General features: G+C 56.2%; 55 protein-coding genes (2 of these 55 only partly in view). 22 read left to right on the top strand and 33 right to left on the bottom strand.

The window, feature by feature from the left end:
• Positions 1–29: the 3' portion of a DeoR/GlpR family DNA-binding transcription regulator gene (locus ABLU67_RS06125; protein WP_348852207.1), read on the top strand. Its footprint begins 742 nt before the window's first position; only the last 29 of its 771 coding nucleotides appear in the window; its start codon lies off the left edge, out of view; it ends in the stop codon at positions 27–29.
• A gap of 122 nt (positions 30–151) precedes the next feature.
• Here ABLU67_RS06125 and metF read toward each other — a convergent pair whose 3' ends face one another.
• The gene (gene metF / locus ABLU67_RS06120; protein ID WP_004856019.1) at positions 152–1,039 is read right to left on the bottom strand and encodes a methylenetetrahydrofolate reductase; all 888 of its coding nucleotides are present in this window, start codon (positions 1,037–1,039) and stop codon (positions 152–154) included.
• A 166-nt stretch (positions 1,040–1,205) separates the two neighbouring features.
• Entirely contained in the window at positions 1,206–2,111 is a 906-nt protein-coding gene (locus tag ABLU67_RS06115; RefSeq protein ID WP_038423924.1) for a LysR family transcriptional regulator, read from the bottom strand.
• A gap of 90 nt (positions 2,112–2,201) precedes the next feature.
• On the opposite strand from ABLU67_RS06115, the gene ABLU67_RS06110 reads away from it, so the two are divergent.
• A complete protein-coding gene (locus ABLU67_RS06110) occupies positions 2,202–2,573 on the top strand; it encodes a carboxymuconolactone decarboxylase family protein (RefSeq protein WP_004856015.1) in 372 nt (123 codons plus the stop codon).
• 39 nt (positions 2,574–2,612) lie between these two features.
• On the opposite strand, the gene ABLU67_RS06105 is transcribed toward ABLU67_RS06110, so the two are convergent.
• Both ABLU67_RS06105 and metB read right to left on the bottom strand, forming a co-directional pair.
• Positions 2,613–5,045 (bottom strand): bifunctional aspartate kinase/homoserine dehydrogenase II, encoded by a 2,433-nt coding sequence (locus ABLU67_RS06105; RefSeq protein ID WP_014227430.1) that lies wholly within the window; start codon positions 5,043–5,045, stop codon positions 2,613–2,615.
• Positions 5,046–5,047: 2 nt separating this feature from the next.
• The gene (gene metB / locus ABLU67_RS06100; RefSeq protein ID WP_014227429.1) at positions 5,048–6,208 is read right to left on the bottom strand and encodes a cystathionine gamma-synthase; all 1,161 of its coding nucleotides are present in this window, start codon (positions 6,206–6,208) and stop codon (positions 5,048–5,050) included.
• 266 nt (positions 6,209–6,474) lie between these two features.
• Between metB and metJ the strand changes: the two genes are divergently transcribed.
• Entirely contained in the window at positions 6,475–6,792 is a 318-nt protein-coding gene (gene metJ / locus ABLU67_RS06095) for a met regulon transcriptional regulator MetJ (protein ID WP_004107547.1), read from the top strand.
• Between the two features lie 97 nt (positions 6,793–6,889).
• Here the strand turns inward: metJ and rpmE are convergent, their stop codons facing one another.
• Positions 6,890–7,105: a 50S ribosomal protein L31 gene (gene rpmE / locus ABLU67_RS06090; RefSeq protein ID WP_004107543.1), complete on the bottom strand. Its 216-nt coding sequence runs from the start codon at positions 7,103–7,105 to the stop codon at positions 6,890–6,892.
• A gap of 230 nt (positions 7,106–7,335) precedes the next feature.
• Here rpmE and priA point away from each other — a divergent pair, with 230 nt between their 5' ends.
• The 7 genes from priA to rraA all read left to right on the top strand — a co-directional run bounded on the left by priA (position 7,336) and on the right by rraA (position 15,430).
• Positions 7,336–9,531, top strand: coding sequence for a primosomal protein N' (priA, locus tag ABLU67_RS06085; RefSeq protein WP_025106564.1), 2,196 nt, complete (start codon positions 7,336–7,338; stop codon positions 9,529–9,531).
• Positions 9,532–9,681: 150 nt separating this feature from the next.
• The gene (gene cytR / locus ABLU67_RS06080) at positions 9,682–10,710 is read left to right on the top strand and encodes a DNA-binding transcriptional regulator CytR (RefSeq protein ID WP_004856005.1); all 1,029 of its coding nucleotides are present in this window, start codon (positions 9,682–9,684) and stop codon (positions 10,708–10,710) included.
• Between the two features lie 91 nt (positions 10,711–10,801).
• Complete coding sequence (ftsN, locus tag ABLU67_RS06075) at positions 10,802–11,770, top strand: cell division protein FtsN (RefSeq protein WP_348852206.1); 969 nt, start codon at positions 10,802–10,804, stop codon at positions 11,768–11,770.
• A 90-nt stretch (positions 11,771–11,860) separates the two neighbouring features.
• Positions 11,861–12,391 carry an ATP-dependent protease subunit HslV gene (gene hslV / locus ABLU67_RS06070; protein ID WP_004107530.1) on the top strand — a complete coding sequence of 177 codons (531 nt, stop codon included), beginning with the start codon at positions 11,861–11,863 and terminating at the stop codon, positions 12,389–12,391.
• Positions 12,392–12,400: 9 nt separating this feature from the next.
• On the top strand, positions 12,401–13,735 hold the full coding sequence (gene hslU, locus ABLU67_RS06065; RefSeq protein WP_004127247.1) for an HslU--HslV peptidase ATPase subunit: 1,335 nt from the start codon (positions 12,401–12,403) through the stop codon (positions 13,733–13,735).
• Between the two features lie 190 nt (positions 13,736–13,925).
• Positions 13,926–14,852, top strand: coding sequence for a 1,4-dihydroxy-2-naphthoate polyprenyltransferase (gene menA / locus ABLU67_RS06060; RefSeq protein ID WP_014227426.1), 927 nt, complete (start codon positions 13,926–13,928; stop codon positions 14,850–14,852).
• A gap of 92 nt (positions 14,853–14,944) precedes the next feature.
• Positions 14,945–15,430, top strand: a complete 486-nt coding sequence (gene rraA / locus ABLU67_RS06055) for a ribonuclease E activity regulator RraA (RefSeq protein ID WP_004127241.1) — start codon at positions 14,945–14,947, stop codon at positions 15,428–15,430.
• A gap of 59 nt (positions 15,431–15,489) precedes the next feature.
• Here rraA and pfkA read toward each other — a convergent pair whose 3' ends face one another.
• The 3 genes from pfkA to cpxP form a co-directional block, all read right to left on the bottom strand.
• Positions 15,490–16,452, bottom strand: coding sequence for a 6-phosphofructokinase (pfkA, locus tag ABLU67_RS06050; protein ID WP_004127238.1), 963 nt, complete (start codon positions 16,450–16,452; stop codon positions 15,490–15,492).
• Positions 16,453–16,654: 202 nt separating this feature from the next.
• Complete coding sequence (fieF, locus tag ABLU67_RS06045) at positions 16,655–17,551, bottom strand: CDF family cation-efflux transporter FieF (RefSeq protein WP_348852205.1); 897 nt, start codon at positions 17,549–17,551, stop codon at positions 16,655–16,657.
• A 149-nt stretch (positions 17,552–17,700) separates the two neighbouring features.
• Complete coding sequence (gene cpxP / locus ABLU67_RS06040) at positions 17,701–18,204, bottom strand: cell-envelope stress modulator CpxP (protein WP_049082048.1); 504 nt, start codon at positions 18,202–18,204, stop codon at positions 17,701–17,703.
• 149 nt (positions 18,205–18,353) lie between these two features.
• Here cpxP and cpxR point away from each other — a divergent pair, with 149 nt between their 5' ends.
• Positions 18,354–19,052, top strand: a complete 699-nt coding sequence (gene cpxR, locus ABLU67_RS06035) for an envelope stress response regulator transcription factor CpxR (protein WP_004127228.1) — start codon at positions 18,354–18,356, stop codon at positions 19,050–19,052.
• Entirely contained in the window at positions 19,049–20,422 is a 1,374-nt protein-coding gene (gene cpxA, locus ABLU67_RS06030; RefSeq protein ID WP_185219726.1) for an envelope stress sensor histidine kinase CpxA, read from the top strand. The genes cpxR and cpxA overlap by 4 nt, the downstream gene beginning before the upstream one ends.
• A gap of 91 nt (positions 20,423–20,513) precedes the next feature.
• Here the strand turns inward: cpxA and yiiM are convergent, their stop codons facing one another.
• Together yiiM and sodA are read right to left on the bottom strand one after the other, a co-directional pair.
• Entirely contained in the window at positions 20,514–21,188 is a 675-nt protein-coding gene (gene yiiM, locus ABLU67_RS06025; protein ID WP_014227423.1) for a 6-hydroxyaminopurine reductase, read from the bottom strand.
• Positions 21,189–21,259: 71 nt separating this feature from the next.
• Positions 21,260–21,880: a superoxide dismutase [Mn] gene (gene sodA / locus ABLU67_RS06020; RefSeq protein ID WP_004127220.1), complete on the bottom strand. Its 621-nt coding sequence runs from the start codon at positions 21,878–21,880 to the stop codon at positions 21,260–21,262.
• A gap of 291 nt (positions 21,881–22,171) precedes the next feature.
• Here sodA and rhaT point away from each other — a divergent pair, with 291 nt between their 5' ends.
• The gene (rhaT, locus tag ABLU67_RS06015; RefSeq protein ID WP_004107493.1) at positions 22,172–23,206 is read left to right on the top strand and encodes an L-rhamnose/proton symporter RhaT; all 1,035 of its coding nucleotides are present in this window, start codon (positions 22,172–22,174) and stop codon (positions 23,204–23,206) included.
• Between the two features lie 5 nt (positions 23,207–23,211).
• Here the strand turns inward: rhaT and rhaR are convergent, their stop codons facing one another.
• A complete protein-coding gene (gene rhaR / locus ABLU67_RS06010; RefSeq protein ID WP_048263256.1) occupies positions 23,212–24,060 on the bottom strand; it encodes an HTH-type transcriptional activator RhaR in 849 nt (282 codons plus the stop codon).
• A 73-nt stretch (positions 24,061–24,133) separates the two neighbouring features.
• Positions 24,134–24,970, bottom strand: a complete 837-nt coding sequence (rhaS, locus tag ABLU67_RS06005) for an HTH-type transcriptional activator RhaS (protein WP_014227422.1) — start codon at positions 24,968–24,970, stop codon at positions 24,134–24,136.
• A 311-nt stretch (positions 24,971–25,281) separates the two neighbouring features.
• Between rhaS (ABLU67_RS06005) and rhaB the strand changes: the two genes are divergently transcribed.
• The 9 genes from rhaB to rhaM all read left to right on the top strand — a co-directional run bounded on the left by rhaB (position 25,282) and on the right by rhaM (position 35,276).
• Positions 25,282–26,748, top strand: coding sequence for a rhamnulokinase (gene rhaB, locus ABLU67_RS06000; RefSeq protein ID WP_032751727.1), 1,467 nt, complete (start codon positions 25,282–25,284; stop codon positions 26,746–26,748).
• Positions 26,745–28,004, top strand: a complete 1,260-nt coding sequence (gene rhaA, locus ABLU67_RS05995) for an L-rhamnose isomerase (protein ID WP_348852204.1) — start codon at positions 26,745–26,747, stop codon at positions 28,002–28,004. The genes rhaB and rhaA overlap by 4 nt, the downstream gene beginning before the upstream one ends.
• A gap of 137 nt (positions 28,005–28,141) precedes the next feature.
• Positions 28,142–28,972: a rhamnulose-1-phosphate aldolase gene (rhaD, locus tag ABLU67_RS05990; RefSeq protein ID WP_032719438.1), complete on the top strand. Its 831-nt coding sequence runs from the start codon at positions 28,142–28,144 to the stop codon at positions 28,970–28,972.
• A gap of 81 nt (positions 28,973–29,053) precedes the next feature.
• Complete coding sequence (gene rhaS, locus ABLU67_RS05985; RefSeq protein WP_348852203.1) at positions 29,054–30,040, top strand: rhamnose ABC transporter substrate-binding protein; 987 nt, start codon at positions 29,054–29,056, stop codon at positions 30,038–30,040.
• 144 nt (positions 30,041–30,184) lie between these two features.
• Positions 30,185–31,696, top strand: a complete 1,512-nt coding sequence (locus tag ABLU67_RS05980; protein WP_348852202.1) for a sugar ABC transporter ATP-binding protein — start codon at positions 30,185–30,187, stop codon at positions 31,694–31,696.
• Positions 31,696–32,700 (top strand): ABC transporter permease, encoded by a 1,005-nt coding sequence (locus tag ABLU67_RS05975; RefSeq protein ID WP_025106559.1) that lies wholly within the window; start codon positions 31,696–31,698, stop codon positions 32,698–32,700. The genes ABLU67_RS05980 and ABLU67_RS05975 overlap by 1 nt, the downstream gene beginning before the upstream one ends.
• Positions 32,697–33,701, top strand: coding sequence for an ABC transporter permease (locus tag ABLU67_RS05970; RefSeq protein ID WP_004855968.1), 1,005 nt, complete (start codon positions 32,697–32,699; stop codon positions 33,699–33,701). Before ABLU67_RS05975 ends, ABLU67_RS05970 begins: the two co-directional genes overlap by 4 nt.
• A gap of 115 nt (positions 33,702–33,816) precedes the next feature.
• Positions 33,817–34,965 (top strand): lactaldehyde reductase, encoded by a 1,149-nt coding sequence (fucO, locus tag ABLU67_RS05965; RefSeq protein WP_025106558.1) that lies wholly within the window; start codon positions 33,817–33,819, stop codon positions 34,963–34,965.
• Complete coding sequence (gene rhaM, locus ABLU67_RS05960) at positions 34,962–35,276, top strand: L-rhamnose mutarotase (RefSeq protein ID WP_014227413.1); 315 nt, start codon at positions 34,962–34,964, stop codon at positions 35,274–35,276. Before fucO ends, rhaM begins: the two co-directional genes overlap by 4 nt.
• A 47-nt stretch (positions 35,277–35,323) precedes the next feature.
• Here the strand turns inward: rhaM and ABLU67_RS05955 are convergent, their stop codons facing one another.
• The 21 genes from ABLU67_RS05955 to ABLU67_RS05855 form a co-directional block, all read right to left on the bottom strand.
• Positions 35,324–36,703 carry a carbohydrate porin gene (locus ABLU67_RS05955; RefSeq protein WP_025106557.1) on the bottom strand — a complete coding sequence of 460 codons (1,380 nt, stop codon included), beginning with the start codon at positions 36,701–36,703 and terminating at the stop codon, positions 35,324–35,326.
• Positions 36,704–36,860: 157 nt separating this feature from the next.
• Complete coding sequence (locus tag ABLU67_RS05950; protein WP_109241092.1) at positions 36,861–38,222, bottom strand: NosD domain-containing protein; 1,362 nt, start codon at positions 38,220–38,222, stop codon at positions 36,861–36,863.
• A 58-nt stretch (positions 38,223–38,280) separates the two neighbouring features.
• The gene (locus ABLU67_RS05945; RefSeq protein ID WP_348852201.1) at positions 38,281–39,969 is read right to left on the bottom strand and encodes a glycoside hydrolase family 32 protein; all 1,689 of its coding nucleotides are present in this window, start codon (positions 39,967–39,969) and stop codon (positions 38,281–38,283) included.
• A complete protein-coding gene (locus ABLU67_RS05940) occupies positions 39,953–41,374 on the bottom strand; it encodes an MFS transporter (RefSeq protein WP_032751738.1) in 1,422 nt (473 codons plus the stop codon). Before ABLU67_RS05940 ends, ABLU67_RS05945 begins: the two co-directional genes overlap by 17 nt.
• 70 nt (positions 41,375–41,444) lie before the next feature.
• On the bottom strand, positions 41,445–42,455 hold the full coding sequence (locus tag ABLU67_RS05935; RefSeq protein WP_025106553.1) for a LacI family DNA-binding transcriptional regulator: 1,011 nt from the start codon (positions 42,453–42,455) through the stop codon (positions 41,445–41,447).
• Positions 42,456–42,778: 323 nt separating this feature from the next.
• Positions 42,779–43,360: a helix-turn-helix transcriptional regulator gene (locus ABLU67_RS05930; RefSeq protein WP_032751739.1), complete on the bottom strand. Its 582-nt coding sequence runs from the start codon at positions 43,358–43,360 to the stop codon at positions 42,779–42,781.
• 31 nt (positions 43,361–43,391) lie between these two features.
• Positions 43,392–43,640, bottom strand: a complete 249-nt coding sequence (locus ABLU67_RS05925; RefSeq protein ID WP_224394736.1) for a YceK/YidQ family lipoprotein — start codon at positions 43,638–43,640, stop codon at positions 43,392–43,394.
• Positions 43,641–43,677: 37 nt separating this feature from the next.
• Positions 43,678–44,535, bottom strand: a complete 858-nt coding sequence (gene mscS, locus ABLU67_RS05920) for a small-conductance mechanosensitive channel MscS (RefSeq protein ID WP_348852200.1) — start codon at positions 44,533–44,535, stop codon at positions 43,678–43,680.
• A gap of 199 nt (positions 44,536–44,734) precedes the next feature.
• On the bottom strand, positions 44,735–45,025 hold the full coding sequence (locus ABLU67_RS05915; RefSeq protein WP_025106549.1) for a hypothetical protein: 291 nt from the start codon (positions 45,023–45,025) through the stop codon (positions 44,735–44,737).
• 171 nt (positions 45,026–45,196) lie between these two features.
• Positions 45,197–46,921: a Wzy polymerase domain-containing protein gene (locus ABLU67_RS05910; RefSeq protein WP_348852199.1), complete on the bottom strand. Its 1,725-nt coding sequence runs from the start codon at positions 46,919–46,921 to the stop codon at positions 45,197–45,199.
• Position 46,922: 1 nt separating this feature from the next.
• A complete protein-coding gene (locus ABLU67_RS05905; protein WP_064358707.1) occupies positions 46,923–47,618 on the bottom strand; it encodes a molecular chaperone in 696 nt (231 codons plus the stop codon).
• Positions 47,619–47,625: 7 nt separating this feature from the next.
• On the bottom strand, positions 47,626–48,141 hold the full coding sequence (locus ABLU67_RS05900; protein WP_348852198.1) for a fimbrial protein: 516 nt from the start codon (positions 48,139–48,141) through the stop codon (positions 47,626–47,628).
• Positions 48,141–48,683, bottom strand: a complete 543-nt coding sequence (locus ABLU67_RS05895; protein ID WP_064378061.1) for a fimbrial protein — start codon at positions 48,681–48,683, stop codon at positions 48,141–48,143. The genes ABLU67_RS05900 and ABLU67_RS05895 overlap by 1 nt, the downstream gene beginning before the upstream one ends.
• 9 nt (positions 48,684–48,692) lie before the next feature.
• Positions 48,693–49,388, bottom strand: coding sequence for a fimbrial protein (locus ABLU67_RS05890; protein WP_348852209.1), 696 nt, complete (start codon positions 49,386–49,388; stop codon positions 48,693–48,695).
• A 359-nt stretch (positions 49,389–49,747) separates the two neighbouring features.
• Positions 49,748–52,378, bottom strand: coding sequence for a fimbrial biogenesis usher protein (locus tag ABLU67_RS05885; protein ID WP_348852197.1), 2,631 nt, complete (start codon positions 52,376–52,378; stop codon positions 49,748–49,750).
• Positions 52,379–52,397: 19 nt separating this feature from the next.
• Positions 52,398–53,135, bottom strand: coding sequence for a fimbria/pilus periplasmic chaperone (locus ABLU67_RS05880; RefSeq protein WP_025106542.1), 738 nt, complete (start codon positions 53,133–53,135; stop codon positions 52,398–52,400).
• Between the two features lie 46 nt (positions 53,136–53,181).
• Positions 53,182–53,739, bottom strand: a complete 558-nt coding sequence (locus ABLU67_RS05875) for a fimbrial protein (protein WP_014227395.1) — start codon at positions 53,737–53,739, stop codon at positions 53,182–53,184.
• Positions 53,740–53,810: 71 nt separating this feature from the next.
• Positions 53,811–54,371, bottom strand: a complete 561-nt coding sequence (locus ABLU67_RS05870; protein ID WP_049079694.1) for a fimbrial protein — start codon at positions 54,369–54,371, stop codon at positions 53,811–53,813.
• Positions 54,372–54,696: 325 nt separating this feature from the next.
• Positions 54,697–55,392: a winged helix-turn-helix transcriptional regulator gene (locus ABLU67_RS05865; protein WP_064378077.1), complete on the bottom strand. Its 696-nt coding sequence runs from the start codon at positions 55,390–55,392 to the stop codon at positions 54,697–54,699.
• Positions 55,393–55,989: 597 nt separating this feature from the next.
• Positions 55,990–56,580 (bottom strand): maltose acetyltransferase domain-containing protein, encoded by a 591-nt coding sequence (locus tag ABLU67_RS05860; RefSeq protein WP_348852196.1) that lies wholly within the window; start codon positions 56,578–56,580, stop codon positions 55,990–55,992.
• A gap of 54 nt (positions 56,581–56,634) precedes the next feature.
• Positions 56,635–57,346, bottom strand: the 3' portion of a protein-coding gene (locus ABLU67_RS05855; RefSeq protein WP_032751995.1) for an MFS transporter. The gene runs 554 nt beyond the window's last position; the window shows 712 of its 1,266 coding nt (coding positions 555–1,266); its start codon lies beyond the right edge, outside the window — the gene reads right to left on this strand; the stop codon is at positions 56,635–56,637.

Genomic DNA, 57,346 nt, shown 5'->3' with positions numbered 1-57,346 from the left:
CGCTGCTGCTGGCGGATAGTCACCTCTGATGGCACAGGCACCCCGTTCTACCGCCCGTAAAGATGTGTTAAGGAAATAACCAGAACAAGCGGCGCCGAAGATGTTTTGACGCCGCAGAGAGAAGAGAAGGACGGGGAAATATGAAGCCTGCTTACGCCGGGCGCACGCCTAAAGTGTGGCAAATCGCGTAGCTCATTTCCGCGCGGTTCAGGGTATAGAAATGGAAATCCTTCACCCCTTCGCGGCTGAGAATCTTCACCATATCCATGGCGATGTTCGCCCCCACCAGCTGGCGGGTTTCGGCGTCATTGTCCAGACCTTCGAACATTTTCGCCATCCACGTCGGGATACGCACGTTGGTCATATCGGCAAATTTTTTCGCCTGCCTGAAGTTAGAGACCGGCAGAATGCCCGGAATAATTTCGACGTCGATACCCGCAGAGACGCAGCGGTCGCGAAAACGCAGGTAGCTTTCAACATCAAAGAAAAACTGGGTAATCGCGCGATTTGCTCCGGCTTCGACCTTGCGCTTCAGGTTAAGCAGATCGGCCTGCGCACTTTTGGCTTCCGGATGGACTTCCGGATAAGCCGCAACGGAAATATCAAAGTCCCCGACCTCTTTCAGCAGAGTCACCAGGTCGGCCGCGTACATATCCGGCTTACCGCTGCCAGGCGGCAGGTCGCCACGCAGCGCAACGATATGGCGAATTCCGCTATCCCAGTAATCTTTAGCAATGGTACGCAGCTCATCGCGGCTGGCATCGATACAGGTCAGATGCGGGGCGGCTTCCAGACCGGTACGCTCTTTAATACCTTTGATAATGCTATGGGTGCGGTCACGTTCACCGGAGTTAGCGCCGTAGGTCACGGAGACAAACTTCGGCTTCAGGCTGCTCAGGCGATCGATGGATTTCCAGAGGGTTTGCTCCATTTCACTGGTGCGCGGCGGAAAGAATTCAAAGGAGACGTTAATCTGGCCCTGCACTTCCGCCAGGCTCTGATTCAGGGCTTCCCGCTGATTGGCGTGAAAAAAGCTCATACCTTACCTCATCAATCGCATTTTATTGTTTGTTGTGTCGCGAACTTCTATACGTTTAGACGTCCAGATGTAAAAATGACGGAAAAGGGCATCCGCGTCAATAGAAAAATCAGCGTAAACAGTGAGGAATATTCAGCCAGGATGAAATCAATTCATCTCTTTTTCGCTAAGGCAATGATTTTTCAACGACTGCTGTTACCCTTTCCCGAACCCTCTCATTTGCGGGCAGCGTCACCATTCCCAGCCTAAGCGGAAGCTGCTGGCTGGCATCCTGCAAAGGACAAAAGACGACCCCCTGCCGCTGAATCGCGGAAAAAGAGGCCGGCAGGAGGATCAGGCCTTCTCCGCGCGCAATCCGCGCCAGCAGAACATCATGCTCGGCAGGCTCCTCCACGTAGGTGGGCACATAGCCTGCCCGGTCAAAAATACGTCGCGTATAGTCAAAAAAATCGGGATTACGCTCGCGTTTAAACCAGAACAGCGGCCGATGATTGAGTGCGCTTAACGTCAGCTCCGCCCTGGCGGCCTCCGGCCAGGATGCGGGTAGCGCCGCGATAAGCGGCTCCTGGTAAGACAAAGGATGCAGGTGAAGCCCCTCGGTATTCAGCGGCAGCGCCACCAGCGCCGCATCGAGCTTGCCCTTTCGCACCAGTTGGGCCAACGCCGGTGATGACTGACGAGTGATGTGCAATGCGCCGGTGTACTCACCCAGAGCGGATTCCGCGGCGGCGAAAACGCCTTGCTCAAAGGCGGTGGTCAACCCCAGACGCAGAGGCTGCTGCGCGGGCGCAGAGAGCTGGCTCAACGCCGCCAGGGTGCGATCCTGAAGCGCCAGCAGAGGCCGAATGATATCCAGCACCCGTCTTCCCTCGTCGGTAAGGATCAGACCTTTGGTATGCCGCAAGAATAGCGTTACCCCCAGCTGCGTTTCCAGATGGCGAATATGACGGCTCAGCGGCGGCTGCGAAATAAATAGCCGCTGCGCGGCCCGGCTGATGTTATTTTCCTCCGCCACCACCGCAAAGTAGCGCAGCAGGCGAATATCCAGAGTGTGTAAACGTGAATTTGTCATACTGAAAAGGTATCACGAAAAGGGTATTACTCAAGGCAGGAAAACTTCCCTAACCTTCCTCATTACGCATCATCACACTGAGGAAAAGCCATGACCAGCGAACGTTATACCATCGGACGAGAAATGCTACAGCGCGTGGACGGCAAAGGCGGCGACGCCGTCGTCAACAGCCTGAAGGATATCGCCCCCGATTTTGCCCGCTATCTGATTGAGTTCCCCTTCGGCGATATTTACGCCAGGCCAGGACTCGATTTACGCAGCCGTGAAATTGCCACTATCGCCGCGCTCACGGCGCTCGGTAACGCCGCGCCGCAGCTAAAAGTGCATATTGCCGCCGGGTTAAATGTCGGGCTGACGCAGGAAGAGATTACGGAAGTGATCATGCAGATGGCGGTCTATGCCGGATTCCCGGCGGCCCTGAATGGCCTGTTTGCCGCCAAAGAAGTTTTCGCGGCGCACTAAGGTGAAAAGACCAGGCGTTGCCTGGTCTTTAATTTATGGCTACAGCAGCTGCGCCAGACGGTTGATATCCGACTGAATCGCCCCGGCGGTCACATCACGACCAGCGCCCGGACCGCGGATCACCAGCGGGTTATCGCGATACCAGCGGCTCTCGATAGCAAAGACGTTATCACACGGCAGCAGCGCCGCCAGCGGATGCTCTTCGCGCACCGCTTCAACGCCGACGCGGGCTTTACCGTTAGCGTCAAAGCGCGCGACGTAGCGCAGCACCAGACCCATTTCGCGCGCCGCTTCCAGACGCTGCAGCATCTGCTCGTTCAGCGCTTCGCCGTTCTCGAAGAAGTGATCGACCGACCCCTCTTCGCAGTGGGCGGGCACCAGCGACTCAACGCGCACCTGATCCGGCTCGATGTTGTAACCCGCCTCACGAGCCAGGATCACCAGCTTGCGCATGACGTCTTTCCCGGAGAGATCGACGCGCGGGTCCGGTTCCGTCAGCCCCTGCTGCCAGGCCTGATCGACGAGGTCTGTAAACGGCACGGTGCCGTCAAACTGCAGGAACAGCCATGAGAGGGTGCCGGAGAAAATACCGCTCAGCGCCAGAATGGTATCGCCGCTATCAATTAAATCGCGCACCGTATGGTTGACCGGTAAACCGGCGCCGACGGTGGCGTTGTACAGCCAGTGGCGCCCGGTCTTCTCGAACGCGTCGTGGATCTGGCGATACTTACTGCTGCTGCTGGCGCCAGCCAGCTTATTCGCGCTGATAACGTGGAAACCATGGCTGGCGAAATCGAGGTACTGGTCGGCCAGCTGCGCGCTGGCGGTTACGTCCAGCACCACTAAATCATCGTACGGATGCGCGCGCATCCACAGGAACAGCGACTCTTCATCCTGCTCAACCGCCTCATCATTAAAGAAAGCCAGCGCGCGACTGGCATCAAGGCCTTCGTAATTAAGCAGGCTACGGCGACTATCCACGACCCCGGCAAGGATGAATTCAAACCCGGTGCGGGCGGAAAGCGTGGTCTGCTCGCGAGCAAACAGCTCCAGCCAGCGGGACCCGATATTACCTTTGCCAAACAGCACCAGGCCAATGCGTTTTTCCGCGCGGAACAACGACTGATGCAGCCCCTGAATAAGACTTTCCGTCGGCCCGGCGCGCAGCACCGCGACCAGGCTGATGCCCTCTTCTGATTGCCAGGTAAACTCTACCGGCTGACCCTTCAGCTGCTGCCAGAAACGGTGGCAGTGCAGCGGATTGCGGGTCACGCCAGCGCCAACCATCGCCACCAGCGCCAGTTTCTGACGCAGGCGCAGCTCGCCCGGCAGCCCCGCTTCGTCCAGCAGCTTCAGCGCGCTGTCGGCCACTTCAGAGGTGTAGCAGAACTGCAGCAGCTTACGGTCGGCGTGTACGCCAACCGCCAGCGGACGCAGCTGGGCGCGTTTTAAGATAGCGTCCAGCTCTTTATGCGCCAGTTTGAAATCCTGGCCGCCGGGTACCTGGAACTCAATCAGGCAGACATCATCATGGCTGGTCACGATACGCGCCCCGGTACCGGAAGCCAGCACGCGTTCGATGCGCGTTGAGCCCTGATCCGGGGTGTAGCTACAGCGTAATTGTAAATCGATATCGCTGCCGGAGACCGGCTGCAGCGTACGGGCATGCAGCACCGGCGCCGCCAGGCGGGCCAGTTCGCTGGCTTCATCCAGGCGCAGCAGCGGCAGCAGACAGGCGTCTTTCACTTTACGCGGATCCGCGCTGTAGACCCCGGCCACGTCGCTCCAGATAGTGACGCGAGACGCCCCGGCCAGGGCGCCGATTTGGGTGGCGGAATAGTCGGAACCGTTACGCCCCAGCAGGACGGTTTCCCCGGCGTTGTTACGCGAAATAAAGCCGGTCACCACCAGACGCTTGTTCGGGTGCTGCGCTATCAGCTGCTGCAAAAGCGGATAGGATAAACCTTCATCCACCTGCGGCTGCGCGGAGCGCTCGGCGCGCAGGAAGCTACGCGCATCCAGCCAGGCGGCTTCTACGCCAAGATGGTTCAGCACCGCCGCCATCAGGCGGGCCGACCAGACTTCGCCGTGACCGACGACTTCGGCGTATACCGCGTCGGTGACGCCGCCGTCAAGCAACCCGGCAAGGCGCTCAAGATCCTGAATAAAGATGGCAATCAGCGTGTCGGCAGCGTCTGGTGACAGCAGTCCGGAGATGAGCTCCATCTGATAACGACGGAGCGATTGTTGCACCTGATGCGCAGAAAGGCGATCGGTCTGGCTGAGCTTCAGCCAGCTGATCAACTGGTTGGTGGTACTGCCGGCGGCAGAGACGACCATCATGTCGCCCGCCTGCGAATACTCCGTCATAATACCCGCGACGCGCAGGTAACATTTCGCATCCGCTAAACTACTCCCACCAAATTTGTGCAGCTGACGACCCTTCGCCCCTGCCTGCGCAATCACACTCATGTTTATTCCTCGTTTGCTGCCCGGAAGCCATTTTCCAGGTCGGCAATTAAATCTTCACCATCTTCAATACCGGTCGAAATACGCAGAAGCGTTTCTGAGATCCCGGCGGCCGCACGCGCTTCAGGCGCCATGCCCGCATGGGTCATCGTCGCTGCGTGGGAAATCAGACTTTCCACGCCGCCCAGCGATTCCGCCAGCGTAAACAGCGATAACCCGCTCAGGAAACGACGCAGCGTCTGCTCATCGCCATCCAGTTCGAAGCTTAACATCGCCCCAAAACCTTTTTGCTGACGCGCCGCAATCTCATGCCCCTGGTTTTCCGGCAGGGACGGATGGTACAGTTTTTTCACCAGCGGCTGGGATTTCAGATAGTCGACAATCGCCAGCGCGTTACGCTGCGCCACTTCCATACGCGGAGAGAGCGTACGTAAGCCGCGCAGCAGCAGATAGCTATCAAACGCTCCACCGGTAACGCCGATATTATTCGCCCACCATGCCAGTTCGGTGACGGTCGCCGGATCTTTAGCGATCACCACCCCGGCCACGACGTCAGAGTGGCCGTTCAAATATTTAGTGCACGAATGCAACACCAGATCGGCGCCCAGCGCCAGCGGATTCTGCAAAGCCGGGCTCAGGAAGGTGTTATCAACCACGCTGACCGCTCCGGCCTCACGCGCCAGACCGCAGATTTTCGCAATATCCACAACTCTCAGCAATGGATTACTTGGGCTTTCGACCAGAACCAGCTTCGGTTTTTCCGCCAGCGCGGCGCTCAGCGCCTGCTCGTCGTTTTGATCGACAAACAGCACGCGATAGCAGCCGCGCTTCGCCAGGCTGTCAAACAGGCGGTAGCTGCCGCCGTAGCAGTCGTGCGGCGCCACCAGCAGATCGCCCGGTTTCAGAAATACGGTGGTGACCAGCAAAATGGCCGACATGCCGGTATTGGTCAGAACCGCCCCCGCGCCGCCCTCCAGCTCCGCCAGCGCACGCTGCACCACATCACGGGTCGGGTTACCGCGACGAGAGTAGTCGTGGGCGCGAGGTTCGTTAAATCCGGTGAAATTATAGGTGCTGGAGAGATGAATGGGCGGGACAACGCAACCGTACTGCTCGTCGTCATTTAAACCGCTACGCACTGCGATGGTGGCCTGTTTACGCGTCATGTTGGGGAGTTCCTGGGCTGAGTCGGTGAAAAGTCAGGCTCCAGAGTAATCATTGTTATAATAGACGTCAATACATCTGGACATCTAAACTTCTTTGCGTATAGATTGAGCAAACTGGAAATAGCCGTTAAAATTATATGCATTAGCGCACATCCGTAGCGGCTTGTTTGGTGCCAGACGCGCCCCTCTACGGTAAACTACGCGCAATTATGGCCAGGACTCGCGTTCAGGCCCTTAACTAATGAATAGAGGATTAAAGGTAACTCATGGCTGAATGGAGCGGCGAATATATCAGCCCATACGCTGAGCACGGTAAGAAGAGTGAGCAAGTAAAAAAAATTACGGTTTCCATTCCTCTGAAGGTGTTAAAAATCCTCACCGATGAACGCACGCGTCGTCAGGTGAATAACCTGCGGCACGCGACTAACAGCGAACTGCTGTGCGAAGCGTTCCTGCATGCCTTTACCGGTCAACCGTTGCCTAACGATGAAGACCTGCGTAAAGAGCGCAGCGATGAAATCCCGGAAGCGGCGAAAGAGATTATGCGCGAACTGGGCATCGACCCGGATACGTGGGAATACTAAAACCATAAAAAAGGGCAGAAGAAATCTTCTGCCCTTTTTTCTCGCGTTTAGCGCAAGAGAAACAAAAAAGCCGCCCTGAGGCGGCTTCTTCAGCAAATTACTTGCTGGTACCCGGTACGCTGAAGCGCTTGTTGAAGCGGTCAACACGGCCACCGGTAGCAACATCACGCTGTTTGCCAGTGTAGAACGGGTGGCATTTACCGCACACGTCGAGGTTCAGGTCGTGACCTACGGTAGAACGGATTTTCATGACGTTACCGCAAGAGCAGGAAGCAGTAACTTCTTCGTATTTCGGATGAATATCTTTTTTCATGGGAGAACCTCAGTTAAGGCCGCGTCGCTCTTCCAGCCCTAACGCCAGACACCACGCGATGTTAATAATTCCCGGAGCGATTACACTACCGGGTAATAGATTTTGATGTCGCACAAAGCGCATCAAAGGCGGCGAATCATACAGAATTTGACCAGCATATGCAAACTGATCCGCGAGCCCTTATCACAATGTGTATACTAACCCGCCAGATTTCAAGTCAGGAAGATTAAATGCCCGTCGCTCACGTTGCCCTGCCCGTTCCGCTGCCCCGCACTTTTGACTATTTGCTGCCTGACGGTATGCCGGTCAAAGCGGGCTGTCGCGTACGCGTCCCGTTCGGCAAGCAGGAGCGGATAGGTATCGTAACGGCGGTCAGTGAGCGCAGCGAACTGCCGCTCGACGAACTTAAGCCGGTGGCCGAAGTTCTTGATGCCGAGCCGGTCTTCTCCGCTTCGGTCTGGCGGCTGCTGCTGTGGGCGGCGGATTACTACCATCATCCCATCGGCGATGTGCTGTTTCACGCGCTACCGATCGTGCTGCGCCAGGGGAAGCCCGCCAGCGCGGCGCCAATGTGGTACTGGTTTGCCACCGAACAGGGGCAAGCGGTTGATATCAACAGCCTTAAGCGCTCACCGAAACAGCAGCAGGCGCTGGCTGCGCTGCGTCAGGGCAAGATCTGGCGCCATCAGGTTGCCGAACTCGAATTTAACGACGCCGCCCTGCAGGCGCTGCGGGGTAAAGGCCTGGCCGAACTCGCCAGCGAAGCGCCGGCGATCGCCGACTGGCGCACGGGCTTCTCGGTACCCGGCGAGCGCCTGCGGCTCAATACCGAACAGGCCACCGCCGTGGGCGCGATTCACAGCGCCTCGGACAGCTTTTCCGCCTGGCTGCTGGCCGGGATCACCGGTTCGGGCAAAACGGAAGTGTATCTGAGCGTCCTTGAAAACGTACTGGCGCAGGGGCGCCAGGCGCTGGTGATGGTGCCGGAGATCGGCCTGACGCCGCAGACTATCGCCCGTTTCCGCCACCGCTTTAGCGCCCCGGTGGAAGTGCTGCACTCCGGACTGAACGACAGCGAACGCCTCTCCGCGTGGCTAAAAGCCAAAAACGGCGAAGCGGCGATTGTTATCGGTACCCGCTCGTCGCTATTTACCCCTTTTAAAGACCTCGGGGTCATCGTCATCGATGAAGAGCACGACAGCTCTTATAAACAGCAGGAAGGCTGGCGCTATCACGCCCGCGATCTGGCGGTCTGGCGCGCCCACAGCGAACAAATTCCAATTATCCTCGGCTCGGCGACCCCGGCGCTGGAGACGCTTCATAACGTCCGCCAGGGCAAGTATCGCCAGCTGAAGCTCACCAAACGAGCGGGCAATGCGCGCCCGGCTCAGCAGCACGTTCTGGATTTAAAGGGCCAGCAGCTGCAGGCCGGACTGTCTCCGGCGCTCATTGGCCGCATGCGCCAGCATCTGCAGGCCGATAACCAGGTGATTCTGTTTTTGAACCGCCGCGGCTTCGCGCCGGCGCTGCTGTGCCACGACTGCGGCTGGATAGCGGAGTGTCCGCGCTGCGACAGCTACTACACGCTGCACCAGGCTCAGCATCATTTGCGCTGCCACCACTGCGACAGCCAGCGCCCGATTCCGCGCCAGTGCCCCTCCTGCGGCTCAACGCATCTGGTACCGGTAGGTTTGGGGACCGAACAGCTTGAGCAGGCACTGGGACCGCTGTTTCCCGATATCCCGATTTCCCGTATCGACCGGGATACCACCAGCCGCAAAGGCGCGCTTGAGCAATATCTTGCCGACGTCAATCGCGGCGGCGCGCGCATTCTTATCGGCACCCAAATGCTGGCGAAGGGGCACCACTTCCCGGATGTCACCCTGGTTTCCCTGCTGGACGTTGACGGCGCGCTGTTTTCCGCCGATTTCCGCTCGGCGGAGCGCTTCGCTCAGCTCTACACGCAGGTTTCAGGCCGCGCAGGCCGGGCGGGCAAACAGGGCGAGGTGATCCTGCAAACCCACCACCCGGAACACCCGCTGCTGCAAACGCTGCTTTATAAAGGATACGACGCGTTTGCCGAGCAGGCGCTGGCGGAACGGCAAAGCATGCAGCTGCCGCCGTGGACCAGCCACGTGCTGATTCGCGCCGAGGATCATAACAACCAGCAGGCGCCGCTTTTTTTACAACAGCTGCGCAACCTGCTGCAGGCCAGCCCGCTGGCCGATAAGAAACTGTGGGTGCTCGGGCCGGTTCCGGCGCTGGCGCCAAAGCGTGGCGGCCGCTGGCGCTGGCAAATTCTCCTCCAGCATCCGTCGCGCGTTCAGCTACAGCATATCGTCAGCGGAACGCTGGCGTTGATTAACACGCTGCCGGAAGCGCGAAAAGTGAAATGGGTTCTGGACGTCGATCCTATTGAAGGTTAAGGCTTCTCTTGCGAGGCGGATCGAAAAATTCAACCATCGTCACGTTTTTCATGAAAATTCTGTAACTCTCTGGATGTACTATCTGTTAAAAATGTTGCTGATGTCAGAACGCCAGGGATGTGTCTGCGCCAGTCAGCGAGGAGAAATCAGGTGAAGCCCAAAAAACAGGTCGTTGCCGCCACTATGAAAGACGTTGCCCAAAAGGCAAACGTTTCCACGGCAACCGTATCCCGAGCGTTAATGAATCCCGATAAGGTTTCGCAGAGCACCCGTAACCGGGTCGAGCAGGCCGCGCTGGAAGTCGGCTATTTACCGCAATCGCTCGGGCGCAATATGAAGCGCAACGAGTCACGCACCATTCTGGTGATTGTGCCGGATATCTGCGACCCCTTTTTCAGCGAGATCATTCGCGGTATTGAAGTCACCGCGGCGGAACAGGAGTACCTGGTGCTGATTGGCGATTGCGCCCACCAGAACCGTCAGGAAAAGACCTTTATCGACCTGATCATTACCAAGCAGATCGACGGTATGCTGCTGCTTGGCTCCCGTTTGCCCTTCGATGCGGGCGTAGAGGAGCAGCGCAATCTGCCGCCGATGGTCATGGCCAATGAATTCGCTCCCGAGCTTGAGCTGCCGACGGTGCATATCGATAACCTCACCGCCGCCTTTAACGCCGTTAACTATCTGCACGAGCTGGGGCATCGCCGCATCGGCTGTATCGCCGGCCCGGAAGAGATGCCGCTGTGCCATTATCGCCTGCAGGGCTATGTCCAGGCGCTGCGTCGTAGCGGGATAACCGTCGATCCGCACTATATCGCCCGCGGCAATTTTACCTATGAAGCCGGTGCCAACGCCCTCGAACAGCTGCTGGCGCTGCCGGTACCGCCGACGGCTGTTTTCTGCCATAGCGATATTATGGCGCTGGGGGCATTATCGCTGGCGAAACGTCGCGGCCTGAAAGTTCCTGAAGATCTGTCTATTATTGGTTTCGATAACATCTCTTTGTCTGAATTTTGCGATCCGCCATTGACGACCGTCGCGCAACCACGTTTTGATATTGGCCGCGAAGCGATGCTGCTTTTATTGGATCAACTACACGGTCACAGCGTCAGCAGCGGTTCACGATTACTCGACTGCGAGCTTATCGTTCGCGGCAGTACGCGAAAAATCCGAACATAACCTTCAGGCTTTCGGGCCTGCCCTTCTGGTCAAAGGCCCGCCGCTTAAGTAACATGGCGGGCTGAAAAACGAATAAGACAGCGAAACGATAGTGGCACAACGAGATTATGTACGCCGCAGCCAACCGGCTTCTTCGCGGCGCAAAAAGAGCAATACCCGAAGCTCAAGGAACAAGCAAGGCGGCCTTTCGGCGGTTTCACCGACTATGGTGGCGATCGCTGCGGCAGTGCTGGTGGCCTTTATCGGTGGACTGTACTTCATCACGCACCACAAGAAAGAAGAAGCTGAAGCGCTGCAAAACCGGCAGGCCGCTGGCAACGGCCTCCCGCCGAAGCCGGAAGAGCGCTGGCGCTATATTAAAGAGCTGGAGAGCCGTCAGCCCGGCGTACGTGCGCCTACGGAACCCACGGCAGGCGGCGAAGTCATGAAGCCGGAGCAGCTGACGGACGAACAGCGCCAGCTGTTGGCGCAAATGCAGGCCGATATGCGTCAGCAGCCTACGCAGCTGACCGAAGTGCCGTGGAATGAACAAACCCCGGCGCAGCGCCAGCAGACCCTGCAGCGTCAGCGTTTAGTTCAGCAGCAGCAGCTCGCGCAGGTGCAGCAGCAGACACAGACGCAGGTACAGCAACCGCGAACCCAGCCGCGGGCCGTCGAGCAGCCGAAACCGGTGCAGCAGCCGCCGAAGCAAACGGCGTCGAACCAGCAGCCGTATCAGGATCTGCTGCAAACGCCGGCGCATACCAGTACCGCGCAGCCTAAAACCCAGGCCGCCGCGCCGGTAACCCGCGCTGAAGAGGCGCCAAAAACCGCCGCCGCGGAGAAAAAAGACGATCGCAGCTGGATGATCCAGTGCGGCTCCTTCAAAGGCGCTGAGCAGGCGGAAACCGTGCGCGCGCAGCTGGCGTTTGAAGGCTTCGCCTCGCACATCACCACCAATAACGGCTGGAACCGCGTGGTGATTGGGCCGCTGAAAGGCAAAGAAAACGCCAGCAATATGATTGAACGGCTGAAAATGGCCGGACACGCAAACTGCATTCGTCTCGCCGCCAGGGGTTGAAACCCTCAAAATCCCCCCCATCTATAATTGCATTCTGCCCCGCGTAACCGCGGGGCCCCTATTCCGCTTTTGCAACCAAGGGGTCTGCTCGTGACTACAATTGTAAGTGTTCGCCGTAACGGCCATGTCGTTATTGCCGGTGATGGCCAGGCCACGCTGGGCAACACCGTAATGAAAGGCAACGTCAAAAAAGTGCGCCGCCTGTACAACGACAAAGTGATCGCCGGCTTTGCGGGCGGCACCGCTGACGCCTTCACGCTGTTCGAACTGTTTGAACGTAAGCTGGAAATGCATCAGGGCCACCTAGTGAAGGCCGCCGTTGAGCTGGCGAAAGACTGGCGTACCGACCGCATGCTGCGCAAGCTGGAAGCGCTGCTGGCCGTGGCTGACGAAAACGCATCGCTTATCATCACCGGTAACGGTGACGTGGTGCAGCCAGAAAACGATTTGATTGCTATCGGCTCCGGCGGTCCTTACGCCCAGGCCGCGGCTCGCGCCCTGCTGGAAAATACCGATATGGGCGCACGCGATATCGCAGAGAAAGCGTTGAATATTGCAGGTGATATCTGCATTTATACCAACCACTTCCATACCATCGAAGAATTACCGTCTAAAGCGTAAGGATCTCCCATGTCTGAAATGACCCCACGCGAAATTGTCAGCGAACTGGACAAACACATTATCGGCCAGGACGCAGCCAAGCGCTCCGTCGCCATCGCTCTGCGTAACCGCTGGCGTCGTATGCAGCTCAACGAAGAGCTGCGTCACGAAGTCACGCCCAAAAACATTCTGATGATCGGCCCGACCGGCGTCGGTAAAACGGAAATCGCCCGTCGTCTGGCAAAGCTTGCCAACGCGCCGTTCATCAAAGTTGAAGCGACGAAATTCACCGAAGTGGGCTATGTTGGTAAAGAAGTGGACTCCATCATCCGCGATCTGACCGATGCGGCGATCAAAATGGTGCGCATGCAGTCCATCGACAAAAACCGCTATCGCGCGGAAGAGCTGGCGGAAGAGCGCATCCTTGACGTGCTGATCCCGCCGGCGAAAAACAACTGGGGCCAGGCTGAACAGCCTCAGGAACCGTCCGCCGCGCGTCAGTCTTTCCGTAAAAAACTGCGCGAAGGGCAGCTCGATGATAAAGAGATTGAGATCGATCTCGCTGCTGCGCCGATGGGCGTTGAAATCATGTCCCCTCCGGGCATGGAAGAGATGACCAGCCAGCTGCAGTCCATGTTCCAGAACCTGGGCGGCCAGAAGCAAAAACCGCGTAAGCTGAAAATTAAAGACGCGATGAAGCTGCTGATTGAAGAAGAAGCGGCGAAGCTGGTCAACCCGGAAGAGCTGAAGCAGGACGCCATCGACGCCGTTGAGCAGCACGGTATCGTGTTTATCGACGAAATCGATAAAATCTGTAAGCGCGGCGGCAACTCCTCCGGCCCGGACGTATCCCGCGAAGGCGTACAGCGCGATCTGCTGCCGCTGGTTGAAGGCTGCACCGTCTCTACCAAGCACGGCATGGTGAAAACCGATCATATTCTGTTTATCGCTTCCGGCGCGTTCCAGGTGGCCAGCCCGTCTGACTTAATCCCGGAGCTGCAGGGTCGTCTGCCGATTCGCGTTGAGCTGAAAGCGCTGACCACCCACGACTTCGAGCGCATCCTGACCGAGCCGAACGCGTCCATCACCGTGCAGTATAAAGCGCTGATGGCCACCGAAGGCGTCAATATCGAGTTCACGGAAGATGGCATCAAGCGTATCGCTCAGGCCGCGTGGCAGGTCAACGAGACCACCGAGAACATCGGTGCGCGTCGTCTGCATACCGTACTGGAGCGTCTGATCGAAGACATCTCCTACGATGCCAGCGAAATGAATGGCCAAACCGTCACCATCGATGCGGAATATGTCGGTAAGCATCTGGATGTTCTGGTGGCAGATGAAGATCTGAGCCGTTTTATCTTATAATCCGGTTCAATATATTTTCATCACTATAGATGGGGCTATAGATACCCTAAATAATTCGAGTTGTGGGAAGGCAGCCGTTGGCTGAGGGCCCTCATTTATCCCGGCAGTGCCTGGGGTGAATGCGCGTCGCCAACGCATCTGCAGCTTGAAGTATGAAGGGTAGAGCCCCATTTTTTATTGGCCGGGACTTATGACCGAACACGCTATCACTCGCACCCAGGCCTGGCTGGAAAGCCTGCGCCCCAAAACGCTACCTCTGGCCTTTGCCGCCATTATTGTCGGCTCCGCGCTTGCCTGGCATCAGGGCAGCTTCGATCCCTGGGTTGCCCTGCTGGCCATCATCACCGCAGGTTTATTACAAATCCTCTCCAATCTGGCCAACGATTATGGCGACGCGGTAAAAGGCAGCGATAAACCTGACCGTATCGGCCCCCTGCGCGGGATGCAGAAAGGGGCAATCACCCAGGCGCAGATGAAACGCGCGTTGATTCTCACCGTGGCGCTGATTTGTCTCTCTGGCCTGGCGCTGCTGTTCCTGGCCTGGCAGACCATGGCCGATTTTATCGGTTTTATGGTGCTTGGCGGGCTATCGATCGTGGCCGCCATTACCTACACCGTCGGCACTCGTCCTTACGGCTACATCGGCCTTGGCGATATCTCCGTGCTGGTGTTCTTCGGCTGGCTTAGCGTGGTCGGGAGCTGGTACCTCCAGGCGCACAGCGTTGAAGCGGTTATTTTCTTACCCGCCACCGCCTGCGGCCTGCTGGCAACGGCGGTGCTGAATATTAACAACCTGCGTGATATCGACAGCGATCGTGAAAACGGTAAAAACACCCTCGCCGTGCGCCTGGGGCCGGTTAACGCTCGCCGCTACCACGCCTGCCTGCTGTTTGGCGCGCCGCTGTGCCTGGCGCTGTTTAACCTTCTCTCGCTGCATAATCCGTGGGGTTGGCTGTTCCTGCTGGCAACGCCGCTGCTGGTCAAACAGGCGCGTTATGTGATGCGCGAACGCGACCCTGTCGCCATGCGTCCAATGCTCGAAAGAACGGTTAAAGGGGCGCTGCTGACCAACCTGCTGTTTGTTATCGGAATTATTTGCAGCCGGCTTGTGGGTTAACTGACAAATATCAATTAACAATTGATGATTTTGCCAACAGTACGATTCACGCGATATACTGAAAATTCTCGCAGCAACTGAACGTTAAGCCTATGAAATACGATACTTCCGAGCTTTGTGACATCTACCAGGAGGATGTCAACGTCGTGGAACCTCTGTTCTCCAACTTTGGGGGGCGCTCGTCGTTTGGTGGACAAATCATCACGGTAAAATGTTTCGAGGATAACGGGTTGCTCTACGATATGCTCGAACAGAACGGCCGTGGTCATGTCCTGTTGGTTGACGGCGGTGGTTCCGTTCGACGCGCATTGATTGACGCTGACCTGGCGCGTCTGGCCGTACAAAACGAGTGGGAAGGGCTGGTCGTCTATGGCGCTGTGCGTCAGGTTGACGATCTGGAAGAGCTGGATATCGGCATCCAGGCGCTGGCGGCCATCCCCGTAGGGGCCGCAGGTGAAGGTATCGGCGAAAGCGACGTGCGCGTCAACTTCGGCGGCGTCACCTTCTTTTCCGGCGACCATCTCTACGCCGATAATACCGGGATTATCCTCTCCGAGGATGCCCTGGATATCGAGTAGCGTCCCGCCCATAAAAAAGGCCTTCTCTCTGAGAAGGCCTTTTTATTTCCGCCGGAGGCTTAGTACAGCTTCTTAGCGCAATCCAGCCAGTCGCTTTTGAACGGACGCTTCATGTTTTCGATAGCGTCGATAATGTCGTGGTGAACCAGCTTCTCGTTCTGAATACCAACGCAGCGGCCGCCGAAGCCCTGCAGCAGCAGGTCAATCGCGTACGCGCCCATGCGGGATGCCAGAATACGGTCATAAGGAACCGGAGAGCCGCCGCGCTGAATGTGGCCCAGTACGGTGGCACGAGTTTCACGGCCGGTCTCTTTCTCGATGTAGTGAGCCAGCTCGTCGACGTCGCACATATGCTCGGTGATCGCCACAATCGCGTGTTTTTTGCCTTTCGCGATACCCGCCTTAATTTCTGAAACCAGGTCGTCGCGCGTGTATTCAACCTCAGGCACCATGATGAACTCACAGCCGCCGGAGATAGCTGCCGCCAGGGTCAGATCGCCGCAGTAGCGGCCCATCACTTCAACAACGGAAATACGCTGGTGGGAGGAAGAGGTGTCACGCAGGCGGTCAATGGCCTCTACCACGGTGCTCAATGCGGTAAAGAAGCCGATGGTATAGTCGGTGCCTTTAATATCGTTGTCGATGGTGCCCGGCAGACCGATGCAGGGGAAGCCCATCTCAGTCAGACGCACGGCACCCATGTAGGAACCGTCACCACCGATAACCACCAGCGCATCCAGGCCGCGCTTTCTCATATTTTCAATCGCGACGGCGCGAATATGTTCTTCGCGGAATTCTGGAAAACGCGCCGACCCCAGGAAGGTGCCGCCGCGGTTGATCATGTCGGAAACGCTGTAGCGGTCGAGCTGAACCATACGATCTTCATACAGGCCGAGGTAACCGTCATAGATTCCAAAAACTTCCAGACCTTCCGTTAATGCCGCACGCACAACGCCACGAATTGCTGCGTTCATGCCCGGGGCATCACCGCCACTTGTCAACACACCGATTTTCTTAATCATGACTACCTCTGAACTTAGGAAGCAAAAAATAATCCTGTTGCCTGAAGCGCCCCTCACGAGGAGTGCACAACGATAATTGCAATAGTATATCAAACGCTTCTGGCTGAATTGATTCAGGTCAGACCAAATGGCGGTAATTTATACAAAAAATGCCGATCCGCCCCACACTTTTACATCGAGTTTACAGACTATAACCTAAAGATCATAAAACACCCTGCCGCCCTAACGGCACCACAGAGCAGGGGTCCTGGTGGATAATGACATCGGACCCGGGAAAACGGAGCAACAGCGCCTGCTCCACCTGGTCGGCAATCACGTGTGCCTGAGCCAGCGGGAGGTTATCTTCCATTTCCAAATGAATCTGAATAAAGCGAGTCGGCCCTGACTGCCGCGTTCGTAGATCGTGCGCCCCGCTGACGCCTGGCCACGCGGTCACGATATTGATAATTTCCTGGCGTTCCTCATCAGGAAGCGCGCGGTCTAACAACGACTGAACGGCGTCATAAGCCATGCGCAGCGCGCTATATAAAATATAGACGCCTATACCTAATGCAAACAGCGCATCAGCACGGTGCCAGCCGTACCAGGAGAGGGCCAGCGCCACCAGAATTGCGCCGTTCATCATAACATCAGACTGATAATGAAGCATATCCGCCCGTACCGCCTGACTTTGTGTTTTTCTTACTACCCAGCGCTGGAACGTGACCAGCAGCAGCGTGCTGACCAGCGCAATCAGCGTCACCACCATCCCTACGCCCGCCGCATTCATCGGCTCAGGACGAACGAGATGATCAATACCGGTCAAGAACAGAAACAGCGCCGAGCCGGAGACAAACATACTTTGCGCCAGCGCGGCCAGCGATTCCGCTTTACCATGGCCAAAGGTATGTTCTTCATCGGCAGGCTGCAGCGAATAACGCACCACCAGCAGGTTGGTCAACGAGGCGGCGATATCCACCAGTGAATCAACCAGCGCCGCCAGAATACTCACAGACCCGGTATACCACCATGCAAAAATCTTGATCAAAAGTAACGCAGAGGCCATCACCGTCGCCGCAATCGCCGCGCGGCTCACCAGCTGCCCATAAGATTGATTCATAAACGCTCCTTACTTCGCGATGCGCTTAGTATAACCCGATCTTTTACCGGGACGGGGAGGCAGGAGAGTGCTGAATAACGGGCAAAAAAAACCCCCACATCATGTGGGGGAAGACAGGGATGGTGTCTATGGCAAGGAAAACAGGGTTGTTACTGGGGTTGCAGGGTATTGCTACTACTCGAAAGCATCATCGCTGAGCCTTTTTGCATCCGTGCAACCTCACGCAACTGATCCATTCGTTGCTGGTGCTTAGCGTTTAAAACCGCTTGCTGCTCTGGCGTTAGCAGGTGATACATCTGGTTGCGAACTTTTGCCATTTCAACCTGGCGGGCAACCTGTTCCTGCGCCATCTTATCTGCCTGAGCGCGTACAGCGTTTTCATCAAAATTTTCTGCGGTGACAAGGCGATGCATTGTCTCCATTTCGCTAACATTAACGGGTGGCCTGTCGTGGCGTGCCCGCTGCATAAGATCTCGTAACTGTTGCCGTTGCTGTTCAGTTAAACTTATGCCGTCAAACATATGGCTCTGGCTGCTGCGCTGGACCCCTTCGTCTCCGGGAAGCCAGTTAACGCTGGTGACGACTTCAGCGGCTTGGCTATATGCACTTAGCGCCAGCGTTGAGGCCATGACGGCAGCGATAACATTGCGCATCACATACTCCCAAAACGTTTGTGTCGCGATTCAACGAGAGAGAGTTTACGATGCAGGCTGCAAACATGCGTCAGGGGGTGTAAAACAACGTAAAGTCATGGATTAGCGAGCCTTGATGACGTAATTTCTGCCTCGGAGGTATTTAAACAATGAATAAAATCCTGTTAGTAGATGATGACCGGGAGCTCACCTCCCTGTTAAAAGAGCTGCTCGATATGGAAGGTTTTAATGTGCTCGTCGCCCATGATGGGGAACAGGCGCTGGCCCTTCTGGACGACAGCATCGATTTACTTTTGCTTGATGTGATGATGCCGAAGAAAAACGGTATCGACACGCTCAAAGAGTTGCGTCAGACACACCAGACCCCGGTTATCATGCTAACGGCCCGCGGGAGCGAGCTGGATCGCGTTCTCGGCCTCGAGCTGGGCGCGGACGATTATTTGCCTAAGCCGTTCAACGATCGTGAGCTGGTGGCGCGTATACGCGCGATTCTGCGCCGATCGCACTGGAGCGAGCAGCAGCAGACAACCGAAGCCGGTTCACCGACGCTGGAAGTGGATGCGCTAAGCCTTAACCCCGGTCGCCAGGAAGCCAGCTTCGATGGTCTGACCCTCGAGCTGACCGGCACCGAGTTCACCCTGCTCTATCTTCTGGCGCAGCATCTTGGCCAGGTGGTATCGCGTGAGCATCTTAGCCAGGAAGTGCTGGGTAAACGCCTGACGCCATTCGATCGCGCAATCGATATGCACATCTCCAACCTGCGGCGCAAGCTGCCGGAGCGCAAAGACGGCCATCCGTGGTTTAAAACCCTGCGCGGACGCGGCTATCTGATGGTATCGGCTTCATGATTGGAAGTTTAACCGCACGCATCTTCGCTATTTTCTGGCTCACGCTGGCGCTGGTGTTGATGCTGGTTCTGATGCTGCCTAAGCTGGACTCGCGCCAGATGACCGAGCTGCTGGAGAGCGAGCAACGTCAGGGCATCATGATTGAACAGCACGTCGAGGCCGAACTGGCGAACGATCCGCCAAACGACCTGATGTGGTGGCGTCGTCTGTTTCGCGCCATCGATAAGTGGGCTCCGCCGGGCCAGCGTTTGCTGCTGGTCACCAGCGAAGGTCGCGTTATCGGTGCCGAACGCAACGAAATGCAGATTATCCGCAACTTTATCGGCCAGGCGGATAACGCCGACCATCCGCAGAAAAAGCGCTATGGTCGTCTGGAAATGGTCGGGCCTTTTTCCGTCAGGGATGGAGAAGATAACTACCAGCTCTATCTGATTCGTCCTGCCAATACGTCACAATCAGACTTCATCAATCTGCTGTTCGACCGGCCGCTACTGCTGCTGATCGTCACGATGTTAGTCAGCGCCCCGCTGCTGCTATGGCTGGCGTGGAGCCTGGCGAAACCCGCGCGTAAGCTCAAAAATGCCGCCGATGAAGTCGCCCAGGGCAACCTGCGTCAGCATCCGGAGCTGGAAGCCGGTCCGCAGGAGTTTTTAGCCGCCGGGACCAGTTTTAACCAGATGGTGACCGCGCTGGAGCGCATGATGTCCAGCCAGCATCGTCTGCTGTCCGATATCTCGCACGAACTGCGCACGCCGCTGACCCGCCTGCAGTTAGGCACCGCATTGCTGCGCCGCCGCAGCGGGGAAAGCAAAGAGCTGGAGCGGATTGAGATGGAAGCGCACCGGCTGGATAGCATGATCAACGACCTGCTGGTGATGTCGCGCAATCAGGCGAAAACCGCGCTGGTCAGCGAAACGGTGAAAGCCAACCAGCTGTGGGGCGAGGTGCTGGATAACGCCGCCTTTGAAGCCGAACAGATGGGGAAATCGTTCGCCGTCGAGTATCCGCCGGGGCCGTGGCCGCTGTACGGTAACCCCAATGCCCTGGAAAGCGCGCTGGAGAATATCGTGCGTAACGCGCTGCGCTACTCGCATACTAAAATTTCGGTAAGCTTCTCAGTGGATAAAGACGGCATCACGGTGAACGTCGATGATGACGGCCCGGGCGTGAGTCCGGAGGATCGCGAGCAGATTTTCCGTCCGTTCTACCGTACCGATGAGGCGCGCGACCGCGAGTCTGGCGGTACCGGCCTGGGGCTGGCGATTGTCGAGGCGGCGATTCAACAGCATCGCGGTTGGGTGAAGGCCGACGACAGCCCGCTGGGCGGCCTGCGCTTAACCCTCTGGCTGCCGCTGTACAAGCGCACCTGATCCCCCCGGCCTGGCTTCGCCGGGCCGGGTTCGAAACGGGTAGCCCGGATAAGGCGCAACGCGCCGCCATCCGGGAACGCGCACGGAAGCGCTATTTTCCCCACAATCTCCGCGAATTATTTTCGATCTTCCCGCTCAGGCGCCGTTTCTGCATGGTACGGCTCCAGCTCACCGACAGCCCCGCCGCGGAGAGCAGACGGTGGTACTGCTCATCATCAAACGGCATCTGCCAGGCGATGGCGCCCGCTTCGTGAACGCTCACGTCGCTGAGCCGGGAAACCAGCGCCAGCGGCGCATCGCTGGACACCTGCCCGCCCGCCACCACCCGATACAGCCAGCCGGTTTTGCCGCTGTTTTGCATAAGCTGCGCCATATCGCTGACGGCAAAGTGATAGTTGAGCTTGAAGCACGGCGATCGCGGCTGCGTGACCTGAATCAGCGCTTCTCCCCAGCGGAAGATATCGCCAATGTAGACGTTTTTTTCGGTCAGCCCTTCGGTCGAGAGATTTTCGCCAAACGCCGGGGCGCAGAAAAGATCCGCCTGCTGCGGAAGCTCACGGGCCCAGTGGGCGTAGTGTTCACGGGGATAGTGGCACAGCGCGCGGTCCGGCCCGCCGTGAATTTTCTTCTCCGCCTGCTCATCGCCCTCCAGCCCCAAATCGCCGAGGGTCAGTTCACCATCGACCTGAATTTTACCGATGGCGCTTGGACGGCTGCCGTCATAATCCCTTACCTTGCCCACAAAGACATTCACCGGATAGTGCATCGCTGCTCCTTTGCTGCGGATATAAAAAAAGCGAGTCATCAGACTCGCTTCTCGCTCAGCACAATGCAACCTTATTTTTTGGCGGCAAAACGCGCTGCGGCTTCGTCCCAGTTCACCACGTCCCAGAACGCTTTGATGTAGTCCGGGCGGCGGTTCTGGAATTTCAGGTAGTAAGCGTGTTCCCACACGTCCAGGCCGATAATCGGGAAGCCGGAAGCGCCGGAGATCGCTTCGCCCATCAGCGGGGAGTCCTGGTTAGCGGTAGAAACCACCGCCAGCTTGTCGCCTTTCAGCACCAGCCACGCCCAGCCGGAGCCGAAACGGGTCGCCGCCGCTTTTTCAAATTCCGCTTTGAAGTTGTCAACGGAACCGAAATCACGCTCGATAGCCGCTTTCAGGTCGCCCTGCAGGGTGGTACCGGTTTTCAGGCCTTTCCAGAACAGGCTGTGGTTAGCGTGGCCGCCTGCGTTGTTACGCAGCACGGTTTTTTTGTCTGCCGGCAGCTGATCCAGTTTGGTAATCAGCTCTTCTGCGGACAGGCTCGCGAACTCAGGCAGGCTTTCCAGCGCTGCGTTAGCGTTATTTACGTAGGTCTGGTGGTGTTTAGTGTGATGGATTTCCATCGTCTGCTTGTCAAAATGCGGTTCCAGGGCGTCATAAGCGTACGGCAGGGCAGGCAGTGTATAACTCATAATCATCTCCATTATTGTCGAGCGGCGGAAAGTGTTAATGCCGCGTAAGCAGTTGGTTCATTATAGTTAATTAAATGATATTGAAAACGCTTATCAATGCCGTATTTTTAATAAGGTTATAACAACGGGTAATAGATGTCGTTTTGTGATACAGAACAACTAATTAAGTTTTTGGTTGCCAGGTTCAGGCTTCGGGTGGCAACAGCTTAAAGGCGGAAAAACTGACCGATTTTTACACTCATCGGGTCGGAAGAAGATTTATCCGATAAAAAATAGATGAGGATAAAATCAATGAATCACGCGATTACGATGGGTATTTTTTGGCATTTGATAGGTGCGGCCAGTGCAGCCTGTTTCTATGCCCCGTTCAAGAAAGTTAAACATTGGTCCTGGGAAACCATGTGGTCTATCGGCGGTATTGTCTCCTGGCTGATCCTCCCCTGGGCCATCAGCGCCATGCTGCTGCCCGATTTCTGGGCCTATTACGGTTCTTTTAACGCCTCCACTCTGCTGCCCGTTTTCCTGTTCGGCGCCATGTGGGGTATCGGTAATATCAACTACGGCCTGACGATGCGTTACCTGGGGATGTCGATGGGGATCGGCATCGCCATTGGTATCACGCTGATTGTCGGCACGTTAATGACGCCGATTCTTAACGGTCAGTTTGATGTTCTCATTAACACTAAAGGCGGCCAGATGACGCTGCTCGGCGTGCTGGTCGCGGTGATTGGCGTGGGTATCGTCACCCGTGCAGGCCAGCTGAAAGAGCGCAAAATGGGCATCAAAGCCGAAGACTTCAACCTGAAAAAGGGGCTGTTGCTGGCGGTGATGTGCGGCATCTTCTCGGCCGGTATGTCGTTCGCCATGAACGCCGCCAAGCCGATGCATGAAGCCGCCGCCGCGCTCGGCGTTGATCCGCTCTACACCGCGCTGCCAAGCTATGTGGTGATTATGGGCGGCGGCGCGCTGGTCAACCTCGGCTTCTGCTTTATCCGTCTGGCAAAAGTAAAAAACCTGTCGATAAAAGCCGACTTCTCGCTGGCAAAACCGCTCATTATCAGCAATATCCTGCTTTCGGCGTTAGGCGGCCTGATGTGGTATCTGCAGTTCTTTTTCTACGCCTGGGGCCACGCCAGCATTCCGGCGCAGTACGACTACATGAGCTGGATGCTGCATATGAGCTTCTACGTGCTGTGCGGCGGCCTGGTGGGTCTGATACTGAAAGAGTGGAACAACGCCGGTCGTCGTCCGGTGGGCGTCCTCAGCCTCGGCTGCGTGGTGATTATTATCGCCGCCAATATCGTTGGTCTGGGAATGGCGAACTAGCGTCGTCAGGCGGCGGTGCGACTGCGCTGCCGCCACTGCCCCGGCGTCATGCCTATCTCGCGGTTAAACACCACCGAAAAGTAGTTGCTGTCTTCAAACCCGCACTGCATCGCCACTTCGCCAATCAGCCGTTCGGTATGCTGCAGCAGATACTGCGCGTGACAGATGCGCAGCTGGCGCAGGTAGTGGTTGATGGTCATCCCCGTCTGCTGACGAAACTGCTGGCGCAGCGCGCGTTCGCTGCACCCTTCGCGCTCGCAAAAACGGTCAAGAAAGAAAGGACGATTGAGGCTGCCCGCCAGTTCGGTGAGCAGCTTATCGAGCAGCGCTTCGCTTTGGGTTGCCGCCAGATTATCGGTGGCGTAGCGATAGCGCTGAAGAATAAGCACCAGCTGCGCAAACAGCAGTTCGGCCATATTATTGGCCTGCGCATCGCTGCGGCTGCTTTCATGCTCCAGCTGGGTAATCACCTGCCTGACCTGGGCCATGCCGCTGCTGCCAATCCGCCAGTGCGGAACCCACGGGGTGCCGAACAGGCCGGGAATGTGCGCCGCCCAGTCAAAGTTAAGCCGCAGCCGGTCCGGGCAATAAATGACGTTTTGCAGGACGAGATCGTTCACCGAGGCGTAGGAGTGTTTATCTTCCGCGCGGATATAGAACAGATCGCCGCGGGTAATGCGCCACGGGCGATCGTTCAGGACGTGCAGGCCGTTACCCCGCCACACCAGCACCAGTTCGCAGAACTCATGGGTGTGCTCGGCGAAGACGTTTTGCGGATAGCGATCCGCCACCGCCACCGCCTGAGCGGGAGAGGCAAAAAATTCATCTTTGCGAAGAATCAGCTGACCTGCCACGACATCAACTCCGGACGTGAATAACGTTTCATTATTCGCGTTTATGTCTGTCAAAACGTTGACTGCTCTCCCGTTACTGAAGAATGGCGTCGCGCCCCTGGCGAATATCGCGCGGAGACCAGTCAAACTCGCGGCGGAAAAGCGTCGAAAAGTGGTTACTGTCGCCGAATCCGCAGCGATAGGCGATATCGGTCACGCTATCATCGCTATGGCGCAGCAGATGGCGCGCTTTCATCAACCGCACCCGATTCAGATAGCGCTGCGGCGTCAGCCCGGTTTGCTGTTTTAACTGACGGTGCAGGGTTCGCAAGGAGAGCGAAAAGCGCGCCGCCACCTCTTCCCAGCAGATATCCTCGGCAAAATGGTCTTCCAGCCAGGCCATCAAATGGTTGAGCCGCGCGTCGTTGTTGGCGGCCCCTTCGGCGAGGCTGCTTTTACGCAGGTGCACCAGCAGCTGCATAAATAAAATCTCGCGGCTGGCGATGGCGTGCATATCCGCATCCGCGCCAACGTTCTCCATCTGCTCCACAATCTGGCGCACCTGCTGCAACGCATTCTGATTCACCCGCCAGTGCGAGAGGTAGTTCCCCTCCTGCTCCTGCGGCAACAGCGCGTTCAGGCCGGACAAAAAGCGAAACGCGTCCGGCGCGCGATAGAGCACGTTAGTCAGGCATAAATTATCCGTGTGCTCGTAGAGATGGCGATCGTGATCGCGGATAAAGCAGACCGAGCCGCCGCTGATGGTGTAGGGCTGGCCGTTGAAAACGTGAATCCCGGTGCCGTGCTCCACAATAACAATCTCATGAAAATCATGGTGATGCTCAGGAAAAGCGGATTGCGGGAGCCGCGGCTCAATGGCGACAGCTGAAACGCCGGACTTAAAGAAATCCACACTGTGCAACATAGTCATAGCCGCTCCTCGAGATGAGAAAAGTTATCAATCAGTGGAGCAAATAGTAATTAAGGGTCGGCGATCCGGCCTTCAATTTTTGACCGCAAAATTCGTAAAGCCTGCCGCTTTTTCAAGAAATGACGGGAAAGTTCGGGAACTGCGGACAACATCACATCCCTCACCCCAGCGCGGAGAAAACGAAACTGTGACCTCCCTCACGGTCACCTTTGCTTTCTTGCCAGCGGCCAATTTTCCCTGTCAGTAACAAGAAGGTGAGCCCGACGCGACTTTTTTAGACTGTATGCAATGATTTTCACAAGGATCTTCCCATGAGTTTTCGTCATTGTGTCGCCGTCGATTTAGGCGCCTCCAGCGGGCGGGTGATGCTCGCCGGTTATCAGCCCGGTCAGCAAACGCTGGCGCTGCGTGAAATTCACCGTTTTACCAATAGCCTGCAAAAGGTGGATGGCTTCGACTGCTGGGATCTCGATAGCCTGGAAGGGGAAATTCGCCGCGGTCTGGAGAAGGTCTGCGAACAGGGCATCCTGATCGACAGCATCGGCATCGATACCTGGGGCGTGGATTATGTCCTGCTGGATAAAGCGGGTCAGCGCGTCGGCCTGCCGGTTTCCTATCGCGACTCCCGCACCCAGGGCCTGATGCGCCATGCCGAAGAGCAGCTGGGCCGGGCGGAGATCTATCGCCGCAGCGGTATTCAGTTTCTGCCGTTTAATACCCTTTATCAGCTGCGCGCGCTGGTTGAACAGCAGCCGGAACTGGTCAGCCAGGCCGCGCACGCGCTGCTGATCCCGGACTACTTTAGCTTCCGCCTGACCGGCAACATGAACTGGGAATACACCAACGCCACCACCACGCAGCTGGTCAACATCAACAGCGATAGCTGGGACGAAGATCTGCTGAACTGGAGCGGCGCGCCGCGCGACTGGTTCGGAACGCCGACCCATCCCGGCAACGTTATTGGCCACTGGATTTGCCCGCAGGGCAATAACATCCCGGTGGTCGCCGTCGCCAGCCACGATACCGCCAGCGCGGTTATCGCCTCGCCGCTGGCCAGCAAAAACGCCGCGTATCTCTCTTCCGGCACCTGGTCGCTGATGGGCTTTGAAAGCAAAACCCCCTGCACCAGCGATGCGGCGCTAAGGGCCAATATCACCAACGAAGGCGGTGCCGAAGGCCGCTATCGGGTGCTGAAAAATATTATGGGCCTGTGGCTGCTGCAGCGGGTGCTCAAGGAGCAAAACGTCGGCGACCTGCCGGCGCTGATCGCGCGTACCGCTGCGCTTCCGGCCTGCCGCTTCGTCATTGACTGCAACGATGACCGCTTTATCAACCCGGACAACATGAGCGCGGAAATCCAGGCCGCCTGCCGCGAAGCCGGGCAGCCGGTTCCCGATACCGACGCCGAGCTGGCGCGCTGTATTTTTGACAGCCTGGCGCTGCTCTACGCCCGGGTGCTCAACGAGCTGGCGGCGCTGCGCGGTCAGCCGTTCAGCCAGCTGCATATTGTCGGCGGCGGCTGCCAGAACGAACTGCTCAACCAGCTGTGCGCCGACGCCTGCGGCATCACCGTGACCGCCGGCCCGATTGAGGCCTCCACCCTGGGCAATATCGGCATTCAGCTGATGACCCTGGACGAGCTGCACAACGTCGATGAATTCCGTCAGGTGGTGCGGCAAAACTACGCCCTCACCACCTTTACCCCCAATCCTGAAAGTGAAATTGCCCGCTTCGTCGCGCAGTTTCAGCCACAACAGACCAAGGAGCTTTGCGCATGACCACTCAACTTGAACAAGCCTGGGAAATTGCCAAACAGCGCTACGCCAGCGTCGGCGTGGACGTCGAGGAGGCCTTGCGCCAGCTGGATCGCCTGCCCGTTTCCATGCACTGCTGGCAGGGCGATGACGTCGTCGGTTTCGAAAACCCGGAAGGAAGCCTGACCGGCGGTATTCAGGCCACCGGCAACTACCCGGGTAAAGCGCGTAACGCCAGCGAGCTGCGCGCCGACCTTGAGCAGGCGCTGAGCCTGATCCCCGGGCCAAAACGTCTGAACCTGCACGCGCTCTATCTCGAATCCGACGCGCCGGTGCCGCGTAATGAAATTAAGCCGGAGCACTTTAAAAACTGGGTTGAGTGGGCGAAAGCCAACAAGCTGGGGCTCGATTTTAACCCCTCCTGCTTCTCGCATCCGCTAAGCGCCGACGGCTTTACGCTGTCGCACGCCAACGATGAAATCCGCCAGTTCTGGATCGATCACTGCAAGGCCAGCCGCCGTATTTCCGCTTACTTCGGCGAGCAGCTGGGCACGCCGTCGGTAATGAATATCTGGATCCCGGACGGCATGAAGGATATTACCGTTGACCGCTTCGCGCCGCGCCAGCGCCTGCTGAACGCGCTCGATGAAGTGATCAGCGAGAAGCTGGACCCGGCGCACCACATTGATGCCGTCGAGAGCAAACTGTTCGGTATCGGCGCGGAAAGCTACACCGTCGGCTCCAATGAGTTCTATATGGGCTACGCCACCAGCCGCCAGACCGCCCTGTGCCTGGATGCCGGCCACTTCCACCCGACGGAGGTCATCTCCGACAAAATCTCCGCCGCCATGCTCTATATCCCGCGCCTGCTGCTGCACGTCAGCCGTCCGGTACGCTGGGACAGCGACCACGTGGTGCTGCTGGATGACGAAACCCAGGCCATCGCCAGCGAAATCATCCGTCACGATCTGTTCGACCGCGTGCATATCGGTCTCGATTTCTTCGACGCTTCGATTAACCGCATCGCGGCGTGGGTGATTGGCACGCGCAATATGAAGAAAGCGCTGCTGCGCGCCCTGCTGGAACCGACCGCCCAGCTGCGTCAGCTGGAGCTCGACGGCGATTACACCGCCCGCCTGGCGCTGCTGGAAGAGCAGAAGTGCCTGCCGTGGCAGGCCATCTGGGAGATGTACTGTCAGCGTCACGATACGCCGGCAGGCAGCCAGTGGCTGGATAACGTACGCGCTTATGAAAATGCGGTTCTGAGCCAGCGCGGGTAATGCCCGGACGTTCCCCGGGTCGCGGCCGGGCTACGAACTGGTAGCCCGGATAAGCCGTTTACGGCGCAATCCGGGGGCTCGCACATATTCAGGGCGAGGGGCCAACCCCGCGCCGAATCAACAGGAAAGACAAGACTATGCAGACCATTATCGACGCCTGGTTCGTCCAGGGCATGATTAAAGCCACTTCCGACGCCTGGCTGAAAGGCTGGGACGAGCGCAACGGCGGCAACCTGACGCTGCGCCTGGACGAAGCGGATATCGAACCCTACGCGGCGGATTTCCACGCTAAACCGCGCTATATCGCCCTGAGCCAGCCGATGCCGACGCTGGCTAACCAGCCGTTTATCGTCACCGGTTCCGGTAAATTCTTCCGTAACGTCCAGCTCGACCCGGCGGCGAACCTCGGGGTGGTGAAAGTCGACAGCGACGGCGCGGGATACCATATTCTTTGGGGCCTGACCAACGATGCGGTGCCAACATCCGAGCTGCCGGCGCACTTCCTGTCGCACAGTGAGCGCATCCGGCTGACCAACGGTAAAGACCGGGTGATCATGCACTGCCACGCCACCAATCTGATCGCCCTGACCTACGTGCTGGAGAACAACAGCGATCTGTTTACCCGCAAGCTGTGGGAAGGGAGTACCGAATGCCTGGTGGTCTTCCCGGACGGCGTCGGCATCCTGCCGTGGATGGTGCCGGGCACCGACGAAATCGGCCAGGCCACCGCCGAGGCGATGCAGAAACATTCGCTGGTGCTGTGGCCGTTCCACGGCGTTTTCGGCAGCGGCCCCAATCTGGACGAAACCTTCGGCCTGATCGATACCGCTGAGAAATCCGCCGAGGTGCTGGTGAAAGTTTACTCAATGGGCGGGATGAAACAAACCATCACCCGCGAAGAGCTGGTCGCCCTTGGCAAACGCTTCAACGTTCAACCCCTGCAGTCCGCGTTAGACCTTTATCCATAACAACATCGCGCCCCGCTCACCGAGACGGGGCGAAAAAATCACCTGCAAACCCTACAAACTAACTCATGTGGAGTAAAAGCAATGAAAACAAACACAAGCTTGATCCTCACCGTTGCCATCCTGGCGTTGTCCGGTTCCGCTTTAGCCGAAGTCAAAATCGCCCTCGTGGCGAAATCATTGGGAAATGGATTCTTCGAAGCAGCGAACGTCGGCGCGCAGGAAGCGGCCAAAGAGTTAGGCGATGTCAAAGTGATCTATACCGGCCCGACCACCACCACCGCCGAAGCGCAGATCGAAGTGCTGAATGGTTTGATCGCCCAGGGGGTGGATGCGATCGCCATTTCCGCTAACGATCCCGACGCCGTGGTGCCGGTACTGAAAAAAGCGATGCAGCGCGGCATTAAGGTGGTCTCCTGGGACTCCGGCGTCGCGCCGGCGGGCCGCCAGATCCATCTTAACCCGTCCAATAACGCGCTGATTGGCGAAACCAACGTTAAGCTCGCCGCCGATGCGCTGAAGGCGCTGAACGTGGAAAAAGGCGATGTGGCGATTTTAAGCGCCACCCCAACCTCCACCAACCAGAACATCTGGATTGAGGAGATGAAAAAGGTGCTGCCGCAGTACCCGTCCGTCAATCTGGTGACCGTCGCCTACGGGGACGATCTGTCGGATAAAAGCTACCGCGAAGCGGTGGGCCTGCTGAAGTCATACCCTGACCTGAAAGTGATTGTTTCGCCTTCGTCGGTGGGGATCGTGGCCGCCGCGCAGGCGGTAAAAGATCAGGGCAGAATCGGCAAGGTCTACGTTACCGGGCTGGGGCTACCGTCGGAAATGGCCGGGGCGATTAAATCCGGCGCCAGCAAAAGCTTCGCCATCTGGAACCCGATTGACCTCGGCTACGCCGCCACGTATCTGGCCGACGATTTAGTCAAAGGCACGGCGACCAAAACCGAAGCCAACATGGGCAAGCTGGGCAAAGTGAAGCTGGACGCCGACGGTAGCGGCGCGATGGCCGAACCGTTCGTCTACGATGCGAGCAACATCGATACGTTCTCGAAAATTTTCTAACCCTGTTTCCTCACTCCGGCCCTCTTCCAAAAAGAGAGGGAGAAAGTCAGGCCCTCTGCGCACTGCTGCCAGCGAGCACTGAACGGTTCCCTCGCCCCTTTGGGGAGAGGGTTAGGGTGAGGGGTGATTTTACGGAGAACTATCATGTCAGCATCCACCCCACTGCTGTCGCTGAAGGGCATCACCAAGATTTTTCCCGGTGTGCGCGCCCTTGAAAACGTACAGCTCGATCTCTGGCCCGGCAAAGTGACCGCTTTAATCGGCGAAAACGGCGCGGGGAAATCGACGCTGGTCAAAGTGATGACCGGCATTTATCAGCCCGAAGAGGGCGAGATTCTCTATAAAGCGATCCCTATCCAACTGCCGAACCCGGAGTCGGCGCATAAGGTCGGGATCACCGCGATTCATCAGGAAACCGTGCTGTTCGACGAACTCTCGGTCACCGAAAATATCTTCGTCGGCCAGTATCTGCATCGCGGCCTGCTGAAGAAGCTCGACTGGCCCGCCATGCACCGCAAAGCCAGCGAAATTCTCACCCGCCTCGAGGTACAGATTGACCCGCGCGCGACGCTGAAAACCCTCAGTATCGCCCAGCGCCATATGGTCGCCATCGCCCGGGCGCTCTCCTTTGAAGCTCAGGTGGTGATCCTCGATGAGCCGACCGCCGCGCTCTCGCAGCATGAAATTCTGGAGTTCTATCAGATCGTTGAGCGCCTGAAGCAGGACGGCAAAGCGATCCTGTTTATTTCGCATAAGTTCGATGAGATTTTCGAGCTGGCGGACTACTACACCATTCTGCGCGACGGCGTGTACGTCAGCTCCGGTGCGATTAACGACATCACCGAAGAGCGGATGGTGGCGATGATGGTGGGCCGCGCGATTACCCAAACCTACCCGAAAGTCGATTGTATCCCAGGGGAAACGGTGCTGGAGGTGAAAGACCTCTGCCACCCCACCGAGTTCGCCCATATCAGCTTCAGCCTGCGCAAAGGGGAGATCCTTGGCTTTTACGGGCTGGTGGGCGCCGGGCGCACCGAGCTGATGCAGGCGCTCTCCGGAGTCTCGCATCCCTCTTCCGGCGATATCGTGCTGAAGGGAAAACCGATGCACTTTCGCCAGCCGGCCGACGCGATCGGCGCCGGTATCGTCTGCGTGCCGGAAGAGCGGCAGAAGCAGGGAGCAATTATCGCCCTGCCGATCGCCCAGAACATCAGCCTGCCGCAGCTCAGCAAACTGAACCCCGGCGGCGTGCTTAACGACGCCCGCGAATGGCGGCTGGCGGACGAGTACGCCTCGCGCCTGCAGGTTAAGGCCTTTAGCTGGCGGCAGGCGGTGGAAACCCTTTCCGGCGGCAATCAGCAAAAAGTGGTGATCGGCAAATGGCTGGCGACCCATCCCGAGGTGATTATCCTCGACGAACCGACTAAAGGCATCGATATCGGCTCCAAAGCGGCGGTGCACCAGTTTATGTCCGAGCTGGTCAGCCAGGGGCTGGCGGTCATTATGGTCTCTTCGGAGCTGCCGGAAGTGATGGGCATGGCCGACCGGATTATCGTGATGCACGAAGGGCTGATGGTGGCCGAGTATCGCGCCGGTGAAGCGACGGCGGAAACCATCGTCAGCGCCGCCAGCGGCGCCGGTCGGGAGGCAGCGTAATGGGTAAACAGTTGCTTAAACACCGCGAAGCGTTGCTGGCGGCGGTGATCGTTTTGCTGATCGGCGCTATCGGCAGCCGGGCGCCGTCGTTCGTCTCGCCGGGCAATCTGGTGGAGATGTTTAACGACACCGCCATTCTGATCGTCCTCGCCCTCGGCCAGATGATGGTACTGCTCACCAAAGGCATCGATCTGTCGATGGCCGCCAATCTGGCGCTGACCGGGATGATCGTCGCGCTGCTCAACGCCCACTATCCGGGTATCCCGGTGGCGGCGCTGCTGGCGCTGGCGACCCTGCTTGGCCTGCTGATGGGGATGATTAACGGCCTGCTGGTCTGGCGGCTCGGCATTCCGGCCATCGTGGTCACGCTGGGCACCATGAGTATTTATCGCGGGATTATCTTCCTGCTTTCCGACGGCGGCTGGGTTAACTCGCACCAGATGAGCGCCGATTTTCTCGGCCTGCCGCGCGCCTCGCTGCTGGGGCTGCCGCTGCTGAGCTGGTGCGCCATCGCCGCGCTGCTGCTGGTGGGCTATTTCCTCCGCTACAGCCGCACCGGCCGGGCCTTGTACACCGCGGGCGGCAACGCGACGGCGGCGTACTACACCGGGATTAACGCCGGGAAAATGCAGTTTGTCAGCTTCTGCCTCTCCGGCGCGCTGGCCGGGTTCTGCGGCTATCTGTGGATCTCGCGCTTCGCCGTCGCCTATGTCGATGTCGCCAACGGTTTTGAACTGCAGGTGGTCGCCGCCTGCGTCATCGGCGGCATCAGCACCATGGGCGGAACCGGTCGCGTGCTCGGCTGCCTGTGCGGCGCGCTGTTCCTCGGCGTTATCAATAACGCGCTGCCGGTGATTGGCATTTCGCCGTTCTGGCAAATGGCCATTTCCGGCGCGGTGATCGTCATTGCGGTGCTGCTTAACGAACGCGGTAATAAAGGTAGCGGACGATTAATCCTGCGCAACGCGGCGCTGGCGCGGCAGAAACAGGCGGTGAAATCATGAGCAAAATAATGATGTCTGAAGAGATGAAAAGCGCCCCGGCCGCGCCGTCGCCGCTGCGCCGCTTGCTGTGCTGGGAAGGGTTTCTGCTGGCGGTAACCCTGGCGGTATTCGTGGTTAACGCCCTGGCGTCACCCTACTTCCTTAATATCTGGAACCTGTCGGACGCCACGTTTAACTTTACCGAAAAAGCGATCATCGTGCTGCCGATGGCGATGCTGATTATCGCCAGAGAGATCGACCTTTCGGTAGCCTCGACGATGGCGCTGAGCTCAACGGCGATGGGCTTCTGCGCGGCGGCGGGTATGGATACGCCGCTGCTGGTGGCCGTCGGGCTGGGCGTGGGGCTGCTGTGCGGCCTGTTCAACGGTATCCTGGTGACGCGCTTTAACCTGTCGTCGATTGTGATCACCATCGGCACCATGAGCCTGTATCGCGGAATAACCTACATTCTGCTGGGCGACAAGGCGCTCAATCACTACCCGGACAGCTTCGCCTGGTTCGGCCAGGGCTACGTGTGGGGGGCGCTCTCTTTTGAGTTCGCGCTGTTTATCCTCCTCGCCGCCGCCTTTACCTTCCTGCTGCATAAAACCAACTTTGGTCGCCGGACCTACGCCATCGGCAATAACCCGACCGGAGCTTGGTTCTCCGGAATCAACGTCAAGCGCCACAATCTGGTGCTGTTCGCGCTGGTCGGGCTGATGGCCGGGCTGGCGGCGGTCCTGCTGACCTCGAGGCTCGGCAGCACCCGCCCGACGCTGGCGATGGGCTGGGAGCTGGCGGTCGTCACGATGGCGGTGCTCGGCGGCGTCAATATTCTCGGCGGCTCCGGCAGCATGGTGGGGGTGATTATCGCCGCCTTCCTGATGGGGCTGGTGACGTTTGGCCTGAGCCTGCTCAACGTGCCGGGGATCGTGATGTCGATCATTATCGGCGCGATGCTGATCGTGGTGATCTCGCTGCCGATTATTACCCGGCGGATGATGCAGCGAAGACGAATTTAATTTCCCCTTCCCCCTAATCTGACCGGTACGTGTAGCCCGGGTAAGGCGCCAGCCGCGACCCGGGGGCGGGTGAAGGGAAACGGATTACCCAAAATCAACATTAAGGAGAATTATCATGAGTTTTATGTTGGCACTGCCCAAAATCAGCCTCCACGGCGCGGGCGCAATCGGCGATATGGTCAAGCTGGTGGCGGGTAAACGCTGGGGCAAAGCGCTGATCGTCACCGACGGTCAGCTGGTGAAGCTGGGGCTGCTCGACAGCCTGTTTACCGCCCTGGATGAACAGCAGATGTCTTACCATCTGTTTGACGAGGTGTTCCCTAACCCAACGGAAGCGCTGGTGCAAAAAGGCTACGCGGCGTATCGCGAGGCCGGGTGTGATTACCTTATCGCCTTCGGCGGCGGCAGCCCGATTGATACCGCCAAAGCGATAAAAATCCTCACCGCCAACCCGGGGCCATCGACCGCCTACTCCGGCGTCGGCAAAGTGAAAAACGCCGGCGTGCCGCTGGTGGCCATCAACACGACCGCCGGTACCGCGGCGGAGATGACCAGCAACGCGGTTATTATCGACGCCGAGCGCCAGGTAAAAGAGGTGATTATCGACCCCAATATCATTCCCGATATCGCCGTCGATGACGCCAGCGTGATGCTGGATATCCCGCCATCCATTACCGCCGCCACCGGCATGGACGCGCTGACCCACGCCATTGAAGCCTTTGTTTCCGTGGGCGCGCATCCGCTGACCGATGCCAACGCCCTGGAAGCGATTCGCCTGATCAACCTGTGGCTGCCGCAAGCCGTCGACGATGGACACCACCTTGAAGCCCGCGAGCAGATGGCGTTTGGCCAGTATCTGGCGGGCATGGCGTTTAACAGCGCCGGTCTCGGCCTGGTGCACGCGCTGGCCCATCAGCCGGGCGCTACCCACAACCTGCCGCACGGCGTGTGCAACGCTATCCTGCTGCCGATCATCGAAAACTTTAACCGGCCGAACGCGGTTGCCCGCTTCGCGCGCGTGGCGCAGGCGATGGGCGTCGATACCCGCGGTATGAGCGATGAAGCGGCCAGCATGGAGGCCATCAACGCCATCCGCGCGCTAAGCAAACGCGTCGGCATTCCGCAAGGCTTCAGCCAGCTTGGCGTCAGTAAAGCCGATATTGAAGGCTGGCTGGATAAAGCGCTGGCCGACCCGTGCGCGCCGTGCAATCCGCGCACCGCCAGCCGCGATGAAGTCCGCGAACTCTATCTGGAGGCATTATGATCCGCAAAGCTTTCGTGATGCAGGTAAACCCGGACGCGCATGAAGAGTATCAGCGCCGTCATAACCCCATCTGGCCGGAGCTGGAAGCGGTGCTGAAAGCCCACGGCGCGCACCACTACGCGATTTATCTCGATAAAGAGCGCCATCTGCTGTTCGCCACGGTGGAGATTGAATCCGAAGCGCGCTGGGACGCCGTCGCCGGCACCGAGGTGTGCCAGCGCTGGTGGCAGCATATGCGCGATGTGATGCCTGCCAATCCGGACAACAGTCCGGTAAGCGCGGAGCTTAAAGAGGTGTTTTATCTGGAGTAAAACTATGGCTGCCCCGTTGTGCTGAGCGGGGCAGCCGTTTCAAGCGCTTAGAAGAAGTACTTAAAGCGCACCCGCGCGCCGTAGCGATCGTCATCATCCCCCTGGCTCAGCTTCTCGTCGCTGTCGAGAATGGAGTAATAGGCGCCGAGATAGATATTAAAGTTCTGCATATTCATCACGTTCGGAATTTGATACGACGCGTGGAAGGTATGAATATTGTAGGTGCCTTCATCCTTAATCCAGCAGTCGTTATCGCAAATCACCCCGGCATAATCGCTGATTTTGTTATGCGCGTAGATATATCCCAGCTCGAAGCGCCGCCACAGCGCGTTCACCCCGGCGGTCAAATCCTGTTCGTTGCTGGCGTCCATATAAGCGGTGTTCAGATTAACCACCACCCCGTCCTCCGGGTCGCGCTTCAGGCCGTTCCAGGTCATGGTCAGGCCATAGCCGGTGCGCCCCGACTGATCGATAAAGTTGCCCTGGGCATCTTTATAGCCGTAGGCGTTCTGCACCACGTTCGCTTCCATGGCCGCGGCAACGGAAAATTCGTCTTTCGCCCATGACACCACCGGGCGCAAATAGGCGACGTTCTTTTTCTGCTCCATATCACGACCATGGTAGCCACCGTTGTCGTACAGCGACGTACCGTCTTCCAGCAGGGTGTTGAGCTCAAAATACCAGTTATCAAGCTGCTTGCTCAGCAGGAAGTTGCCGCCTGCGTCAGAGCGGCCGCGACCCTCTTTCATCATATAGATATAGCCATGGCCGTCGCTGTAGAGGTCGTTGGCGGTATTACCGGAGTGCTCGACGAAGGTGTCCTGATTCAGCGGGAACATATCGTACGCTTCAAAGCGCCCCACTTTCACCTTCCAGTCGTTCTCCTGACCAAAGAAGAAAACCGCATCGTCGAGGTTCATCGAGCCGGTCATATCCGCCAGCGGCTGGACAGAGAAACCGGCAAAATAGCCGTTATCCGTTTTGCGGATACCGTCGAAGCCGAGCAGGATACGGCCGTTTAAATCCCACTTATCGTAGGTGGGATCGCTGCCGACATCGGCGTTGGTCATCGCCAGCAGGCCGTGTTTGCTTTCCGCGTCCATGTTGAACTCCACGTCGCCGTAGATTTTCAGATCGCCATAGCCGGATAATTTCAGCTCCGGGACGCTAAGATTCTTTTTACTCTCCGCGGTTGCTGCCGCGCTGTTTACCGGCACACGGGTTTGCGCCGCCTGAATAGCGGCATTCTGCTTCGCCTGTAAATCCCGCACCTGGCCTTCCGCTACCGTCGCCCGGCTTTCCGCGGCGGCAAGCCGCGCTTCAAGCTGTTCCATTCGTTGTTCCAGCGTCAGTTGATTATTTTTCCCGACCGCCGATCCCGTTATTAAACACAAGCCTAGCGCTATTGATAATGTTGTTTTATTCATTTTTATTTTCCCAGAGGTAAAAGGTGGGATAAGGTGAATAAAAATATTCACCTTTTATATTTTGATTTTTATTTAGCAGAAGAATGAATGAAATAACGTGTAATCTGCCTCCTTAAATAACGTTATTCGCTATACGGATTAACAAACAGAGTGAATATTAATTTCCAGCAACCGGTGTCGCCCTGAAGGCATTACGCGCTCGGTCTATGACCACCTGTGCGTCACTGCCGCTATCAAGTATCGTGTTTTGCGCGGATTCTTTTTCTACCTGCACGGCGACCGCATCGAGTTCTTTTAACCTGGCCGTCGTCAGCAAAGCGCTGACCTGCGCCGCAAAGCAGGCATCCTCTTCGGAGGGCTGCGCCTGCGCCGCTGACGTCTCCGTGGTCGCCACGATATGGTTATTCGCAATATAATTCCCTTTGCCGGAAACAAGGCGAATGATGACCGGTTTTATTCCCTGCGGCTTGAGATACTGGACATCAATCGTTTCGGAAATATGATTAGCAATAACCGAATTATTACTGCCGTTTATATGCAGCAAGCCATAGGCATCATCCAGGCCGTTGTCATAGGCCTGCATCGGCGGCCAGGGTTCACGATCGCGCAAGAAATGGTTTGCCGAGATCAGATTCTCCGCACAGTTGTTCTCGAGAACGAGCATTCCTGGATAAAATGAATGGAATCGATTGCTGGTGATGCTAGAGCGGACCACGCCCGATAAGTGCACGCTGCTTGCGCCACGGGGGAAAATATTGTTGGTAGAAATCAATAACCCCCCGAAGTTTTGCGCGTAAATAGAATAGCCTTTATAGCCCGCGCCAATCAGGTTATCGGTTATTTTTGAAGCCTGCCCGGCGCCACGCAGCTCGATACAGTTACCGCATTCGGCGATAAAGTTATTATGGATCGCCATTGCATCGCTATTGTACGCGGTGAGGCCATGCTCCAGATAGATAAATCCCATCCCGGTAATGCGGAAAGCGTCCTGCGCGCTGGCGATATAAATCCCGGTTTTGCCGTTCGTATAGCTATTTTCCGGGTCGTTGTTTCCCAGCCCATCATCAACAAAGTGCAGACCATCGATACAGAAGTTTTCGAACGCCACCGAACTGATACGCGGCGCCCCGCTGCGTTTCACGTAAAATGCAGCGCCAGCGTGTTCTTCATCGCCGGGCTGCGGGCAGAGATCGACCAGGATACGGCTCCCGCCCGGCCATATATCGTGCAAATTCGCCCACTCGTCCGCCGGCGTATTAAAGCGAATGCTTGAGGAGACAAAACCATGCCCGGAACCCATAATTTTTAAATAACTGATATCAATTAAGACCTGCGTCTTCAGATGATAATCGCCGGGCGGAATATAAATCGCGGCGCCCGGTTTACCCCCGTCGTTAATATCGGTTTCAGTTTGTCGCGATTTAATATCGGCGAGAATACTGTTAATGACTTCGCCAATATCCTCATACGGGTTGCCGACGTGCCACTGCGTAACATCATAATAATTTTTACGTACCATGAAAACCGCCTCTAATGATAATAAGAAATCGAACATCAACGCTTAAATTTGACTTTGCTTATTCCTGCGAATACGTCGAGCGATATTGCGTAAGCTGTGCCGGCGCGCCGGAGAGCTGGATCCGGATGAGCTGACTGCATGAGTAATAGCGTCGCGTACCGCATACGCTGCCCTGATTTGCGAAGACCTCAACAATCCCGGCATCAAAACACAGGGTGACGTCGCTGACGCCGGCCACCGGCGCGCGGTAACGCCCATCGTCCCGGCCTTTTTCATATAGCGTCAGATTTTTACCCTCCTGTTCGAGGATGATTTGCTGGCCGTTATCGCCCGTTAACGTCAAACGGAAACCACCGGCAGGCATAAAGGTTACAATGCCGGCTTTACAGCCTTTCTCATTAACCCAGATATCACCGTCATCCAGCGCATGGCGGCTGACGACCAATGATTCCGGCGGCAGCTCCGGCATCATGCATAGCCGCTGCTGCGCATTGAGATGAAAGCGACGCGGGAGCGACATTTCCCCCGAGTAAGCGGAATCCACCGGTTTCTGGGTCGCCCAGTTATATAACCAGGCAAAGCCGATTCTTCGGTCGTCCTCGCCCCAGGTTTGCAGGGCGTAGAAATCCGTACCGAAATCTAAAGTCTGTAGCGGCTGCTCGGACGGCGTGAAATAGCCGTTCCGGAAAGTACCGGTCTGGGCAAAAAGCAAATTATGCCGCCCGGTTGTCGGCTCCGTATAGCCAACGACGCCGATAATTAATACCCATACGCCATCCAGGCAGAAGAAATCCGGGCATTCGACGCAGCGACCGCCGTTTTCGCGAAAATAGCCGGGAGCGACATACAGCACATGATGGAACGTCCAGCGTTCACTATCCGCAGAGTGAAAGAGCAGCATCGCCGGATCGCCGTTTACCGACGCGCCGAGGATCATATAAAAAGTGGCATCGGCCTCTTCGTACCACACTTTTGGATCGCGGAAATCGCAGTCCACGCCCGCAGGCAGGTCGGTTAAGACGGTTTTCACCCATTCCGGCTTATCGTAGTCGTCGTGCGCAACGGCCATTTTCTGCACTTCCCGGTAGCCGCGATACAGATCGTAAGCCGGGAGCCGTTCGGTATACCAGAAGCGGGTTTTTCCTTGTTTATCAATATACGCGCTGCCGGAAAACGCGCCGCCCGTCGCGCCCAGCGCCGAAAGATTCTGCTCTGGCTGGAGGAAAACTGGATAATGCCGCCAGTGATACAGATCGCGGCTCACCGCATGATTCCAGTGCATGGGGCCCCATTGGCTGGAGTGCGGATGATACTGGTAAAACAGATGCCACTCGCCGTTCTTGTAGTGCAGCCCGTTAGGGTCGTTCATCCAGCCGGTACGGGGCGAGAAATGCAATGCCGGACGCAGCGGCTCCCGCAGATACTCGTCAGCAATATCCTGACCGCTCATCAGGCGCAAATCCTGCCCGGCTGTCGCGATAAAGGTAACGCCGCGCGCGCGCAGTGAATCCGGATGCCAGGTGTAACAAAGCGATATCTCGCTATATTCCGGCAGCCACTCCAGGGTGGCAACGCCGTCCTGAAACGAGGTCCAGGTAAAATACTGGAAGTAGCGCGGCGCCTCCTGAATCTTAAATACAACCTGACCGTTCACGCGAATAGAAAACAGGGGTTGCGCCGCCGGTTCGGACGCTTTCAGCCACAAATCAATGCGCTGACCTTGTTTAATATTAAATGACAGGGACATCCTGAACCTCCTGTGGTTGACCGCGACCTTTTTCCAGCTCACGTTTTGCAAGATCCGTTTTGATTTTCTCAAGGAACGCGTTATTCAGCTTGAAGTAGCGCACCAGATACGCGCTGATGAAATAACTCACCATCGGCAGCAGTGAGAACATCATGATAATGCCTTGAATGGTCTGCGAATTTTGCTGCGGCTCATTCGCGACATAGCCGGTAAACGCCAGAATCCAGGCGACGATAGCGCCGGCGACCGCCAGCCCCATTTTGAGCATAAACAGGTTTCCCGCGAAGGAGATGCCGGTCAGGCGTTTACCAAATTTCCAGTCGCCGTAGTCATCGACATCGGACATCATTGCCCACAGAATGGGGCCAGACTGAATTAAATGCAGAACGTTAATAATGATGAATAGCGTCATCAGCGGGGTCAGGGATTGCGGATCAACAAACCACAGCGCAAATGAGAGAATGCCGAGAATAATATTAATAATGCGGAACAGCGCCAGCTTATCAAAGCGATCGGTCAGCGGTTTGGCAAGCACGCTGCCCAGCATATTACAGGCCACGCCCAGCGCCATAAAGAAGGTAATAAATCCGACCGACTCTTTCATGACGTAAGTAGCATAATAGATAGTGACGCCGCCGCGGATAAATGCCGGGAAAACGTTCAGGAAGGTAATAGTGATCATCAAGAGCCACTGATCGTTTTTGATAATATCCCGCAGGTCTTTCTTCAACGACTCGTTTTGCTTAACCGACACCACCCGCTCTTTAATGCTGGAAAAGCAGAACAGGAACATCAGCGTTGCCGCGCCGCCCATAATGATCATGGTTAGCTGGAAACCTGAGGCGCGGTCGCCGTTACCCAGCCAGTCCGTTAACGGCAGAATAGAGGAGGAGATAATTAATGTTGCCAGGCCATTAAGGAAAAAGCGCCACGACAGGCAGCCCATGCGCTCTTTCTGATTGAGCGTAATGACGCCGCCGACCGAGCAATAGGGAATATTAATCGCGGTATAAATCAGCGACATGACCAGATAGGTAACCCAGGCATAGATAATCTTGCCGTTCATGCTCAGTTCTGGGGTCGTGAACATCAGTACCGCGCCCAGACCAAACGGAAACGCCATCCATAATATCCATGGACGGAATTTTCCCCAGCGCGTCACGGTGCGGTCGCAGATGGCCCCCATCAGCGGATCGCTAAAAGCGTCAAAGATGCGGATAACCAGGAATAATGTGCCCACCACCCCGGCGTTCAGGCCATATACATCGGTATAAAACCACGTAAGATAGAGGGCCAGTACGCTCCATATCATTCCTGAACCAGCGTCACCCATGCCGTAGCCGATCTTCTCCCTCAGCCCCAGCTTTTCATAAGCGCTTGGCTTTTCCATTGCGGTAGCAGACATAAATATACCTATTTTTTGTTAAAAGGAGCCCATGGCGCCAAATGTCGCGCCATTTCTAAACATAAATCCCTTACAGGGAAGTAATATTAATTTTTACGCTGCTCTCACGAATAATTAACCGCGAGACAATTTCGTGCATTTCAATACTGTCCGGCTGCTGTTGATGTTTCACCATCTGAAACGCGAGGTGAGCAATTTCATTTACCGGCTGTGCAACGCTGGTGATTTTTTTAGTTTGCGCCAGCAGGGTATTATCAAAGCTGGCAATTGCAATATCTTCAGGAACGGAGATGCCCTTTTCTTTTAGCCCATCGATAATATAGTTTGCCGCAATATCGTTATACACTAACAGACAGGTACAGGTTCGCGTCGGCTCGCTGAGTTTCTCGATAATGTCATCAAGAATACTAATATGGCCTGATATCTTTTCACCCTCGCCTTTGGCTATCCAGAACGAATTATCTCTAGCAAGCTTTAAACCGTGACTCGCTATTTTTTTGCTGTACGACGAGACCTTGCGGCTATCCACCCCTTCCTGGGCAACAAAGCCAAATGAAAGATGGCCCGTATGAATAAAATGTTCCGCAATACTTTCCGCCCCCCGATCCTGGTTAATCGATACGGAATTGAAGAACCGGGACACCTGGGTGACAACGGCGACCGGGATCCGGGTAATGCTTAACCATTCTGAAAGTTCAGCTTCAGCCTCTGTCGGCACCCATAGCAAGCTGTCAATGCCCATCCCCACTAAGGTCTGAATAATATGTTTATCCTGCTGCGGCTGATTCTGATGCGTTTTAACGATCACCGATTTGCCGATATACCGGGCCTCTTCTTCCACCGTCGCCAACAGTTCACAGAAGTGAGGATTCACCAGATTAGGCAAAACCACACCAATCAGCCCTGAACATTTCCCGCTAAGCTGAAACGAACTCTTGCTGGGGACATAGCAGAGATAATCCATCGCATCACGCACCGCCTGCCGCGTTTCCGGCACGACGCTGGGATGATTGTTGAGCACTCGCGACACGGTCGCCGTCGAGACCCCAGCTCTTTTCGCTACGTCTTTAATGGATGCCATGATGATTGAATACGCCCCCTAACACTGGCGCTCACTATAAATGGCGAGCGCGGTTGAAAATGTAAGCCAGTTCACATGTTGCTTTGTTACATGGAATCACGTTTAGCCTTCGCAAATTCATCACCCTATTAGGGGTTTTTATTAAAACCTGGCGAGAATATATTACGGACACCATCAACAGGAAAGCAGAATACAGGAAGGGAGAATAAGAGATTATGCTATTGCTGCGGGATGGCGTTGGCTGGCGCGATAAATACGCAGCATGCGGGGATCCGGGGATGGCCTATGAACGCCTGGCCACGGCAGCCTGCGGCGCGCGACCATTAGCGTTTAAATTGTAGAATTAAAGATGACATGCTGGGCGCGCCGAGTTTTTTCAGCGCTTTGATTTTATGCGTGCTCACGGTTTTAATCGTAATACCCAGTGATTTCCCTATGTGATGATACTGCTTTCCGCAGCACAGCATCCTGATAACTTGATACTCTTTATGGGTCAGCAGGGCCTCCCAGCGGGAGATATAATTATTACAATGGTAGCCCTTCAGTATCAGTGTAAAATATTGCCATATTTCATCTTCAGTTGAGGAAACATGATAGCGCGCATAGTGCGGCAAATCGGAAAGGCTGCTCCAGAATGAGCGAAAAACAAACACGGCGATGTCTCTGGCCTGCCTTTTTAGATAATCGCCAAAAACAAACGCATCGTAGATGTTTTCTCCTTCACCAAACGTTTCCATTAGCACGCCGGAGAGCGCAATGCTCTCCATTAGCGTTTTTAAGCTTTTCAGATCATGACAAAAGTGCAGCCGAATGGCGGTCAGTGACTTTTGTTCTTGCAGGCTACTTAGCCCCAGACAGAAATAGCGATTCGGGGACATTACTGCCACATCTAAAATAGAACTCATAATGAATTAACACCATTTTATAATATATTTTTTATTTTGCGGAGTGAATTGACCACGGGCCGTGAAAATAATCAATCGGCAGCATCAGCGTATCACCAATAAACGACAGCGGCGTATCCAGGGTCCATAATGTTCCCTGAAGATAATTATAATCATACTCGCTGTCACCGCGGATCACCGCGATATCCGTTTTAACCCCTGGATACCACGTTTCGCCCTCCGCCAGAGAGGTTCTTCCCATGACGCTGCCGCAGCCCGTCAGCAGGAAACAGACAGCCATACAAACCATCGCTTTCGCATTCATATCATCTCAGCCATCAGGATAACGTCGGTACCGTGCCGGCGACGCGAATATCCATCTGCGGATAAGGAATCGCAATATGATGTTCGTCCAGCGCCTCTTTAATATTCTCCAGCAGATCGTAATAGGTATCCCAGTAGTGGGTGTTTTTCACCCACACGCGCACGGTAAAATTAAGTGACGAGGCGCCAAGTTCGGCCAGACGAACGGTGGTATCACGCTGCCGATCGATGCGTTTGTCAGCATCGATGACCGCCAGAATAACGCGCTTCACTTCCGCAATTCGGCTATCGTAGCCGACGCTAATCATCAAATCGATACGCCGGAAGGGATGGCGCGAATAGTTAACGATACTGTCGGCGATAATTTTGCCGTTCGGGATCACCACGTCTTTATTATCCGCGGTGAGTAAGGTGGTGGAAAATATATGTACGGTTTCCACCACTCCGGTAATGGCGCCGATCTGCACCAGGTTTCCGGTCCGGAAAGGACGTAGCGTGACTAACAGTACGCCAGCGGCAAAGTTTGATAGCGATCCCTGCAGCGCAAGCCCCACCGCCAGCCCCGCCGCGCCGATGACCGCAATAATTGAGGATGTTTCTATACCTAAACGGCCAAGCGCGGCGATAGCCGCAAACGCCAGCGTGATATAGCGCACCAGGGCGGCAAAGAAATGGACAACCGTAATATCTACCCTGCGCCGCAGAAGTATTTTCTCGATACCTTTAGATAATAAGGTTGAGACAACCCGGCCGATAAAAAAGAGAATACAAGCGGCAATCACGTTCCAGCCATACTGAAGAATTGTATCACCATGCCCTTTTAACCATTCCAGCGAAGAAGAGATCTGCGGAAACAAAACCACCTTAGCCATATATATTATATCTTTTCTGCGTAAAATATATGAGGAATAGTATAGAGGAATATGTGGGGATTCAATCAACTCGCGGTAATAAAACGATCGTAGATTGTAAGAATAATAAAATTATGTAATTTCTTGCTAACATCTTAATTTTGAGATGAGATAAATATCTTCAACCCGATGAGCTGAAGATATTTAAATGTCATTAAACTTAATAGTAATTAATCGTTAACTGTTCCAGCTGCTTTTGTTTATCAAGAAATGTTTTTTGCACCACGGCATTACTGACATCCAGCGAAACGCTGCTGACGTGCGCCGCGGAATAATGAGAAACGGTCTTATCGCGATAACAGAATAATTCATTTTGACCGGGCTTGTTCCAGCATCCCGACTCCACAACGGTGCCAATGAAGCGGACTTTTCCGGTATGGCCGGCGTAGCAGAAAGAAGAAGTGCAGGCGAGAAGTAAAGCCGCTGCGGCAGTGCATTTACGTGCGTCCATGGGGTAACACTCCTGTGTTGGGCATTTTTGAAATCAATTTCAAACCACAGGAGATAATTACACTGCTAATTATATTCGATCAATGCTTTTTTTAGCCCCGACCCGCAATATACGTAAAAAGGCTCAGCTGCCTCTGCGACGCTGAGCCCGCGGCCATAACCGGCATCGGCACTACGATGAAAAACGCCGGTCCTCAGGATAGAGCCGCCGGGCCTCCTCGCGCAAAGCCCGGGCGTTTTTCTGTTGCCCAAGATACCGCTCGACGTTAATAAGATTGTTGTACATATCGGCGTCGTTCCACACCGCAATCCAGCGCCTGCCGATCTGGTTGAAAGCCTCCAGGTCCTCGACGTTAGCGCTCGACTGATAGCGGATGATATAGCTGAGCGCCCGATCTTTACGCAGCCTTTCGCTGCCGATGCCGATGTCATGCAGCCGCAGTACGCGGCTGGCAAAACGCTGCGGCGACTGCTGAAAAGCGGTCAGGTAGTGCCCCTGCCAGAAGGCGCAGCCGGTGAGCAGCGCGCCGTAGCAGGCCAGGATCATCAGCGCGCAGGGTACCGGCCGCGTGGAGGGCGCGGTGAATGCGGGCAGTGGCGTCTGTTCGCCGGACGGACAGCGATCGGCCAGGTTAACCAGGATAAGAACGAACAACCAGTGTACCGGCGATTGATACAGCGGATACTCCAGCTGCGTGTGCAGCAAAATGGGCATCAGGCAAGCCAGCAGCGCCAGCTGCCGTACGCCGGGGCGGCGCAGCAGTAGCCAGAATCCGCTAACGCCCATCACCAGCAGCCCGAGCAGGGCGACCGCTCCGCCCTCGACCCACCAGAACAGCAGGTCATTATGCGGATAGGTTAACCCCGGGACCCGACGGGACAACGGCGGGACGCTATCGGCCACGAAATGGGCAAAGGACCAGGCGTATCCCCCGTAGCCCCAGCCGACGATCGGATGCTGCAGTATCATGTTCCAGGTCTGCTGCAGAATAAAAACCCGCTCAAGATTCGAGCCGTCATGTTCATGCAGGGCGTTGAGTAACGAGACCGATAGCAGGGCAAGCCCCAGCAGCACGCCGGCCACCGGCGCCAGTACGACACGCCAGCGGGCCCCGCGCGCGGCGGAGCGGCGTAACGGCGAGAAACAAAAAATCGTCACTATCATCAGCCAGCAGACCACGCCGCCCAGCCATCCGGTGCGGGATTTCAGCAGGGTCAGCGTGGCGTAGAGCAGCCCGAGCCCGAGCGCGCTTCCCCACTGACGATATCTCTCCCTCGCGACGCTGCGGCAGACAAAGCGGACGTCGACCGTCAGCCACAGCAGCACCGCGGCGCCGGTGGCAATAAAGGAACCGGTGACGTTGCGTTGCAGAAAAACGCCGATCGCGAACTGTCCGGCCTGGCGCTGCGCCGCCTGCGCCGGCAGCGGCAGCCACGCCGGATGACCGATACCCACCAGCGCATAAACCGCCTGAATCAGAGTGGCGGCGACGATCAGCCACAGTACGGTCTGCTGCTGACGCGGCGTGAGCCGACAGTTCAGCAGCAGATAATAAAACGCCACGCCCGCCCACAGGCCCGCCAGGCGCGGGAAGGCATCCAGCCGCCAGTCGACGGACGGGCTCCAGAGCAGGGGCAGCGTCAGCAGTAACGCCGCCAGCGCCATGCCGCGCAGGAACGGGCTGCTGCGCAGTCTCTGATGCCGCAAAAACCAGGCGCAGCCGACCATCGTGACCAGCAGCACGCACCAGACCAGCAGCGGTTCCGGTAAATCGGCGCCGCTGCCGCCGGTGCTGGGCAGGACAATATGCATGACGCCAAGCAGGATCAGCGCCAGCATCATAAGGAGCCAGCGGGAGGCCGCCGTTTCCGGCGCTCCCCTGAGTTCTGCGTGCATCTTATTGCCCCTTCCTGGCCTGCGCATCGGGCGAAATACGCAGCGCCGGCATGGCCCGACCATAGTCGTTAAGGGTCTGCCACTGCAGCGCGCAGCCGCCCTGCGCCGGACACCACGCCACCGAGCGGCTGGAAAGCGGCGCGACCATCCCGGCCCCGGCGATACTCTGGCCGTTGGCCTGCATATTCAGCAGCGTGACGTAAAACGGCGTCGGATTCTGCACCGTTACCGTTTTACCCTGGCGCCGCCAGGTCAGCTGGCGATAAGCCTGCTGTGAATCCCCTTGTACGCCTTTCGGGCGATAGAACAGCTTCATGCGGCTGCGCACCGCAATCTGCAGGGTATTCTGCTGCTGACTGTCGGCCTGAGGGATATTGGCCACCGTGACCCAAAACAGACTTTCGCGGTCCGCCGGCAGCTGGCCGCTGGTGTACATCACGCGAATTTCATTTTCTTTGTGGCCGTTTAGCGCAAAGACCGGGGGCGTCGCCACAAAAGGCACCGCCGCGTGCGGGTCGCCATCGGCGACGATTTTGCTCAGAATCAAGTAGCGCGAGGGCGATTGATTGATCACCCGGAACGATATCGATGGCTTACCCTCATTATAAATAAAGCGGGTTCCCCCGATGACCACGCCCGCCTGCGCCTGAAGGGATAAGGCGCTGAGCGCCAGCAGTACAGCGATTTTTCTCAACATGGACAGGCTACTGATAGGTCAGGCTAAAGGTGGTCGTGGCGTCAACGCTGCCGGCGGTAACCGGGCTGCTCGTCGCTACCATCTCACCGTAAAAGGTGAGGTTCTGGCTGGTTTGCTGCGGGTCGAGCGTATACTGGCGGCTGGCGCTGTTCAGCGGCACCAGCGTACGCTGGCTGTCTAAGATCGCCACCCCGACGCCCGCGGCGCTGCCCGCCTGGCTGGTTAACGCCAGCAGGGCGCTGTTGGTCGTATCCGCCTCGCCGGTAAAGGTTAATGAGACCGCCGACGCCGCGCTGCCGCAGTTTTCCAGCCCGATGTTGAACGCTATCGGCTGGGAGGCGCTGCCGGCCGCGGTAAACTGTTTCGCCGCAATGTCGCCCAGGGTCACCTGCTGGTTCGCGGTATCGGTGGTCACGGTGCAGGTGTTTCCCTGGATCGTGCCGGTAATGTTTACGGTGCCGTCGTGGGCCAGCGCTGAGCAGGACAAGCCGGATAGCGATAACAGCAGGATCGTCTTTTTCATTATTGATAGCTCACATCAAAATAGAGTACCGAAGAGGCGTTGCCGGGCGTAACCGGCACCGCGGTAGCTTTATAGCGCAGGCGAAACGTCAGATCGTTATTGCCCTGGGTAATCGGGTACCCGTTATCGGTACTGTTAATCGCAATCGCGTTCATACTGCTGTCCAGCAGCTCAATCGCCACGCCGCTGGCCATTCCGCCGCCGCCGGAGGTATCGGAGAGGGCTAACAGCGATGGGTCGGAGCCGTCCGACGTGCCGCTAAAGGCCACCGTCGACTGGCTGATCGCCGAGGTGCAGTTATTTAATTTGATATCAAACTGCTTCCACTCCGAGGTATCGCCGACGTTTTTAAATATCCCGGCGCTGAAATCGCCGATATGGATAGTCTGGTTCTGGCTGGCGGTGTCGATATCGCAGCTTTCCGCGACGATAGTGCCGGTCATATCCATCTCGACCTGGCCGCTATCAATATCGTCGGCGATAGCGCTATGAACGCCCGCGAGCGCCAGCAGCAGGGGAAAGAGTGTTTTTGCCGCTTTCATCTTTTTTCCTCAGGCGAAGTCAACGCGAATATAGGCCGTCGCCGAAAAGGTCCCCTCTGCCGGGGCGTTTCCGGTGGTGCTAATCGGCGCGGCGTGGAAGGTCACCGTCGCCTGCAGGTTATCGTCCAGCTGGAACGGGAGCAGGCCGCTGTTCGGCTCAATCACCTTGCCGCTGTCATCGGTGATCTGCACCCCGACATCGTCGTTGCTGGTCTTAATCGCCGACGGTTCATCCGCCGAGGCTTCCGCCTGGAAGCGCAGGGTTAAGCTGGCGTTAGCATCCATCCCGTTACATTTAATCGGCACGGTGATGGTTTTCGGCGTATAGCCGGTGGGCATCTGGCCCTTGTTTTTAAATTCGGCCGACATAAAGGAGCCAAAATCGACGGTTACTATTTGCCCGGCGTTAACTGAGCAGGTTTGAGGGACGATAACTTGGCCACTTATGTATACACTCGCATATGGCGTTCCCCCAAAGGTGGGTTGCTCACTATCTAAAGCTACAGAGCCGTAAATATTTACAATATTTGTTGACGGTATTTCAACCGAACCAACAAATGCTTTCTTTATATAAAGTGATAACTTACCTTTCGAGCCAGTAGCGGTATTCAGCGTTCCCGCCTCCCAAGTGCTGCATGGTTCGTATACCCCATTAGGTACAACACTCCATGGAAGAGGAAGATATTGATTAACATTGCCAGCCATATAGACACTAGCAGCTACCTCTAAGTAATCATTTATAGAATAGTACTGTTGCTCACCATCATTATGCCCAACCGGGAGAGATGTCTGTGATGTGTAATATTGCTGAAACCCCTTCACACTGCCGTCGCCACAAGTACAAGTAGCATGATACGTCTGCCCTAAATCCCAACTAAAAACATCCGGAAAAGAAGTGCCTGGGGCGTTCTGAGAACTATCAGTAATGGTTTTTGTTCCAAAATTGTACGAAAAAGATTGTATTCCACCAGTCGGCGTACACCATCCAGTATCTCCCCATGCCACCGACGACCACCCCGTCAGCGTTATACCCAGAATTAAAAACAACCGCGTAAATAACTTCATTACTGACACCTTTCACTTAATTTATTCACCGGCTGCTGCTTCGCGCTTTCCGGAAGTTGATATTTCACCACGCAGTGCTGTCCGGCGCTCTCGCCCCACTGCACTTCCAGCATGCCGTTCAGCGGCAGCCCGGCGAGGTAGGCCTGACCGTCGTCGCCGACGATGGTGCTGTTGCCCGCCTTCTGGCTGACCGTGGCGCCGAACGGCACCGGCTTGCCGTTATGCATCAGGGTCATCAGCGCGCGCACCCCGACGTGGGCGTTAAATTCGGCGCGCACCAGCGCCCCCTGGGTCGGCACCACGTTGGTGACCGCGTCGTCAATATCGACGTTCTGCCCCATGGAGTTGGTATTCAGCGCCACGCGGTTCTGGCGATAGGTGGTGGCGTACGGGATCACCGCGTAGCCGCGCCAGTCGGTTTTCACCCCGGTGGCGTTTTCCAGCTCGACCCCGGCCGCCCCCGGCGCTTTCACCAGAATGTTGGTGTCGCCGAGCGGCTGGCTAAGGGTAACGCCGTTGCGGTGAACCACCAGGCCGCCGCTGACCCCGTAGTTCACCTGGTGATAGCCGTCGCTGTAGTTGTAGCCGGCCTGCAGGTTACCGTAGGTGCCCTGATAGCTCATGTTGGCGTTACCGCTGTTGCTGGTGCCGTGGTTGCCGTCGCTCTCCTGAACGTTATAGCTCAGGTTGTTATCCGCCAGCAGCGTCCCGTTGATGCCGGTGGTTCCAGTGGTCTTACCGTGCTGATCGGTGGTGGTGCCAAAGCTCATATTGGTGGTGTTGGCCGAACGGTAGATATCCGCGCTATGGTTGCTGGAGAGCCACTGGCCAATCGGCAGCGAAATATTAAAGGCGTAGATCTGGTCCGCCTCGTCTTCCCCCGGCGACTTGTCATAGTTCCACGTCAGGCTATAGGAGATGCCGTTCCAGCTGCCGTTATAGCCCACCTGCAACATGCGATCTTTCTCATCGGTGTGCCAGTAGGTCTGTTCGGAGCCGGTGACAAAAATCGAGCCGATTTTGCCGACCTGCTGCGAAATATTAAGCTGCGCTTTGCCTTTTTTGGTGTAGTAGAGATCGTAGTAATCGGTCCACACCGGCTTATCCTGCTTACCGTCGTGATCCTCATCTTTCCACTCATTGTCGCCGGTATAGCCGCTCATGCTTTTATACGTCGTCTCGTCGAGGGTGTAGAACCCCTCCGTCGAGTAGCGATAGCCCAGCAGCTGGAAGTTGGTGCCGAGATCGTTCAGCGCCTTGGCGTACAGGAAGCGTACCGACTGGCCGTCGTGCTGGCTGCCGTCAGCGAGGGTGCTGTTGGCCTGAGTGATATCGGCGGAGACCGCGCCGAAATCCCCCATGTTCAGCCCGGCGCCCAGCGCAAAGGCGTGGTAGTCGTTGCTGACCTGCGAACCGCCGTACAGCGTGAAGCCATGCGGCAAGCCGTAGATTGCCGTTCCCTGGGCAAAATTGACCTCATCCTGATCGTCGTTGGTGCTGCGGTATTTACCGGCGGTCAGGGCGTATTTCAGTCGTCCTTCGCGCTGCAGCAGCGGCACCGCGGAGTACGGCACGGTAAAGGTATTTTCGCTGCCGTCGCTCTCTTTTACCGTCACCTGCAGGTCGCCGCTCGACGAGGTCGGGTAGAGATCGTTGATGGCGAAGGCGCCCGGCGAGACGTAGGTCTGGTAGATAACGTAGCCGTTCTGCTTGATGGTGACCCTGGCGTTGCTCTTCGCGATACCGCGGACCGTCGGCGCAAAGCCCTTCAGGCTGTCCGGCAGCATGTTGTCGTCGGAGGCAATCTGGACGCCGCGAAAGCCGAGGCTGTCGAAAACGTCCGACGGGGTGTAGCTTTCCCCGAGCGTAAGCTCCGCCTTCAGCGGCGCAATCGTACGCTCGACGTAGGTGCTGATATGCTCCCACTTGTTCTCCGTTTCACCCTCGCCGCTGGTGTAGTTCCAGGTGGAGTAGTCGCGCAGGCGCCAGGCGCCGAGGTTCAGGCCGCTTTGCAGGTTGAGATAGTAGCTGTCCTCTTTGCTATCACCGCCGCTGTTGCCGCCGGTGAAGTCATAGTTCAGCAGCAGCGCGTTGATCCCCTGGTCCCACTCTTCCGGGGGGATATACCCGCGCGCGCTCTGCTTCAGCGCCGCCTGCGGCACGCTGATGTTCAGCTGCTGATGCTCAAAGTCGAATTCGGTGGAGGATTCCGGTATGGCGGCAAAGGGCACGCACTGCTCCGGCGCCAGCTTCGCCAGGTCCGGGAAGGCTTTGGTATTGACCCCCATCTGTTCCAGACGCGCGGTGGTAAAGCACGGCGCCAGCCCGGTATCATCCTGGCCGCCTTTTGCCGCTTTAAAGTTCACGTCTTCCGTGGTGACCAGCTGCTTATTCAGATAAATATCAACGTGATATTTACCCGGAGCCTGGCTATCGCCCTTTTCAAAATGCGAAAGATCGGCCACCGCGTTAGGGTCGTCCGATAAGAATGCGGGGTTAAAATAGTTATCCGCCAGCGCGGATAACGGTAATGCCGATAAGGTTGCCGGCAAAATAATACGGTATACCCGACGGCGGGCAAATAGAACCTGCATCACCGCGAGGGTGATATATTTTATTTTTAACGTCATTATTTTGCCGACCTGTTTATTATTCTATTATGGCTTTCTGTTCGGGCGAGTTTGCCCCGTAATCATTAATGGTCTGGAAGGTGATATTTCCCTGCGCGTTCGCCGGCAGTTTTAAATCCGCCTGCGACATCGGCGCCACCATTGTCGTCGGTAACGTTGCGGTACCGGCGTGAATCTGTACCAGCGTCATATAATAGGGCGTGGGATTTTTCACCGTCAGGGTATTACCGCTTTCGTGGAAGCGCAGCTTCGCCGGCGCATCGATCGAGGCCATCGGCAGATTTTTCGGGCGGACAAAAAGTTTAATCCGGCTCAGCACCGCGATCTGCAGGGTATTTTTCCCTTTGGTGTCTTTTGCCGCCGAGGGAATCGCTTTAACGTTCACCCAATAGAGGCTTTCGCGATCCGCCGGCAGATTATTCGGCCCGACGTACATAATGCGCAGCGTATTTTCTTTCTGCGGCTTCATCACAAACAGCGGCGGGGTGATGACAAAATCGCTGCTTTTGCTTTCGCTGGCGTTTTCCACCCATGACTGAATTAAAAAGGTGGCCTTCGGGTCGGTATTATTCACCGCCAGTGAGACCTGATTATTGCCCTGCGGATAGATGACGCGGGTGGAACCTAATGATACCCCGCCGTTCGCCGCGGCGTGCGCCTGGGTTTCGGTTTGCGCCTGCGCCGCGGGCGCGGCCAGACCGGCACCGGCTAACGCCAGCGCAACCAGAGACAGGCGGGAAAAAGAAATAACGGACATAAAGTGCCTTTCACAATAAAGATTTGCCGCGGACGGCATCAGGAAATTACAAATAGGTTAACGTGAACCAGGTTTGTGCGTTTGCATCCCCTGCCACGACGGTTCTCGAGGTCGCGCGATATTTGGCGACAAAATTGAGTACGGTCGTATTGTCCTGAATAGCGGTAAAATTCATCGGCTGCGTGTTCGGGATAATTTGATTTCCCTGATTATCAAAAATGCCTAACCCGACGCCCTGCGCGCTCTGCGCACCGTCGGTCACCGCCAGTACCCCCGGATCTTTGCCATCCGTCAGGCCGCGAAAGGCCACGCTGACTTGCTGGCTTACCGTGGTATCGCAATCCTTCAGCGTAATGGTAAACGCCTGCGGATCTGTCCAGCTTCCCAGCCCATGAAATTCATTGGAGCGCACCTGCCCCATCTCAACGGTTAAATCCTCGCTACCGGCATCCACCGCGCAGGCGGCATTGACCACGGCGCCCTGAAATTCAACGTCGCCGCCCTTTACCGTTACCACGTGGTGGTTGCCCGCCTGTGCCAGAGCGGGAAACAAAAACGCCCCCGCGAGGGAAAACGCCTTCAACCGTTGTGTAGTGAAATTCATATCTACTCCTTTCAATGACACAGCCGCCGTCCCTGGCACAGGATCCCTAAATGAAAATGACTGACGCGACCTTACTGGTAAGTCACGTTGAACGTGGCAGTGGTGTCCACGCTACCGGCAGTCGCGGTATCCGCAGTCTGGTAGTAGTCAGCGGAGAAGTTCAGAGTGTTGTCGCCGTCGATCAGCGTAACTGCCTGAGACGCGGTACCCAGATCCAGCGCAGAGCCGTCTTTGTCATAAATCTGGATGCCGACGCCTGCCGCGTTGCCCGCGCCAGAGGTGTTGTCCAGCACGCCAGCTTCACCCGCCGCCGCGTTACCGTCGAAGGTCACAGATGCCTGAGAAGCGATAGTGGTATCGCAGTCAGCCAGCTTAATGGTGAACGGAGTTTTCTGGTTAGCCACGGAGTCTTTACCGGTGAAGGCAGACAGTTTAACCTGGCCCATGTTCACCACCTGGTTGGTGGTATCTGCGGTTACCGCACAGGCCGCATCGACAACAGAGCCTTTAAACTCAACGGTGCCGCCCTGAACGGTGGAAGAAGACCCGCTGGTCGCTGCCATCGCAGAAGAAATACCGCCAGCCATAACCATTGCCAGAACGACGCTTTTTACCATAAATGCTTTTTTCATTTTTAATCCATACACATTAAATTGATTTTGTATTCCCTCATTAATTACCGTTTACTTTTTTATGGCCGAAGCAATTACCAGGGAACGTTCCCCGCGGCGATAAAAAAGACGGTTTAAATATAAGAAGACACTCCGTGTTGTCCTGGGAATAATTCTTACAGAGAATTTTATTAATCTAAATCAATTTTTTCGTCCAAAACTGGACATTCGAAAATGATGCAAGTCAATAATGATAATTACGTATAAAAATCATGATGTTAATAATGCAAAGAGCTGGTGCGTCTAAAAAACAGGCGTTGTTGTTAGTATACTGTTATGAAGTTATTTAAAAATCGATAGGAATTCGTTTATTAATTCCCTTCAGCACGCCTCGATGGACGCTGATGTACTCCCCCTTGCGCAGTTCAGACAGGACGTACAGTATTCCGCTGCGGGAAAGATTGGTGCGCCGCTGGATAAAATTGAGCACGTTAATCTGCTCGCGATATTCCTCAGGATAGGAGCCGAGTTCCAGGATCAACGTTCGGATCATGATGAATGATTCCACGCCAATAAACTCCTTTTCGCGGATGGCCATTACCAATAAGCGATGGGCCAGAATCCGGGCGATATCATGCCAGAGATTTTGCTCGTCCATAATCTCCACAAACTTAGCAAGCGGAACCAATTGACCAGAGCAAGATGTTTCCGCAGAGAAAAAGTGCTTCGGCCTGGCCTCTACGTCGTAAAAGGTACTATATCCATCAATCAGCCCCAGTACCGAGGGGGAAAATAGCGTGGTTATCGCCATATTATTTTCACTATGGCAAACCACGCCGGTTCCCTCGAGCAGGAGGAATATATTCGCGTTATCTTCAGTATCGCAAAATTCAAATCGCTCGTCCGGCTGCAGCTCAAACGGCGTGCTAACCGGCAGCAGCGCCTGCATAATACGCTGGATCGCCAACAAAGGCCGGGTATTACGGCCAAACGCAAAGGAGCGTAAGGCACCACGGTCAAAATCTTCGTCGATAATAAACATTTTTTTCTCATTTTTGGCCTGCGACATTACTCAATTAAAATACTAGCACCAAATTTAAAGGAAATAAAAAAAATTAAAACACCCTTTAAGTTCAATAGTTTAACATCATCATTCTATTTTTAAGTTGCCGCTCCCCCTGGTGATATATCGACAAAAGCATTTCTCTTTTTTTGCATGCAAAAAATACGCTCACCGGGGAGAAATCCATTACTTTCGCCATCCATAAGCTATAAATTTATTCACATAAAAAACACATAAAAATGCTATAAAAAATCACATTATCATAAAAAATAATGGCTAAAATGATAATTAATAAGCCAGTAAATAACCATATTAACGCGTGCTCTCCTCCGCCAAAAAAGACGCAGAAAATGAATAAAAAATCGAAAAATAACGATGGCAAACGTTTGTCTGATTATAGTGGAAGGGGCTAACTTTCACGGGAAATAAGCATTCTGCGTAACGCGCGCAGTACCCTGGCAATGAATAGTCAGGCAAAAGCATCATGATGTCCCGGCGGAAATGCGTCCCCGCAGGCAGATTGCGCGACGTCTACCCGGGAGGGGGCATGAAGCGCCCGCCCGGCGCCGCGATAATTTACGCTGTAAACAGCTGAAATTTCTCTTTATCGCTATCGGCGATCGCTCTTAATACCCGGCAGAGGACCCCAGCGGCGACCACGTTCGCCGGTATGGAACGGTTCACCACGCTGCCGGCGCCAATGACCGAGTTTTTTCCGATGGTGACGCCTGGGTTGATAATCACCCCGGTACCCAGCCAGACGCCGTCTTCAATCACCACCGGCTGAGAGAACTGCTGCTGGGTGTGCCGCAGATCCGGATGAATCGGATGGCCGGCGGTGGAAATGGTCACGTTGGGCGCAAACATCACGTTATTGCCGATGATAATGTCGGCATCATCGACCAGCGTCAGGTTGAAGTTCGCGTAAAAATTATCGCCAATGGTGGTGTGGGTGCCGTAGGCCACATGAATCGGAGGCTCTATCCAGCACTGCTCGCCCACGGCGGCGAACATCCGCTGAATAATGTCGTTTCTTAATTCCTGATTAAAGGGGTGCGAGTGGTTGTATTCGTAAGCTCGCGCCTTGCCCATCAGCCGCTGCTGCGGTAACCCATATCCTGAATCAAGATAAAGCTCGCCGCTGTTCATTCTTTCCTTCATATCCATGGTCAATATTTCCTCATTTATCAATCACATCCTTGTGAATTATCGGACTGTTTTCTACACCGTCATCGCGCTATCGCTCATCTTTTCCGACGTGGCCTTACCCGATAAGGTAAAGGCGGAGATTAACGTGACGCTCAGGGCGATGCCGCCAAGGATCATATAGGTATCCTGGAAACCGATACGGTCATACATATTCCCGGCAAAAGCGGAGAGAAAGATCGCCGCCACCTGTTTGGAAAACTGGAAACCAACCAGGTAAATCGTCGCCGACAGGCGGACGTCAAACACGCCGGTAATATATTTAAACGCGCCTACCAGCAGGAACGGGACTTCCAGCGCATGAAGCATTTTCAGCGCCACCACTTCAGCGGCCGTCGTGGCGAACGATGATCCGATCATCCTTGCCGCCATCACCATGCCGGCAATCAGCAGGGTATTCTTCGCGCCAATGCGGTTAATAATCCACGGCGAGCTGAACATAATAATCGCGTTGCATATTTCCCCGGCGGTGGTCGCAAAACCAAAGGCGCGGGTGCCCGATTCCGGGGTGGCAAAGAAGGATTTAAAGAAGGTGGCGAACTGCTGATCGAAAACGTCATAGACGCAGGCGACGCCGATGACGTAGAGAATAAACATCCACATTTTGCGCTGACGGAACATGCGTACGGCGGTTTTTAAATCCACCGATGAGCGGTTAGCGCCCAGCGAGTCCATCACCTGTGCGGTCTGGCTGGCCTGCGGTTTCGCGATGGCCACCAGCACGACC

It is taken from the genome of Klebsiella sp. GN_Kp190 (assembly GCF_040061795.1).
In the GTDB taxonomy this organism is placed as follows: domain Bacteria; phylum Pseudomonadota; class Gammaproteobacteria; order Enterobacterales; family Enterobacteriaceae; genus Klebsiella; species Klebsiella michiganensis.
Note: the sequence above shows the minus strand (reverse complement) of the source record. Positions and strands in the feature narration are given on the sequence as shown.

What these genes read in the sequence shown, in the direction of transcription:
- metF (WP_004856019.1), bottom strand. Translation starts at nt 1,039, where the DNA reads ATGAGCTTTTTTCACGCCAATCAGCGGGAAGCCCTGAATCAGAGCCTG.
- ABLU67_RS06115 (WP_038423924.1), bottom strand. Translation starts at nt 2,111, where the DNA reads ATGACAAATTCACGTTTACACACTCTGGATATTCGCCTGCTGCGCTAC.
- ABLU67_RS06110 (WP_004856015.1), top strand. Translation starts at nt 2,202, where the DNA reads ATGACCAGCGAACGTTATACCATCGGACGAGAAATGCTACAGCGCGTG.
- ABLU67_RS06105 (WP_014227430.1), bottom strand. Translation starts at nt 5,045, where the DNA reads ATGAGTGTGATTGCGCAGGCAGGGGCGAAGGGTCGTCAGCTGCACAAA.
- metB (WP_014227429.1), bottom strand. Translation starts at nt 6,208, where the DNA reads ATGACGCGTAAACAGGCCACCATCGCAGTGCGTAGCGGTTTAAATGAC.
- metJ (WP_004107547.1), top strand. Translation starts at nt 6,475, where the DNA reads ATGGCTGAATGGAGCGGCGAATATATCAGCCCATACGCTGAGCACGGT.
- rpmE (WP_004107543.1), bottom strand. Translation starts at nt 7,105, where the DNA reads ATGAAAAAAGATATTCATCCGAAATACGAAGAAGTTACTGCTTCCTGC.
- priA (WP_025106564.1), top strand. Translation starts at nt 7,336, where the DNA reads ATGCCCGTCGCTCACGTTGCCCTGCCCGTTCCGCTGCCCCGCACTTTT.
- hslU (WP_004127247.1), top strand. Translation starts at nt 12,401, where the DNA reads ATGTCTGAAATGACCCCACGCGAAATTGTCAGCGAACTGGACAAACAC.
- menA (WP_014227426.1), top strand. Translation starts at nt 13,926, where the DNA reads ATGACCGAACACGCTATCACTCGCACCCAGGCCTGGCTGGAAAGCCTG.
- rraA (WP_004127241.1), top strand. Translation starts at nt 14,945, where the DNA reads ATGAAATACGATACTTCCGAGCTTTGTGACATCTACCAGGAGGATGTC.
- pfkA (WP_004127238.1), bottom strand. Translation starts at nt 16,452, where the DNA reads ATGATTAAGAAAATCGGTGTGTTGACAAGTGGCGGTGATGCCCCGGGC.
- fieF (WP_348852205.1), bottom strand. Translation starts at nt 17,551, where the DNA reads ATGAATCAATCTTATGGGCAGCTGGTGAGCCGCGCGGCGATTGCGGCG.
- cpxP (WP_049082048.1), bottom strand. Translation starts at nt 18,204, where the DNA reads ATGCGCAATGTTATCGCTGCCGTCATGGCCTCAACGCTGGCGCTAAGT.
- cpxR (WP_004127228.1), top strand. Translation starts at nt 18,354, where the DNA reads ATGAATAAAATCCTGTTAGTAGATGATGACCGGGAGCTCACCTCCCTG.
- cpxA (WP_185219726.1), top strand. Translation starts at nt 19,049, where the DNA reads ATGATTGGAAGTTTAACCGCACGCATCTTCGCTATTTTCTGGCTCACG.
- yiiM (WP_014227423.1), bottom strand. Translation starts at nt 21,188, where the DNA reads ATGCACTATCCGGTGAATGTCTTTGTGGGCAAGGTAAGGGATTATGAC.
- sodA (WP_004127220.1), bottom strand. Translation starts at nt 21,880, where the DNA reads ATGAGTTATACACTGCCTGCCCTGCCGTACGCTTATGACGCCCTGGAA.
- rhaT (WP_004107493.1), top strand. Translation starts at nt 22,172, where the DNA reads ATGAATCACGCGATTACGATGGGTATTTTTTGGCATTTGATAGGTGCG.
- rhaS (WP_014227422.1), bottom strand. Translation starts at nt 24,970, where the DNA reads ATGACTATGTTGCACAGTGTGGATTTCTTTAAGTCCGGCGTTTCAGCT.
- rhaB (WP_032751727.1), top strand. Translation starts at nt 25,282, where the DNA reads ATGAGTTTTCGTCATTGTGTCGCCGTCGATTTAGGCGCCTCCAGCGGG.
- rhaA (WP_348852204.1), top strand. Translation starts at nt 26,745, where the DNA reads ATGACCACTCAACTTGAACAAGCCTGGGAAATTGCCAAACAGCGCTAC.
- rhaD (WP_032719438.1), top strand. Translation starts at nt 28,142, where the DNA reads ATGCAGACCATTATCGACGCCTGGTTCGTCCAGGGCATGATTAAAGCC.
- rhaS (WP_348852203.1), top strand. Translation starts at nt 29,054, where the DNA reads ATGAAAACAAACACAAGCTTGATCCTCACCGTTGCCATCCTGGCGTTG.
- ABLU67_RS05980 (WP_348852202.1), top strand. Translation starts at nt 30,185, where the DNA reads ATGTCAGCATCCACCCCACTGCTGTCGCTGAAGGGCATCACCAAGATT.
- ABLU67_RS05975 (WP_025106559.1), top strand. Translation starts at nt 31,696, where the DNA reads ATGGGTAAACAGTTGCTTAAACACCGCGAAGCGTTGCTGGCGGCGGTG.
- ABLU67_RS05970 (WP_004855968.1), top strand. Translation starts at nt 32,697, where the DNA reads ATGAGCAAAATAATGATGTCTGAAGAGATGAAAAGCGCCCCGGCCGCG.
- fucO (WP_025106558.1), top strand. Translation starts at nt 33,817, where the DNA reads ATGAGTTTTATGTTGGCACTGCCCAAAATCAGCCTCCACGGCGCGGGC.
- rhaM (WP_014227413.1), top strand. Translation starts at nt 34,962, where the DNA reads ATGATCCGCAAAGCTTTCGTGATGCAGGTAAACCCGGACGCGCATGAA.
- ABLU67_RS05955 (WP_025106557.1), bottom strand. Translation starts at nt 36,703, where the DNA reads ATGAATAAAACAACATTATCAATAGCGCTAGGCTTGTGTTTAATAACG.
- ABLU67_RS05950 (WP_109241092.1), bottom strand. Translation starts at nt 38,222, where the DNA reads ATGGTACGTAAAAATTATTATGATGTTACGCAGTGGCACGTCGGCAAC.
- ABLU67_RS05945 (WP_348852201.1), bottom strand. Translation starts at nt 39,969, where the DNA reads ATGTCCCTGTCATTTAATATTAAACAAGGTCAGCGCATTGATTTGTGG.
- ABLU67_RS05940 (WP_032751738.1), bottom strand. Translation starts at nt 41,374, where the DNA reads ATGTCTGCTACCGCAATGGAAAAGCCAAGCGCTTATGAAAAGCTGGGG.
- ABLU67_RS05935 (WP_025106553.1), bottom strand. Translation starts at nt 42,455, where the DNA reads ATGGCATCCATTAAAGACGTAGCGAAAAGAGCTGGGGTCTCGACGGCG.
- ABLU67_RS05930 (WP_032751739.1), bottom strand. Translation starts at nt 43,360, where the DNA reads ATGAGTTCTATTTTAGATGTGGCAGTAATGTCCCCGAATCGCTATTTC.
- ABLU67_RS05925 (WP_224394736.1), bottom strand. Translation starts at nt 43,640, where the DNA reads ATGGCTGTCTGTTTCCTGCTGACGGGCTGCGGCAGCGTCATGGGAAGA.
- mscS (WP_348852200.1), bottom strand. Translation starts at nt 44,535, where the DNA reads ATGGCTAAGGTGGTTTTGTTTCCGCAGATCTCTTCTTCGCTGGAATGG.
- ABLU67_RS05915 (WP_025106549.1), bottom strand. Translation starts at nt 45,025, where the DNA reads ATGGACGCACGTAAATGCACTGCCGCAGCGGCTTTACTTCTCGCCTGC.
- ABLU67_RS05910 (WP_348852199.1), bottom strand. Translation starts at nt 46,921, where the DNA reads ATGCACGCAGAACTCAGGGGAGCGCCGGAAACGGCGGCCTCCCGCTGG.
- ABLU67_RS05905 (WP_064358707.1), bottom strand. Translation starts at nt 47,618, where the DNA reads ATGTTGAGAAAAATCGCTGTACTGCTGGCGCTCAGCGCCTTATCCCTT.
- ABLU67_RS05900 (WP_348852198.1), bottom strand. Translation starts at nt 48,141, where the DNA reads ATGAAAAAGACGATCCTGCTGTTATCGCTATCCGGCTTGTCCTGCTCA.
- ABLU67_RS05895 (WP_064378061.1), bottom strand. Translation starts at nt 48,683, where the DNA reads ATGAAAGCGGCAAAAACACTCTTTCCCCTGCTGCTGGCGCTCGCGGGC.
- ABLU67_RS05890 (WP_348852209.1), bottom strand. Translation starts at nt 49,388, where the DNA reads ATGGCTGGCAATGTTAATCAATATCTTCCTCTTCCATGGAGTGTTGTA.
- ABLU67_RS05885 (WP_348852197.1), bottom strand. Translation starts at nt 52,378, where the DNA reads ATGACGTTAAAAATAAAATATATCACCCTCGCGGTGATGCAGGTTCTA.
- ABLU67_RS05880 (WP_025106542.1), bottom strand. Translation starts at nt 53,135, where the DNA reads ATGTCCGTTATTTCTTTTTCCCGCCTGTCTCTGGTTGCGCTGGCGTTA.
- ABLU67_RS05875 (WP_014227395.1), bottom strand. Translation starts at nt 53,739, where the DNA reads ATGAATTTCACTACACAACGGTTGAAGGCGTTTTCCCTCGCGGGGGCG.
- ABLU67_RS05870 (WP_049079694.1), bottom strand. Translation starts at nt 54,371, where the DNA reads ATGAAAAAAGCATTTATGGTAAAAAGCGTCGTTCTGGCAATGGTTATG.
- ABLU67_RS05865 (WP_064378077.1), bottom strand. Translation starts at nt 55,392, where the DNA reads ATGTTTATTATCGACGAAGATTTTGACCGTGGTGCCTTACGCTCCTTT.
- ABLU67_RS05860 (WP_348852196.1), bottom strand. Translation starts at nt 56,580, where the DNA reads ATGGATATGAAGGAAAGAATGAACAGCGGCGAGCTTTATCTTGATTCA.